Here is a 55894-nt window from a genome sequence, read left to right on the forward strand (position 1 = left end):
GAACGGCGCGAGCGGGCTGCACGAGCTGATCGTCCGGGTCTCGTGACGGTTGCTGCGCAACCTCCTCGACCTCCGGTCGACCCATCCGATCCCGGCACCGCTCCGAATCACGTGCACAAGGCACCGATCACCCTCCACGGAAGGCACCACCATGAAGCTCCAGAAGTTCCGCCGGGTCACCGGCGCCGGCATCGCCGTCCTCGCCCTGTCGGTGTCGCTCGCCGCATGCGGTGACGACGGCGACAGCGACGCCAAGGACTCCGGCTCGACGTCGAGCTCCGACTCGGGCATGACGAGCGACGCACCGGCCGCCGAGGGCGCGGCCGCCCAGACCTTCGGGCCCGGCTGCTCGGCCATCCCGACCTCGGGCGCCGGATCCTTCGACGGCATGGTCAAGGACCCGGTCGCCACTGCAGCGAGCAACAACCCGCTGCTCAGCACCCTGGTCACGGCCGTCACCAGCATCGACGGCCTCGCCGACACGCTGAACGGGGGCGAGGCGCTCACCGTCTTCGCGCCGTACAACGACGCCTTCGCCGCCATCCCCGAGGACCAGCTCAACGGCCTGGTCACGGAGGGCAAGGAGAAGGGCCAGGACAGCGCCCTCTACAAGATCCTCGCGCACCACGTCCTCGGCGAGAACGACGCTGCCGACGCCGTCGCGGGCGACAAGGAGACCCTGGCGGGCGACAAGCTCACCGTCGAGGGCGACGCCGAGAGCGGCATGACCGTGTCCGACGGCACCGTCACCGCCAAGGTCCTGTGCGGCAACATCCCGACGGCCAACGCGACCGTCTACGTCATCGACAAGGTGCTGACCGGGGTCAAGTGACCCGCTCCGGGCACTTCCCGCACACCCGCTGAAACCGGAAGGATCACCACCATGGATCCGGTCCCCGGCGACCCGGCCGGCGCTCCCCACGCGGGGGCGCCGGCCGGCGGTCACGGTCCCGACCTGGGCGCACTGCTGCGTCAGTCCGCCCGCGGCGACAGTGCTGCCTTCGCCACGCTGTACGACGCCACGGCGGCTCGCGTCCACGGCCTCGCGCTGCGCGTCGTGCGCGACCGAGCGCAGGCCGAGGAGGTCACCCAGGAGGTGTTCCTCGAGGTGTGGCGCCAGGCGAGCAGGTACGACGCCGCCCGCGGCAGCGCGCTCGCGTGGCTGATGACCATCACGCACCGCAAGGCGGTCGACCGGGTGCGCAGCGCCGAGGCCGCGAGCCGGCGCGACGTCACCTGGGAGCAGCGCAACCAGGGCGTCGAGCACGACACGACCGCCGAGGCGGCGCACGCCTCGCTCGAGGCGCATCGCGTGCGCGCGGCGCTCGGTCAGCTCACCGACGTCCAGCGCGAGGCGATCGAGCTGGCGTACTTCGGCGGCTACACCCACACCGAGGTGGCCGCCCTCCTCGACCTGCCGGTCGGGACAGCGAAGACCAGGATCCGCGACGGCCTCATCAGGCTGCGCGACACGATCGGAGTAGGACGATGACCGGTCACGACCACAGCTGGGACGTGCACGCGCTGGTCGGCGCGTACGCCGTCGACGCGCTCGACCCCGATGAGCGGGCCGCCTTCGAGGCCCACCTGGCCCAGTGCGCCGAGTGCCGCGACGAGGTGGACGGGCTGCGTGAGGCTGCGGCCGTGCTCGGAAGCGCCGAGCCGGTCGAGCCGTCCGACGCCCTCCGGGACCGCGTCCTGGCGGAGATCACCCAGATCCGGCCGCTGCCGCCACAGAGCACGCCCGCGCCTGGGGGGGCGCCGGTGGAGCTCGCCACGGCACGGCGTCGGCTCCGGCCGCTCCGGCCGGGGCGGACCGGCCACCTTCTCCTGGTGGCCGCGGTCCTCGTCCTGGTGGCCGCGGCAGGGGGACTCCTGCTGCGGCCCTGGACCGACGACAACTCGACGCGGACAGGGCCGACCGTTGCCGAGCGGGTGCTCGCCGCGGACGACGCCACCTCGGTCGACAAGAGGTTCCCCGACGGGTCCACCGCCACGATCGTGGTGTCCCGCAGTGTCGGCCGCGCCGTCATCCGCACGACCGACATGGCGCCCGCTCCGGACGGCAAGGTCTACGAGCTGTGGCTGCAGACCCCCGCCGGCGAGATGGAGCGAGCAGGCCTGATGCCCGACCTCCGCGACGCGACGGTCCTGCTGGACGGGGACGCCTCGCGGGCCACCGGGGTGGGGATCACGGTCGAGCCCAACGGCGGTTCCGACCAGCCCACCAGCCAGCCCATCGCGTTCTTCACCCTGGACTCCTAGGGGACCAGCCATGACCACGACACCACGGCGGATCGCCGTGGTGGGCTCCGGCGTCGCCGGGCTCACCGCGGCCCACCTCGCATCGCGCGCCTCGACCGGCACCCAGGTCACCCTGCTCGAGGCCGACGACCGGCTCGGCGGGCACGCCGACACCCACACCGTGACCGACCCGACCGGGCGGACGCTGCGCATCGACAGCGGGTTCATCGTGCACAACCGGCGCACCTACCCGGTGCTGACCGGGATCCTCGACGAGCTCGGCGTGCCGACCCAGGCCTCCGAGATGTCGATGTCGACCAGCGACGAGGTGACCGGGCTGGAGTGGGCCGGCGCGCTCGGGCGGCGCGGGCTGTTCCCCGCGGGAGCGGGCAACCACCGCAACCCGGCGTACCTGCGGATGCTGGCCGAGGTCCCGCGCTTCCACCGGGCCGCTCGGCGCCTCCTGGAGTCGGGGACCGACGACCTGACCACGCTGGCCGCCTTCCTCGACCGGCACGGCTTCTCGCCGTACTTCCGGCGGCACTTCATGGAGCCGCTCGTCGCGGCCGTGTGGTCCTGCGACCCCGACACGGCGCTGGACTACCCGGCGGCGTACCTCTTCGCCTTCCTCCAGCACCACGGCATGCTGGCGGTGTTCGGCTCGCCGCCGTGGCGCACGGTGACCGGCGGCTCGGCGACCTACGTCGCCGCGATCGCCGCGGCGCTCGAGGCGGCGGGCGGCCGGATCCGGACGTCCACCCCGGTGCTCGCCGTCGAGGAGACCGACGACGGGGTCGAGGTGACCACACCTGCCGGCCGGGAGGCGTACGACGCCGTGGTGATCGCCACCCACCCCGAGCAGGCGCTCGGGATGCTCGCGGCGCCGAGCCGGGAGCAGAAGGAGGTGCTCGACGCCCTCCCGTACTCGACCAACGTCGCACTGCTGCACACCGACACCCGGCTGCTGCCGCACGCCAGGGACGCCTGGGCGTCGTGGAACTTCCGCCGGCCGCGGGTCGCGCAGGAGCAGGTCCGGGTCACCTACGACCTGACCCGGCTGCAGCGACTGCCCACCGACACGCACTACCTGGTGACGCTCGGCGGCGAGGACGCCGTCGACCCGGCGACCGTGCTGGTGCGCCGGACCTACGCACACCCGCTCTACACGCCGGCGTCGGTGGCCGCCCAGGCCCGGCTGCCGGAGATCGACACGGACCGGATCACCTTCGCTGGGGCCTACCACGGCTGGGGGTTCCACGAGGACGGTGCTCGCTCCGGTCAGCGGGCGGTCGAGCGGCTGCTGAGCCCGTCGAGTGGCCCACGGCCGAGGAACGAGGTCGTGGGCGTATCGAGACGCGGTGAGGCGTCTCGATACGCCGCCGCCGCTCGTTCCTCGCTCCGGCGGCTACTCGACGAACAACGACCAGCCGGCTACTCGACGAGCTCGGCCGCGACGACGTACGCCACGACCCTCGTGCACCGGCGCCGCGAGCCCCTGCGCAATGCGTTCACCCACCGATCCCACCTGACGGTGGTCGACCTCGACCGGGTCGCCGCCGACGGCACCGTCCCGGGTACGCCGGGCCGGTTCCTGGGGCGCGACCACTTCGCCGGCGACACCAGCTCCGTGCGCGAGGGCCTGGACCGGTTCCTGGCCGCGCACGACCTCGACCTGCGGGGCGGCCGCGCCCTGACGGCCACGCAACCGCGGGCCTTCGGGCACTGCTTCAACCCGATCACGGTCCACTGGTGCTGGGCCGCGGGCACGGAAGGCGGCCGCCCCGCAGCCACCGTCGTCGAGGTGCACAACACCTACGGCGACCGGCACGCCTACCTGCTCGACCCCGAGCGCACGACATCCGACAGCCGGGTCGTCGTCGACAAGGCGATGTACGTCTCGCCCTTCCACGGCACCGACGGCCGCTACGAGGTGCTCGCCCCGCCGCCCGACCCGACCACCGGCCGGCTCCAGCTCGGTGTCCGGCTGGTCACCGGGGACGGAGCCCGCTTCGACGCGACGCTGACCGGCACCCCGACGGCTCCGCCCCGGCTGCCCCTCGCCGGCCTGCGCGGCGCGACCCTCATCCGCGCGCACGGAGTCGCCCTGTGGGCCCGCCGTCTCCCCGTCCAGCCCCGACCGCTCCACCGCTCCCCCGAAGGAGGGCCCCGATGACGCTCACCGCCGCCCCCACCACCCTCTGGCCCGGCCTCGCCCCGCTCCCCGAGGGCACCCTCTCCGCCCGGATCGCGGAGCGACTGTTCCGCTCGGCCGTCGCCCGCCGTCGGATCACCGTGCGGCTGCACCTGCCGGACGGCACAGTGGAGCAGCTCGGACTGGGCGGGCCCGCGATCGTCGTGCACCGTCCCGCCGAGCTCTTCGCCCGCGTCGGTCGCGACAAGCTGATCGGCTTCGGCGAGGCCTACCTGACCGGTGCCTGGGCCGAGGACGGCGTCCCCGGCGACGGCGTGCTGGGTGACTTCCTCGCCGTCCTGGCCGCCGACATGGCCGACCTGGTGCCCCGCAGCCTGCAGCGGCTGCGCGCGGTCGTCTCGCCCCGGCTCCCGCGCAGCCAGCGCGGCACCCGCGAGAACACGCAGGCCAACGTCGCCCACCACTACGACCTGTCCAACGCGCTGTTCGCCGCCTTCCTCGACCCGACGCTGTCCTACTCCAGCGCCCTCTTCGAGGACCCGGACACCGCGCTGACCGAGGACTTCGCCGTCGCCCAGCGGCGCAAGATCGACCGGCTCCTCGACCGGGCCGGCGTGGGCCCGGGCACGCGGCTACTGGAGATCGGCACCGGCTGGGGCGAGCTCGCGATCCGCGCCGCTGCGCGCGGTGCGACCGTCCGGTCGATCACGCTGTCGGTCGAGCAGCAGGCGCTGGCCCGCGAACGGATCGCGGCCGCCGGGCACGCCGACCGGGTGAGCGTCGACCTGTGCGACTACCGGGCCCTGCTCGACGAGCCGGCCGGGGCCTACGACGCCGTGGTCTCCGTCGAGATGATCGAGGCGGTCGGTCGGGAGTTCTGGCCGACGTACGTCCGCACGCTCGACCACGCGCTCGCCCCCGGCGGCACGGTCGCGCTGCAGGCGATCACGCTGCCGCACGACCGGATGCTCGCCACCGGGTCGACCCACACCTTCATCACCAAGTACATCTTCCCCGGCGGGGCGCTCCCCTCGGTCCGGGCGATCGAGGAGGTGACGCGCGCCCACACGCGCCTGCGGATCGCCGACGACCTCGCCATGGGCCGGCACTACGCGCCCACCCTGCAGCGCTGGGACCGCGCGTTCCTCGCCCAGCACGAGCGGGTCGCGGATCTCGGCTTCGACCCGACCTTCGTGCGGATGTGGCACTTCTACCTGGAGTACTGCCGCGCCGGGTTCGCGGCGGACTACATCGACGTGCACCAGCTCGTGCTCATCCGACCGGAGGAGGACCGATGAGCACGGCGGTCGCGAACCACCTCGAGCAGGCCCTGCGGCCGTTCGTCGGCGGCGACCTGCCGGTGCGGCTGGTCGCCTGGGACGGCACGACGGCCGGCCCGGTCGACGCGCCGGTCGTGGAGCTGCGCTCGCCCGACGCGCTGCGCCGGCTGCTCTGGCACCCGGGCGAGCTCGGCGCTGCTCAGGCCTACGTGACCGGGGAACTCGACGTTCCCGGCGACCTGGATGCGGCGCTGACCCACGCCTTCGCGGTCGCGTCGGACCGCGACCTCCCTCGGCGCCCATCGCTCAGCGCCCTGGCCGGCGCGCTGCGCACCGCCGTGGGACTCGACCTGCTCGGCCGGCCACCGGCCCCGCCCACCACCCAGGCACGTCTGCGCGGCCGGCTGCACAGCAAGGACCGCGACCGGCGGGCGATCAGCCACCACTACGACACCACCGCCGACTTCTACTCGTTGATCCTCGACGAGCGGACCATGGCCTACTCCTGCGGCTACCACTCCGGCCCCGACCAGCCGCTCGCCGACGCGCAGGAGGCCAAGCTGGACCTGGTCTGCCGCAAGCTCGGCCTCGAGCCGGGGATGCGGCTGCTCGACGTCGGCTGCGGCTGGGGCTCGCTGTCGCTGCACGCGGCCGAGCACTTCGGCGCACACGTCGTCGGCGTGACGATCTCGGCGGAGCAGCGCCGGTTCGCGGAAGCCGCGGCCCGGCGCCGGGGCGTGGCGGACCGGATCGAGATCCGGCTGTGCGACTACCGCGACGCGGTCCCGCTGCCCGGTGCCGAGCACGACGCGGTGGCGTCGCTGGAGATGGGCGAGCACGTCGGGGAGCGCAACTATCCGGCGTACGCACGAGTGCTGCACGACGCCGTCCGGCCCGGCGGCCGGGTGCTGGTCCAGCAGATGTCGCGGGACGCGCACCACCCGGGAGGCGGTCCGTTCATCGAGTCCTTCATCGCCCCCGACATGCACATGCGGCCGGTCGGCGCGACGATCGGCCTGCTGGAGGCGGCGGGACTGGAGCTGCGTGGCGTGGAGGCGCTGCGCGAGCACTACGTGCTGACCGTCGCGGGCTGGCTGGCACGGTTCGAGAAGAACCTCGACGCGATCACCGCGCTGGTCGGCGAGGAGCTGGTCCGGGTCTGGCGGCTCTACCTCGTCGGCGGCTCGATGGCCTTCCGCGACGGGCGGATGGGCGTCGACCAGCTGCTGCTGCGGAGGCCCGCATGAGCGTGGTCCTCAGCATCGGACTCTCCGTGGCCGCCGCGGCGGTCGTGATGGCGGCGACCGCACTGGTCGCCCGCCGCCAGGGCCGGGTGGCCGTCGTCGACGTGGCCTGGGGGGCCGCGTTCGCCGGGGCCGCGCTGGTGTGTGGGGCCGGCGCGGTCCTGGCGGACGCCGGTACGCCATGGCGCACCGGCGTCCTGGTGGCGCTCGTGGTGCTCTGGGGCGGCCGGTTGGCCTGGCACATCGGTCGTCGCGCCGCACAGCACCGCAGCGAGGACCCGCGCTACGAGAAGCTGCTCGGCGGCACCCTCGCCGAGGTCGGCATGGCCCGGGCGGTGCGGAAGGTGTTCGCGCTGCAGGGTGCGATCGTCCCCGTGATCGCGCTGCCCGTCTCGGTCGGCGTCGTGCTCTCCGTGCGCTGGGGTCCTGTCGTGATGGCCGGCGTGGTGGTCTGGGCGGTCGGGCTGTTCTTCGAGGCGGTGGGCGACGCCCAGCTGGCGTCGTACCGCGCCCGGCCGCGGGACCAGCGCCCCGCGGTCCTCGACACCGGGCTGTGGGCGTGGACCCGGCACCCGAACTACTTCGGCGACGCCTGCGTGTGGTGGGGCCTGTGGCTCGCCGGCGGGCTCGCGTCCGGGTGGGTCGCAGGGCTGGCCACGGTCGTCGCGCCGCTCGCGATGACCTGGTTCCTCAGCGAGGCGACGGGGGCAAGGCTGATCGAGCAGACGATGATGCAGCGGCCCGGCTACCCGGCGTACGCCGCCCGGACCTCGCGCTTCCTCCCGCGGCCGCCCCGTCAGGGATGACGCCCTAGGGTTTGGTCCGTGAGCGACGAGACCGAGTACCTCCGGCTGGCGTCGGCCGACAACTTCCGCGACGTGGCCGGGACCGGCTACGCGACCCGCGACGGCGGCCAGGTCCGCACCGGCGTGTTCTACCGCTCCAACGACCTGCGCCTGACCGGCGACGACTTCGAGGCGCTGCAGGCGATCGGGTTGAGCGCGGTCATCGACCTGCGCTCCCCCACGGAGATCGCGGTGCACCCGGACCCCGAGGTCCCCGGCGCCGAGAATCTGCACTTCGACGCGATCGGGATCCCGATCGAGCGGCTCTCCAGCCTCACCAGCAGGGCCGAGGCGGTCGCGCTGATGGACGAGGTCTACCGCGGCTTCGTCGTGGAGCAGCACTGCCGGACCGCGTTCGGCGGCGTGCTCCGCCAGCTCGCCACCGGCGGCCCCCAGCTCTTCCACTGCTCGCAGGGCAAGGACCGCACCGGCTGGGTCGCCGCCCTGCTGCTGCACATCGCCGGCGTCGACGACCCGACGATCGAGAGCGACTACCTGCTCACCAACGCCCGCAGCGCCGCTTCACGGGCGCGGGTGGAGGCCGAGATCGAGAAGCACGGCGGGCCCGACCTGGTCGCCGTCTACGAGCCGACGCTCATCGTCGACGTGGAGTACCTCGACGCCGCGTGGGCGGCCGTCGAGCAGCTGTACGGCGACCGGTCGGCGTACCTCCGCGACGGGCTGGGCCTCGACGACGCCACGCTGGTCCGGCTCCGCGAGCTGCTCCGGGACTCCTGATCCCGCGCGGGTCCCCCGCAGTAACACGCCGTCCACCCGACTACCTGTCGCCTTTCAGCACGCCTTCGGCGTGTCGTGCGGCGTGTCGCTACGTGGACGGCGTGTTACAGCACGGCTGGGCCCCGAGCGGGTCCAGCGGCGCGTCCTTCGCGGGCTCGCGGGTGCCGGTGCGTTGCGCGGCCGCCCCGGCGACGACGACCAGCACGATGCCGACGGCCAGGGCCACGCCGACGAGGTCCACGTGACCGTGCCAGGGCTCGGTGAGCAGGACGACGCCGACCAGGGCGAGGGCCGGCCAGGCCAGCGCCTGCCGGCTGTGGCTGCGCACGGCAGCGACGGTCAGCGGACCGAGGAACTCGATCGCGACCGCGGTGCCGAGCGGGATCCGGTCGATCGCGGCCAGCAGGCCCACGGTCATCAGGCCGGTCGCGAGGCCGAGGCCCAGCAGGACCGGGACGTCCTGTCGTCGTACCAACCGCAGCGGCGGCCGGGCCAGCACCAGCAGGAGCAGCGCCCCCCATGCACAGCCGCAGCCAGGCGGTGCCGCCCGAACCGACCCGGTCGATCAGCGACACCGCCAGCGAGGAGCTGAAGCTGGACCGAGAACATGGCGGCAACCGTGATCGCCCACGGTGGTACCCGGTCCGTGCTCATCGTCGCCGCTCTCGGTCCTGGCTCAGCCGAGGAGCTCCCGCTCCGCCGCGATCGTGGTGTCCTCGCCGTGCCCGGTGTGCACGACCGTGTCGCCGGGCAGGTCGAACAGCTTCGCCCTGATCGAGGCCTCGAGCGTGGGCCGGTCGCTGTGGGAGCGGCCGGTCGCGCCGGGACCGCCGTGGAACAGCGTGTCGCCGGTGAAGACGCAGCCCAGGTCCGGCGCGTACAGGCACACCGCCCCGGGCGCGTGTCCCGGCGTGTGGAGCACCTGCAGCGTCGTACCGCCCACCTCGAGGGTCTGGCCGTCGGCGAGGTCGACGTCCCACAGGTACTGGGTGTGGGTCAGCTCCCACAGCGGCTGGTCGTCGGGGTGCAGCAGGATCGGAGCCCCCGCACCGTTGTTGACGGCTTCCCGCAGCGCGGGGGCGACGCGGACGTGGTCGTCGTGGGCGTGGGTGCACACGATCGCCTTCACCCGACGGTCCCCGACCACAGCGAGGATGTCGTCGACGGAGTGGGGGGCGTCGATGACGATGCACTCCTCGTCGTTGCCGACCACCCAGACGTTGTTGTCGACGTCGAAGGTCTCCCCGTCGAGGCTGAACGTGCCCGACGTGACGGCGTGGTCGACCCGGGCGGTCCCAGCTGCCATCAGAGGATCACGACCGAGCGCAGCACGTCGCCGTGGTGCATCTTGTCGAACGCGGCCTCGATGTCGCCGATGCCGATCTCCTCGGTCACGAACGCGTCCAGGTCGAGGCGGCCCTGCTGGTAGAGGTCGACCAGCATCGGGAAGTCCCGGCTGGGCAGGCAGTCGCCGTACCAGCTGGACTTGAGCGCACCGCCGCGACCGAACACGTCGATCAACGGCAGGTCCGGGACCAACATGTCGGGGGTCGGTACGCCGACCAGGACGACCGTGCCGGCCAGGTCGCGGGCGTAGAACGCCTGCTTCCACGTCTCCGGGCGACCGACCGCCTCGACCACCACATCAGCACCCTCCGCGCCGTCATAGACCGACGCGCAGATCCGCTTGATCTCCTCGACCGGGTCGACCTGGCTCGAGTCGACGGTGTGGGTCGCGCCCATCTCACGAGCCTTGGCGAGCTTCTTCGCGTCGATGTCGACCGCGATGATCGGCGACGCGCCCGCGAGGGCGGCGCCCGCGATCGCGGCCACGCCGACACCACCGCAGCCGATGACGGCGATGGACTTCCCGCGGCCCACGGCGCCGGTGTTGATCGCCGCACCGATACCGGCCATCACACCGCAGCCGAGCAGGCCGACCGCGGCCGGGCGGGCCTTGGCGTCGACCTTGGTGCACTGACCGGCCGCGACCAGGGTCTTCTCCGCGAACGCACCGATCCCCAGCGCCGGCGAGAGCTCGGTGCCGGCGTCCGGACCATCAGCCAGCGTCATCCGCTGGGTCGCGTTGTGGGTGTTGAAGCAGTACTGCGCCTCACCCCGCTTGCACGCACGGCACTCACCACACACCGCACGCCAGTTCAGGACCACGAAGTCCCCGGGCGCGACACCGGTGACGTCCGGTCCGACGGCCTCGACGATGCCGGAGGCCTCGTGGCCCAGCAGGAACGGGAAGTCGTCATTGATCCCACCCTCGCGGTAGTGCAGGTCCGTGTGGCACACGCCGCAGGACAACACCTTCACCACCGCCTCGCCCGGACCCGGGTCGGGGACGTTGATCGTCACGACCTCCACCGGCGCCCCCTTGGCCCTGGCGACGACGGCCTTCACCTGCTGACTCATGTACTCCCTCTCCTCACAGATCCAGGACGATCCGCGCGCCGCGGCACCGCGACACGCAGGGCATCATCATCTCGCCGCTCTCGCGCTCCTCGTCGCTGAGGACGTGGTCGCGATGATCCGGCTCGCCTTCCAGGACGACCGTCTCACACGTGCCGCAGACACCCTCCTGGCAGGAGCTGAGCACCCGGATGCCCGCATGGGTGAGGGCGTCCAGCACGGTCTGGTCGGCGGCCACGGGGATCTCGGTGCCGTCGGCGATCTCGACCACGAACGCGTGGTCACCCTCGCGGACGGCGTCCCCGTCGCCGGTGAACCGCTCCAGCACCAGATGGGTGCCGGGGCGGGTCGCGGCGTACTCCTCGAGCGCGGCCAGCAACGGCCCCGGGCCACATGCGTAGACGTCGGCGTCGGCAGCACCGAGCCCGTCGAGCGCGGCGGCCAGGTCGATCGGTCCGCCGTCGGTGTCGACGTGGCGGACCACGCGTTCGCCGTACGACGCCAGCTCGTCGACGTACGCCGCCGCGGCCTCGCTGCGCGCGAGGTGCAGCAGGCTCCAGTCGGCGCCGACAGCCTCGGCTGCCGCCGCCATCGGCAGGATCGGCGTGACCCCGATGCCGCCGGATACGAGCACGATCCGGCGCTCGCCGACGACGAGCTCGAAGTTGTTGCGCGGCGCGGAGGTGACCAGCTCGTCGCCGACCGCGAGGGCGTGGTGGACGTGGCTGGAGCCGCCCCGGCCGTCGGTCTCCTCGAGCACCGCGATCCGCCAGGTGTCGGCGCCGGGCGCCGAGCACAGCGAGTAGGAGCGCGTGAGCTCGTCGGTCAGCACGAGGTCGACGTGGGCGCCGGGCGTCCAGCCGGGCAGCGGCGTACCGTTCACCGGCGCGAGGACCAGCTCGCGGACCCGCTCGGCGACCTGGCGGGCGGCGGTCACCCGGACCCTGACGTCGCCGGTCACGACAGTCCCTCGGCGGTCGCGACGACTGCGCCGGAGTGGACCAGCTCGACGGCCTTGCGCAGCCACGGGTAGAGCACGCGGTCCTGGGTCAGGTGCGCGACCGGCTGGCCCTGCTCGTCCTCGCTGCCGCGGACCAGCGCCCGCACGGCGCGGCTGGTCGGGGCGAGCCCGTCCTCGGTGACCTCGTCCTGCAGGATCCGCAGGTCCAGCGCCTGGGCGGCCATGAGCAGCTCGATGGCGACCACGGCCTCGATGTTGGCGACGACCTGACGGGCGTGCCGGCCGGCGTTGTTGGCCATCGAGACGTGGTCCTCCTGGTTGGCGCAGGTGGGGATCGAGTCGACGGAGTCGGGGTGCGCGAGGGTCTTGCAGTCGGAGACCAGTGCGGCGGCGAGGTACTGCGGGAGCATGTAGCCGCAGTCCATGCCGACCTGCGCGCTGTTGACGAGCATGTCCGGCAGGCCGCGGTTGAGCGTGCCGTCGTCCATCCGGAACAGCCGGCGCTCGGTGATGTTGCCGATCTCGGTGACGGCGATGCTGAGGAAGTCCGCGGCGAAGGCCATGTACTCCGCGTGGAAGTTGCCGCCCGAGACCGCCTTGAGGGGGCGCGGCAGCGCGGGGAAGATCAGCGGGTTGTCGGTGGCGGCGTTCATCTCGTTCTCGACGAGGCCGGCCACGAAGCGCAGCGTGTCGGTGATCGGGCCGAGGACCTGCGGCACGCAGCGCAGCGAGTACGCGTCCTGAGGGGGCTGCCGCACCGGGTCGTGGTCGCGGTCGCCGTCGACCAGGGTCGCGCCCGCGAGCAGCTGGCGGATCCGGGCGGCGACCTCGATCTGGCCCGCCTGGCCGCGGGCCTCGTGCAGCTCGGCGATGAACGCGTCGCCGAAGCCCTTGAGCGCCTCGATCGACATCGCGGCTGTCACCAGGTTGGTGTCGAGCAGGTTCTGGGCGTCGTGCAGCGCGAGCGCGACCTGGGCGCAGGAGAACGACGTGCCGTTGAGCAGCGCCAGGCCCTCCTTCGCGGCGAGCGCGATCCGCTCCAGGCCGGCGTCGGCCATCGCCTGTGCGCCGCTGACGACCCGCTTGCCGTCGACGAGGACCTCGCCGGAGTTCCGGACGTCCTCCTCGGTGCTCTCGCGGCCCTCGACGCCCTTGGTCATCACGACCGCGAGGTGGGCCAGCGGGATCAGGTCGCCGGACGCGCCGAGCGAGCCGTACTCCGGGATCGCCGGGTGCACCCCGGCGTTGAGCATGTCGACGACCAGCCGGGCGACCTCCGGGCGGACGCCGGAGTGGCCCGAGAGCAGGCTGACCGCGCGGATCAGCATGGTCGCGCGGACCAGCTCGCTGTCGACGTACCGACCGATGCCGGAGGCGTTGCTGAGGACCAGGCGGCGCGACAGCTCGGCCGCGTCGGCCGGGTCGGCGAAGGCCTGGCGGCCGGCGAGCGAGCCGAACCCGGTGTTGATCGAGTAGATCGGGCGCTCCAGGCCGGCGGCCTCGACCCACTCCTGGCTGGCACGCAGGCGCTCGTCGACGGCTGCGTCGAGCTCGACGCGGGCGCCGTGGCGGGCGACGGCGACGAGGTCGGTGAGCGTCAGCCGGGCGGTGCCGAGGACGACGACGCGGTCGGGGGTCTGCGTCAGGTGAGCGGTCATGGGCACATCGTCGCGGAGGGCCGCCACACCCCGGCAACGCGGATTCTCATGACGCGGGAACCTTCGTTGTCCGGCGCTTCCGGCCGCTCCTACCGTCCCGCCATGAACATCGCCGACGACCCGTACGACGACGCGAACCTGACCGACCCGTACCCGCTCTTCCAGCGGATGCGCGAGGCCGGTCCGGCCGTGTGGCTGGACACGTACGACGTCGCGGCGTTCTCCCGGTTCGCCGAGGTGCGCGAGATCCTCGTCGACCACGAGACCTTCATCTCCGGGGCCGGTGTCGGGCCCCGGAACTACCACCACCAGCCACCGTGGCGGAAGCCCGGCATCCTCGACTCCGACCCGCCGATGCACACGCCGCTGCGCACGGTGATGGCCGACGTGATCAGCCCGCGCAACATGCGCCCGCTGCGCGCCGGCTTCCAGGAGTTCGCGACGCCGCTGGTCGACAAGCTTCTCGACATGCGGGAGTTCGACGCGATCACCGACCTCGCCGAGCTGTTCCCGATCCGGGTCTTCGGCGACGCGGTCGGCATCCCGCGCGAGGGGCGGGCCGAGAACCTGCTCCCCCACGGCGCGATGAACTTCGCGCAGTTCGGCCCCGAGGACGCCCGCTACGAGCACTACATGAAGGCCGGCGAGCACACCATCGAGTGGACGATGAACAACTGCGCGCGCGAGAACCTCAGCCCCGACGGGCTCGGCGCCAAGATCTGGGCGCACGCGGACGCCGGCGTCGTCGCACCGGAGGAGGCCGCCGTGCTCGTGCGGGCGCTGCTCTCCGCCGGCCTCGACACCACGGTCATCGCGATCGGCAACACCCTGCGCTGCCTGACCGCGAACCCGGACCAGTGGGACCTCGTGCACGCCACGCCCCGGCTGACGAAGTTCGCGATCGACGAGGCGCTGCGCTTCGAGTCACCCTTCCAGTCGTTCTTCCGGACGACGTCGCGCGAGGTGTCGTTCGGCGGCGTGACGCTGCCCCAGGACAGCAAGCTGATCGTCTTCCCCGGCGCCGCGAACCGCGACGTCGAGCGCTTCGGGCCGGACGCCGACCAGTACCGGATCGAGCGCGAGGCCGGCGGCCACCTCACCTTCGGCATGGGCATCCACCAGTGCGTCGGCCAGCCGATCTCCCGCCTGGAGATGGACGTGCTGTTCGGCGAGCTCGCCCAGCGGGTGCGCTCGATCGAGCCCGCCGGCGAGCCGGTGCCCTTCCTGCACAACACGCTGCGCGGGCTCAGCTCGCTGCCGGTGCGTATCGTCCCGGCGTGAGCACTTCCTCGTTCGTCTCCGAGCTGGTCGCCGAGCTCGGTGAACGCTGCCGGGTCATCACGGACGGCGACCTGCTGGCGTCGTACCGACAGGACATGGCGACCGTCGTCCCCGGCGGCCTGCCCGCTGCGGTCGTGCTGCCGCGGACCACGGCGGACGTGTCGGCTGCACTCCGTCTTGCTTCCGAGCACGGCGTGGCGGTGGTGCCGCGCGGCGCGGGCACCTCGCTGGCCGGCGGGGCGAGCGCGATCGAGGGGTGCCTGGTGCTGTCGACCGAGGCCCTCGTGTCGATCAGGTCGTTGGACCCGCTGGACCGGGTCGCCGTCGTCGAGGCCGGTGTCATCAACGCGGCCCTCGACCGGGCCGCGGCCGAGCACGGGCTGATGTTCGCGCCCGACCCGTCGAGCTGGGAGATCTCCACCGTCGGCGGCAACGTCGCGACCAACGCGGGCGGCCTGCGCTGCGTGAAGTACGGGGTCACCCGCCAGTCCGTCCTCGGCCTCGAGGTCGTGCTCGCCGACGGCCGGGTCGTCTCGACCGGGACGCGGACCACCAAGAACGTCGCGGGCTACGACCTGACCGGGCTCCTGGTCGGGTCCGAGGGCACGCTCGGCGTGATCACCGCCGCCACCGTCCGCCTGTCCCGCCGCCCTCCCGTGCCGCCGACGACGGTGGTCGCGGCATTTGACTCGTTGGAGGCTGCTGGCGAGGCGGTCGCCCTTCTCGTCGCCCGCGGGCCGGAGGTGTCGCTGCTGGAGCTGCTCGACGGCACCACCCTGCGCGCCATCGACTCCTGGAAGCGGATGGGCCTGGCGGGCATCGAGGCGATGCTCGTCGTCCAGGTCGACGGGCGGTTCGCTGCCGACGCCGCCTCTGTTGCCGCGTTGTGCGAGGAGGCCGGCGCCGTCGACGAGCCGGCCGTGTCGACGGATCCCAAGGAGTCCGACGAGCTCCTCGCCATCCGCCGCCTCGCCTACCCCGCCGCCGAACAGCTCGGCCAGTGCCTCGTCGAGGACGTCGGCGTACCCGTCTCCCGCCTCCCCGAGATGATCCGCCGCATCGACGCCGCTGCCGCTCGTCACGGCGTGACCGTGCTGACCGTCGCCCACGCCGGCGACGGCAACCTCCACCCCACCTTCGTCTTCGACCACGGCGCTCCCGGGATTCCCCCGGCCGTCGCCGCCGCGGCCGACGAGGTCTTCGCCGCCGCCCTCGAGCTCGACGGCACCATCACCGGCGAGCACGGCGTCGGCGTGCTCAAGGCTGCCTGGCTGGAGCGGCAGGTCGGCGCCGACGCGATGGAGCTGCACCGCGCGGTGAAGCGGGCGTTCGACCCGCTCGGGATCATGAACCCGGGGAAGCTGCTCGCCTGAGCGAAGTAACACGCCGTCCACCCGACTACCCGGCGGTTGTCAGCAGAATCGGCCGCCTTTCGGCCCGATTTCTGCGGAGAAGTGGCACCCAGCCAGGTGGACGGCGTGTTACAGCGGCCATCCCGTGCAGGCCCCCGTGCGGCCGCCCGAGCCAGCCCCGAAGTGGGCGGCCGCGTAGCGGCGGCGCGGACGAAGTCCGTGCCGACAACCGCGCCACCAGCCGACCGCCGACCGCCGACCAGCCACGACATCACCAAGCACGAACGACAGCGGGGATCGGACGTGCCCGTCCGATCCCCGCTCTCACCCTCACCGCCCCGGGCCCTCACTCCCAGGCGGCGAGCACCTCCGCGAGCACCGCTCGCAGGTCCGGGTCACCCACGGTCACCCGGACGCCTTCACCGGCGAAGGGCCGCACGAGCAGTCCGTGGGCGCGGCACAGGTCCGCGAAGTCCGACGCCCGGGAGCCGAGAGGCAGCCAGACGAAGTTCGCCTCCGAGTCCGGTACGACGACACCGCGCCCGCCGAGCAACGCGGCCACCCGCGCGCGCTCGTCGCGGGTGGTCGCCACGCGGGAGGCGAGTACCGACGGGTGGGCGAGCGAGGCCAGGGCGGCGGCGACGGCCACCGACGAGACCGGGAAGGGCGGCAGGACGGAGCGCACCGCGCCCGCGACCTCCGCCGAGGAGACCAGATAGCCCGCCCGCAGGCCGGCGAGGCCGTGCGCCTTGGAGAAGGTGCGCAGCACGGCCACGTTCCCCCGCCGGGTCAGCTCGGGCACGGACAGCGACGCGGGCCGCGAGCGGGCGTCGTACTCCGTGTACGCCTCGTCGAGCACCACCAGCACGTCCGGCGGCACGGCGTCGAGGAACTCGGCCAACGACGACCAGGGCACGACCGTGCCGGTGGGGTTGTTCGGGTTGCAGACGATCACGACTCGCGTCGAGGGCGAGATCGCGGCCACCATCGCCGGCAGGTCATGGGCCCCGTCGAGAAGAGGCACCGACACGGATCGGCCGCCGGCGACCTGCACGCTGAGCGGGTACGCCTCGTACGAGCGCCACGCCATCACGACCTCGTCGCCGGGCCGGAGGTACGCCAGGAGCAGCCGGTCGAGCAGCGGCAGCGCACCGTCCGCCACGGCCACCGCAGCGTCCGAGACCCCCAACGAACCAGCAAGTGCAGCCGAGAGGTCGGCACCGCCGATCAGGGGGTACCGCGTCGCGCCGGAGACCGCAGCGAGCGCCGCGTCCAGCACCGGCCCGGTCAACCCGCCGGGCGCCTCGTTCGAGGACGCCCGGACCCGGACCGGGACCGGCCCCGGCGCCACGGACGAGTACGCCGCCAGGCCCGACAGCTCGGGCCGGGCAGTTGGGGCAACCCTCACGCCAGCACCTTCGACAGGAACGCCTGGGTGCGCGCCTCCCGCGGCCGCTCGAGCACCTCGGCAGGAGGGCCGGACTCGACGACCACGCCGCCGTCCATGAAGTACACGCGGTCCGCGACCTCGCGGGCGAAGCCGAGCTCGTGGGTCACCACGATCATCGTCATCCCGTCGTCGGCGAGCTGCCGCATCACGGCGAGCACGTCGCCGACCAGCTCGGGGTCGAGCGCGGAGGTCGGCTCGTCGAAGAGCATCAGGTCGGGCTGCATCGCCAGCGCCCGGGCGATCGCCACCCGCTGCTGCTGGCCGCCGGAGAGCTGCGAGGGGTAGTTGTCGACCCGGTCGGCGAGCCCGACCCGGTCGAGCAGGGCCCGCGCCCGCCGCTCGACGACCGAGCGCTTCTCCCGGCGGACCACCATCGGCCCCTCCATCACGTTCTCCAGCGCGGTGCGGTGCGCGAAGAGGTTGAAGCCCTGGAAGACCATCCCGATCCCGGAGCGGCGTACGGCGATCTCGCGCTCGTTGAGCTCCTTGAGCTTGTCGCCGTGCGGGCGGTACCCGACCCGGTCGCCACCGACCCACATCTCGCCCCGGTCGAACTTCTCCAGGTGGTTGATGCAGCGCAGGAAGGTGCTCTTGCCGGACCCGGACGGGCCGAGCAGGCAGACCACCTCGCCGCGGGCGACCGACATGTCGATGCCCTTGAGCACCTCGACGTGGCCGAACGACTTGTGCACGTCCCAGGCCTGGAACATCGGCTCCTCGCCGACCTCGACAGCACTCATGCGACTGCCTCCTCCTTGCGCGCGGCGCGGCTGCCCTTGCGGCTGACCCGGTGGTTCGAGAAGCCGCGGCCGAAGTGCCGCTCGATGAAGTACTGACCGACGGAGAGCACCGCCGAGATCGCGAGGTACCAGAGCGCGGCCACGATGAGCAGCGGGATGGTCTGGTAGGTCCGCGAGTAGATGTTGGACGCGGTGGTCATCAGCTCGGTGTAGCCGATCACCAGCACCAGCGCGGTGTGCTTGAGCATGCCGATGGTCTCGTTGCCGGTCGGCGGGATGATCACCCGCATCGCCTGCGGCAGCACGACCCGGCGCATCACCTGCGAGCGCCGCATGCCGACCGCGCTGGCCGCCTCGGCCTGACCGGGCGGCACCGAGAGGATGCCGGAGCGCACGATCTCGCTCATGTACGCCGCCTCGTTGAGCCCGAGGCCCAGCAGCGCCGCAGTGAGCGGCGAGATCAGCTCGTTGGCGCTCCACGACACGCCACCGACGCCGATGGTCGGGTAGAGCGCGGCGAGGAAGTACCAGAACAGCAGCTGCACCAGCAGCGGCGTACCGCGGAAGAACCAGGAGTACGTCCACGCCGCCGACGACAGGATCGGGTTCGGCGAGAGCCGCAGCACGGCGATCACGACGCCGAGCCCGACACCGATCGCCATCGCGGCGGCGGTGAGCATCAGCGTCTTCGCGACGCCCTGCAGGATCGGCTGGGCGAACACGTAGTCGCCCACGACGTCCCACTGGAACCGCTCGTTGCCGATGACCTGGGTGATCCCGCCTGCCACGATCAGGACGACCACCGCGGCCATCGCCCAGCGGGCGGGGTGCCGGGTGGGGAGGACCACCCGGGCGTCCCGCCCGTCCCGTGGAGACACGGGACGGGACGAGGCCGGAGCAGTGTTCTCGGTCACGGGAACCGAGGTCACTGCGTGCCGCCGTTGATGGTGAACTCGTCGATCGCGCCGGTCTCGAGGCCGAACTTCGCCAGCGCCTTGTCGTAGTCACCGTTGTCCTTGAGCGCCTGCAGCGCCTGCTGGACGGCCTTCTGCAGCTCGTCGGTGCCCTTGGCGAACACGATGCCGAACGGCTGCGACTCGTAGGGCTTGCTCATCACGAGGCCCTCGGTCTGCGAGGCGGCGTACGCACCGGGCGCGCTGTCCATCAAGATCGCGTCGACGCGCTCGTTCTGCAGCGCGAGGATGACCTGGTTCTGGCCCGGGAAGACCGTCGCCTTGATCGGGTCCTTGCCGTCGGCCTCGCACTGCTTGGAGGCCTCCTCGGCCTGCGGGACCTCGGTGGTGCCCTTGACGACGGCGACCGTGGTGCCGCACATGTCGGCCAGGGTCGTGTACTTCCCGGCGTCGGCCTCGTGGGTCATGATGCCGGCGCCCGCGGCGAAGTAGTCGACGAAGTCGACCTCCTTCTGGCGCTCGAGGTTGTCGGTCATGGCCGACATCGCCATCTGGTAGCGGCCCGAGGCGAGGCCCGGGATGATCGCGTCGAAGGCGATGTTGTCGAACTCGATGTCGATGCCGAGCTGCTTCTCGAGCCCGTCGGCGATCTCACGGTCGATGCCGAGGACCGTCTTGTTGTCGGTGTCGAGGAACTCGAACGGCGGGTACTCGACGTTGCTCGCGATGGTGATCGACTTCTCGCCCTGCAGGTCCTTCGGGAGGGCGCTGTGCAGCGGGGCGGACTTGTCGTACGACGGCTTCTCGTCGGCCTCGCTGCTGCCGCCACACGCGGACAGCAGGACAGGGAGGGCGAGGGCGAGAGCGGCGGCGGAGAGGGAGAGGTGGCGGGGTCGCGTCATGATGCGGTGCGCTCCTGGCGGCTGGTGGGTGGCGTGGATCACAGGAGGATCCGGCCGCGGAGCAGGCCGCAACAATCGCCGTTCCCACGGCGTGGGAACCCGGCGTTTCGGTGAGGTTATTTCTCGCCTGCGAGCAGGTCGACGCGGTGGTCGTCGTCGTCGAGGAAGCCGCCGTCCTCGACCCGCACGCACTCGCTGCTGGTGATCGCGAAGCCGAGCAACTGCTCGCCGTGCTTGGCCTGGGAGAGCCCGAGCCGGAGGTCGTCGCGACCGAGGTTGGCCCAGGGCCGGGTACCGTCGGTGCCCTCGGTGACGACGGACCAGCCGTCGGCGAGGAGTGCCGCCCGGGCGGTGGCGAACTGGGTCGGGACCTCACCGGGCGTGCCGGCGACCGCACCGCCGCTGCGGTAGGTGACGCCGGGCGCCGGCTCGGACTGGCAGTACTCCGCGACCCCGGTCGCACGGGTGACCTCGAGCCCGGCACCGGCCAACAGGTCGATGACCTCCCGCGTCTGCGCGACCACCGAGTCCTGCAACGTGCTCAGCTCGGCCGCGCCCTTCCGGTCGTCCACGCCGCACCCTCCCAGGGCCAGTACGACGGCCAGCGCCGCCGCAGCAAGGCTACGGAACGTCATCGGCACGGGTGTCCGAGCGCCCCGGGACGTTGGTCGTCGGGTCGCGGTCCTTCTCCGGGTCGACCGCCCACCGCCACCACGGGTCGTAGCTCTGCGCGGCACCGTTGACCTGGTCGCCGTGGCCGTCGACGATCTTGCCGAGGTTGTAGAGCGACTCGGACTCGTGGTCGTAGTAGCGGCTGTGGTCGTCGAAGTTGCGGGTGCCGCCGCGGTCGACCGACTCGGCCTCGAACCGGTGGGCACCGAAGTCCTCGGAGGACGGATCGACGCCGAGCCCGCCGGGGTTGTGGTACCAGCCCTCGTCGCCGAAGAAGGCCACCGCGTCGCGGCTGTTGCGGCCGTCGTAGACGTGGTCGGCGCCGACGCTGAAGTCGGCCGCGGTGTCGGCCGGGCCGGCGCCGGGGCTGCCGATCAGCACGACGTCGTCGGCGGCCAGGCCGTGGTCGACAGCGGCGTACGACGTCGTGGTCGACCCGTAGCTGTGCCCGATCACGGTGAGGTGGGCGGGGTCGTCGGACCGCGAGGCACGCAGCCCCTCGACCGCGTCGGCGAGGCGCTGCCCGCCGTCCTCGGCGCGGCCGGTCGTGATCGTGTCGAGGTCGATCGCGCCCTCGGGGGTGTTGTAGCCGAGCCAGAACAAGGTCGCCACCGATGAGCCGTCGCCGTTGTAGCGGGCCGACTCGTAGAGCCGGATCGCCTCGTCGGTGTAGCCGCCGACGTCGTCCGTCTCGGACGTGATGCCCGGGACCTGCACGGACACGTCGTCCGCGGTGTCGAGGTCGCCGACACCGACCGCGACCCGGCCGTCGCCGTCGAAGGCGGCCGGGTCGTAGAGCCAGAGCGTGCCGCCCGGCTTCTCGCCCGTCGTCGGGTCGACGAAGCCGTCTGCCTTCTCGACGGCCTTCCGGGTGGCGTCGGCGTTGGCCAGCACCTTGCGCTCGGCGTCGGAGATGGTGCCGTCCGCCTCCTTGGCACCCAGCCGCGCGAGGTCGTCGTCGAGCAGCACCCGGTTGGCCTGGTCGCGCGCATCGGCCGGCAGCCCGTCGGCGGACCCGATCACGCCGGGGTAGGCGGCGATGACCGCCTCCCGCTCGGCATCGGTGAGGTGCTCCCACCAGTCGCGCACCTGCGCAGGCGTGGCGCCGGTGCCGGGCGCGCCCGGCTCGTGCATCGCGTCACGCGCCGTCTGCGGTACGCCGCCGTCGGCGGAGAGCCCCTCGGCGAGGGTGTCGGCGGCCTGGAACGCCTGCCGCAGCAGGTCCTCGTTCTCACGGACCCGGCGCTGCAGGGTGTCGTGGTCGGTGACCAGGGTGCCGTAGTCGGTGCGCAGGTCCGTGGCCCGCTCCCGCAGCGCGGCGACCACCTCGGGCGTGGCCTCGGTGGCCGCGTTGATGTCGGTGATCAGCATGGTGCGGCGCTCGTCCAGCCCGCCCTTGCGCTCGAGGAGGGTGTCGTGGGTGGTGGTCAGGTCGCGCAGCGTGTCGGCGTACGCCGCCACGGCCCGCCCCACCCGACGGACCGTCCCGGCCATCGCGGCGTGCTCGGTGGCGGCCTTGCCGGAGGCGACCACGTAGGCGTCGTACGCGACTCCCCACCAGTAGCCGGTGAGGTTGCGCAGCTGGGTGGCCTCCTCGCCGAACTCCTCGTAGCGGGCGGCGGCGGCGTAGAGCGTCTCGGCCAGGGTGTCGCACTGCGCCGCGTCGCCGGGAGGCTCGGGCAGTGTGGCGGGCTGCGAGGCCGGGACCTCGATGGTGACGCTCACAGCTCGGGTCCCAGACGACCGTCGAGCTGGGCGTAGCGCTGGTCGACGCTGTCGTCGGTGGTGAGGAAGTCGTCGGAGGCGGCGGTCAGCGCCTCGGCGAAGCCGCGGGCGATGACGGCGCTCTCGCCGGCGAAGCCCGACCAGCGCTCCAGGAAGAGCGCGCCGGCGGGCTGCACGCTCGGCGGCAGGCCGGAGGTGCTCGCCTCGCCGAGGGAGGTCTTCGAACCGGTCATCAGCTCGTCGAGGTGTTGCCAGTCGCTGATCGACTGGCGCATCAGGCTCAGCTCGAAGCCGGAGATGCTCATCGCGCGCCGTCCAGCAGGTACAGCCCGGAGCGCACGGTCAGGAAGAACCGCCCGGTCGACGGGACCAGGACCAGGTCGAGCTCCTCGCGGCCGCTCCGGGCCGGGCGCCCCGCGAGCACCCGCGGCATTCCGTCGGGCGGGGCGAGCACCCGCCAGCCCTCGTCCCGCAGCGTCTGCGCGGCGCGCTCGATGGCGCCGGTGGCGGTCACCGGGTCGACGGCCAGCAGGGTCCAGGTGGCCTCATGGCGCACCGGGCCGGGCGTCGGGCCGGTGGTCCACCCGGAGCGCTGCTCGTCGGGGACGACGTCCCCGACGACCTGCTGCCAGAGCCCGGCCACGCGGGCCAGGCACTCCGCGGTCGCGTCCTCGACGCTCACCTCGGTCGCGGGCGCATCGGGCACGGCCTCGTCCGGAGCCGCTGCCGGCGGCAGCAGGACCAGCTCGACGTCGGGATGCCGTCGTCGTACCACCGACCAGAACGGGTCGGCGGCCACCCGGGCCGCCGCCTCGGGTCCACCCAGGAAGGCCATGCCCCTCCCTTCCCGAGCCCTCCCGCGACCAAACCGGGAGGCGGTCAGGCGTCGATCTCGACCGACATCTCGGCCGCCGCCGCCCGCAGCAGCCGGGTCGTGCGACGGACCCACTCGACGTTGTCGCAGCGGTCCGACGGCCCGGCGATGGTCAGCGACGCGGCGCACTCGCCGTTGCTGAACACGGGGACGGCGACCGCGATCGCGCCCTCCTTGAACTCGCCGCGCGACACGGCCAGCTGGTCGCGCCGTACCTGCGCGAGCGCCGCCGGCAGCTCGTCGGGCCTGATGGTCGCGGCGGAGTAGCTGACCAGGTTGGCGAGCGCGACCTCGACGATCGGGCGCGGCGCATAGGCGAGGAGCAGGCGCTGGCCGGCTCCGGCGTACAGCGGCAGCAGCTCGTTGATCCGGAACGCGTAGCGGTCGGGGGCGGGCGAGACGGACTGGCGCAGGCAGATGGCGTGCGAGCCCGCGCGTACGGCGAGCACCGCGGTCTCGCCGGTCTGGTAGGTCAGCGTGCGCAGGTACTCCCCCGCGACCTCGGCGAGCCGGGTGTGGGTGAGGTGCTCCCCGGAGATCTCCATCAGCCGCCAGCCCGGGACGTAGACGCCCTGGGACTCCTCGATCAGGCCGTAGTCGCGCAGCGAGCGGACGTAGCGGTACGCCGTGCTGGTGGCGAGCCCGAGCTCCTCGGCGACCTCGGCGACGGTCACCTGGCCGTTGCGGGCGATCGCGATGAGGACGTCGAGTCCGCGGGTGAAGGAGTTCTGCGCCATGGCTGTGGTCGGACCGGGTGCGTCAGACGGACGGTGGCAGGTTGACCGGCTGGGTCGGCTCCTCGGCGGCTTCCGGGCGCGGTGGCCGGCCGGGGATGTGCTGCTTGTGGACCTTCTCGGTGCGCGGGTCGAGGACGATCTCGTGGGAGTCGCCGTCGCGGCCGTCGAAGCGCACCGCGACCGTCTCGAAGCCCTTGTGCCGCTGCATCTGGGCGTACATCGCGTAGGCACGACGGTCCGCCTCGGTGAGGTCGACCGAGTCGGTGAACGGCGTCAGCAGGGCGCGCGGCCACAGCTTGCGGGCGAGCACGACGTTGACCTCGATGCCGATGACGCCCATGACCGCACCGATGTAGAGCAGGCCCATCAGGCCGAGGACGACGCCGAAGGCCTCGGTCATGTTGTTGCGGTTGGCGCTGGCGATGACGTTGGTGACGTACCAGGTACCGATCCACTGCAGGAACTGCCACAGCACCGCGACCGTGAAGCCGCCGGGCGCGGCCCGGATCCCACGGTCCCGGATCGCCCGGGCCGCGGCCATCCGCAGCAGGACCGTCATCATCAGGCCGAGGAGGACCAGGGACAACAGGCGCACCAGCCAGTGGAACCACCCGTGGGTCGACAGGTCGCCGACCAGCTTGGTCTCGGTGAGCACCGCCGATCCGACGAAGACCGTGAAGATGGCGGTGCCGGCCACCGCGAGGATGAACAGGCTGTTGACCCGGGTCATCACCGGGTGCGGACGGCTGTTGCGCGGCACCGCCCACGCCGCGGACTGGACGTTCTGCAGTGCCAGGCCGAGCCCGAGCGCGCCGTACAGCGCCGTCAGCGAACCCACGACGATGCCGCCGGTCGACCCCTGGATGCCCTCCGGCCGGCCGAGCGCGTCACCGATGATCGGGAACTGGCCCAGCGCCGAGTCCAGGACCTGCTCCTGGAGCGCCGGGCGTCCGTCGAGGATGAAGCCGAGGATCGACGTACCGAGCAGCATGAGCGGGAAGATCGAGAGGAACGCGTAGAACGTCAGGATGGCCGCGAGGTAGTTGCCCTGGTCGTCGAAGAACTTGTAGATGACCGCGAGCGGGAAGCCGGCAGCGGATTTCCGCCGCTGCGCCCGATCGATGTCTCCGACAAGTCCCACAGGCGCAACCTATGACATCGGGTGGCACCGTCTGACGAGGGTCGGTCCGACGCTCCGGCCCGGCTATCGGTCGACCGGCTCCGGGCGGCACGGAGCGACGTCCCCGGAGGCCACACCGACGCTCACCTGCATGCCCCCGTCGTCGGACACGCCGTCGCCGTCGGGGTCGCCCAACGGGCTGGTCCGGGCTGCGGAGATGACCAGGGTCTCCCCTGTGCGGATCACCCCGCCGGCGAGGTCGATCTCGTACCCGCTGAGGGACCCGATCGACAGGTGGTACGAGCCCTCCGTCTCCGGTGCCTGGACGAAACGCCCGGGCGCGCACTGCAGGTCGGGGTCGAGGTAGGTGATGTCGGCGTCCACACCCTGGTCGGCCAGGGCCCGCTCGAGCCCGGTGGCGTCCTCGAGCCGGTGGACCCGGACGTGCACGTCGCCGTCGCCGTCGACCGTCACCGCGTACGCCGGCTGCGGACCGGTGCCCGGCAGCACCAGCACGGCGGCGAGAGCGGCGGTGACGACCCCACCGGCCGCCAGCAGCCGGGTACGGCGACGCCGCTGTCGAGGCGCGGGGGAAGGGAGCTCGGCGCGGGCGGCAGCAACGCCCCGTAGCTCGGCGAGCAGGGAGGTCTCGAAGGAGTCGAGGGAGGTCGTCACGAGGTCACCTCTTCGGTCGCGGGACGGACAGTGGGGCGGAGGACAGCGAGGCGACGTCGTGCTCGGTGCAGCCGGACCCGGACGGCGACCGGGCTGATCCCGAGGACAGCGCCCGCCTCCGTCGGCGTGAGCCCGTCGACGGCGACCAGCTCGACCACCGCCCGCTGTCCCTCGTCCAGGTCGTCGAGGAGGCCGAGCAGCTCACGTGCGTCCCGCTCCGCGTCGATCCGCTCGACGATCCGCTGGATCGCGTCGTGCTCGAGCTCCCGGCGGCCGTGCACCCGGCCCAGTGCCTGCACCTCGCGGGCACCGCGCCGCACGTGCATCGCCAGGACGTTGCGGGCGACGCCGTACAACCAGCCGCGGGGCGAGCCGAGCTCCGGGCGGTACCGGACGCTCGCGTCCATGGCCTCCAGGAACACGTCGGCGGTCAGGTCGGCCGCACGGTGCGGGTCGCTGACCCGACGGGCGACGTAGCGCTGGACTGCCTCGACGTGCTCCCGGTAGAAGGCCTCGAGCGCGTCGGGATCGCGACCGATGGCGGTGATGTCGGGCTGCATGACTGTCCTCTGCCGCAGGGCCGTGGTGCGTTACGGAGCCAGCAGCGCGGAGATCCCGATCGCGACCGGTGCGGAGGCGAGGGTGGAGACGAAGATCGCGTCCCGGGCGAGCAGCACGCCGCGCTCGTACCTCATCGCCACGACGAACACGTTCTGCGCCGTCGGGAGCGCCGAGAGCAGGGTCACGGCGAACAGGTCGGTGCCCTCGAGGCCGACGCCGAACCGACCGACGACGTACGCCGCGACCGGCTGGACCACCATCTTGAGCGAGGTGACCGTGGCCAGCGCCCGCGGCGTGACACCGCGGCCGGGCAGGGGGCCGAGGCGCAGCGCGACGCCGTACGCGATGAGCATGGCGGGCACCGCCATCCCGCCGATGAGCTCCAGCGGCGCGTGCACGACCTGGGGCAGCTCGGTGTCGGTGGCGGCGAGGAACAGGCCGGCGAAGGACGCGATGGTGAGGGGATTGGTGACCGGCCGGGACAGGATCTTCAGCAGGGACGGGCGTTCCGGGCTTGTCACCACGTCGAGGACCGTCAGCGCGAGCGGCTGCAGCACCAGCAGCTGCATGAGCAGCGCGGGGACGACCAGTGCCGCGTCGCCGAGCGCGTACGCCGCGATCGGGATGCCGAGATTGCCGGCGTTGACGTACGCCGAGCACAGCGTGGCGACGACCGACGTGCCCGCGTCGAGGCGGCGTACCCGTGCGATCACGGCCATGGTCCCGGCGCTGACGACGACCCCGGCCGCCGTGGCGACCAGCGGCCCGGACAGCACCCGGGACGGGTCGGAGTCCTCGAGGACGGTGACCAGCAGCGCCGGGCTGGCGAGGTAGAACGACGTGAGCGACAGGCTGCGCTGGCCGGCCAGGTCGACGATGCCGCGGTCGGCCAGGAGCGCGCCGAGGGCGATGACGATCGCGATCGTCCCGAAGCCCTCCAGCACACCGCCCACGGGTCGATCCCATCACCCGGTGGTCGGTCGGGGGCATCAGGGGTGCAGCGGCGGCATCCCGGACCCCGCGGACTGAGCGGCTCCCGACAGGAACGCCTCCATCGCCTCCCCCGCGGTGTGCCGGGGCTGCCAGTCGAGCTCGGCGCGGGCCCGGTCCGTGGCGAGCAGCGGCACGGCGAGCAGCGCGTCCGCGAGCGAGCCCGGCACGCCGACGAGGTGCGTGAGCCAGCCGAGGTCGAACGCCCCGGTGACCAGCCGGCGCGGCACCTCGACGGTCGGCGCCCCGACGAGGCCGCCGAGCTCCTCGCGGCGCAGCACCCCGTCCGCGGCGAGGTTGAAGGCGCCGGTCACCGGTCGCTCCACCGCCGCGACGACGGCCCGCGCGACGTCCTCGGCGTGCACGGCCTGCAGCCGCAGCCCGCGCGGGACGGGCAGCGCCGGGATCATCCGACGGTCGAGCATCCAGGGCCGCAGCAGGGCGCCTCCGAAGATCCGGCGCTGCTCGCTGGCGGCCGAGCGCTGGAAGACGAAGGCCGGGCGCAGCCGCACGACCCGGATCCCGGCCACGGTCGACTCGAAGGCGTCGAGGACGCGCTCGTTGTAGGCCTTCTCGCGGCAGTACGCGGCAGATGACGACCCGTCGGTCTCCCAGCCCTCGTCGACGAGGTCGTCGTGGCGAGCCGGTGAGTAGGCAGCGACGGAGGAGGCGCAGACCAGCGCCGGGACCCGCTGGCGGCGTACGGCGGCCAACAGGCGGCGGGTACCGATCGCATTGGTGCGCCACGTCTCCTCGGGGCGGTGGGTCGGTTGGAACTGCCAGGCGAGGTGGACAACCGCGTCCGCGCCGTCCAGCAGCGGGTCGAGGTCGTCGGTGCCGACGTCGGCCGGCCGCCACGTGACCGACCCCTCGGCCCCGGCGCGGTCGGACATCTCGGGGCGACGGCGGGCGACACCCACGACCTCGTTCCGGCCGCCGGCGGTGAGCTCACGGATCGACGCGCTGCCGATGTTGCCGGAGGCCCCGGTGACGACGACCCTCATGCCACGATCCGCCTCCGGGCCGTGGTGAGGTGCAGCTCGCCCAGCCTCTCGAGCTGACGGTCGGAGCGGGCGACGAGCCCGTCGAGGAGCGTCGCGTCGAGCCGCGGGTCGACGTCCGCGACCGCGCGCAGGGCTTCCCAGCCGCAGCGCTTGCCCCAGACCGCGATCCGCAGCGCCTCGATCTCGACCAGGTCGGTCAGCGGCGCGCGGCTGAGGATCCGGCCGTTGGGCTTGAACCGACCGAGCTCGGCGCCCACCTTCGCGACGACCGTCCCGAGCGTGCTGGGGCTGGTGCCCACGGCGTGCATGATCCGGCGCAGCGTCTCGCGCTCCTCGGCCACCTCGTCGGCGAGCAGGCCGACCGCCGTGGCCACCTCCACGACGCCGTGGGCGCGGGCCACCCGTTCGAACAGCGCCACCCCGGCCGTCGAACCGGCCCAGTGGTGCTGCAGGTATCCGTGGAGAACCTCGTCGTCCATCCTCCGGGGGTACCCGCCCCTGAAGGCGGCAGACCTAGGACGGGTCGGTGCCCTCCGCCTTGCGGCGCTCCTCCTCGCGCTTGCGCTGCTCGTAGGTCCGGCGCTGCTCCTCGGCCCGCTCGCGCACCTTGCGCAGGAACTCCTCGTCCTTCTCCGGGTCATCGGCGGCGAAGCGCCCGCGGCGCTCGTACTCCGGGTAGTTGGGCGCCGCGCCCTGCTCGCGGGTCAGCGGCCGTGCGGCGACCGGGCGGCCGGCGATGAACCAGGCGAGCGACCCGGCGAGCGGGAAGAAGAACACGATCAGCAGCCACCAGGTCTTCGCGAGGTTGCGGACGCTGTCCTCGCGCGCCGTGATCACGTCGACCAGGCAGTAGACCCACAGGATCAGGACCAGGAGGGGCGGCAGCAGGCGCAGCATCCCGGCATTGTGCCTCGGGCCGCCCCTCCGCGGTCGTCATTTTCAGTAGGACTTCGGCAGTCCCAGCGAGTGCATGGCGACGAAGTTGAGGATCATCTCCCGGCTGACGGGGGCGATCCGGCCCAGGCGGGCGGCGACGAGCTGGTTGCCGAGCCCCAGCTCGGTGGTCAGCCCGCTTCCGCCGTGGGTCTGGACGGCCACGTCGAGGGCATTGCAGGCGATCTCGCCGCCGGCGTACTTGGCCATGTTGGCGTACTCACCGGCGGTGAAGTCGTCGCCGGCGTCGTAGAGCGCCGCCGCCTTCTGCATGAGCAGTCGGGCCTGCTCGAGCTCGATCTTCACCTTGGCCAGCGGGTGCGCGATGCCCTGGTGGGCGCCGATCGGCTGGTCCTTCCACACGGTGCGGGTCTTGGCGTAGTCGACCGCCTTCTCCAGCGCATAGCGGGCCTGGCCGCAGGTCATCGCCGCGCCCATGATCCGCTCGGGGTTGAGACCCGCGAAGAGCTGCCACAGGCCGCCGTCCTCGTCGCCGACCAGCGCGTCGTCGGGCAGCCGGACGTCGTCGAAGAAGAGCGTCCACTGCTTCTCCGGAGCGACGAACTCCATCGGGATGTGCTGCCGCTCGAGACCGGGGGCATCGGTCGGCATCAGGAACAGCGCGGGCTTGAGCTTGCCGGTCTTGGCGTCGGCGGTACGCGCCACGACCAGGATCACGTCGGCCTCGTCGACGCCGGAGATGAACGTCTTCTGGCCCTTGATCACCCACGCGTCGCCGTCGCGGGTGGCCGTGGTGGTGATCTGGTGGCTGTTGGAGCCCGCGTCGGGCTCGGTGATCGCGAACGCCGCGACCGTCTCGCCGCTGGCGATCCCCGGCAGCCACTTCTGCTTCTGCTCCTCGGTGCCGCAGCGGGTGATGATCGAGCCGACGATCGCCGGCGAGACGACCATCATCAGGAGCGGCGCGCCCTGGGCCGACGCCTCCTCGAGCACGGCCGCCAGGTCACCCATGCCGCCGCCACCGCCGCCGTACTCCTCGGGGATGTTGACGCCGATGAAGCCGTGCTTGCCGAAGTCCTCCCACAGCGCGGTCGTCTTCTCGCCGTTGCGGGCCTGCTCCGCGACATAGGCGTGGCCGTACTTGCCGGCCAGCGCCTTGACGGAGTCGCGCAGCGCGACCCGCTCCTCGGACTCGGTGAACGGGATGGTCATCAGTTGTCCTCCTCGGAGCCCTCGGGCTCGACGACGGCGAGCACGACGCCCGCCTCGACCTGCTGACCGGCGGTCGCCGACAGCTCGGTGACGGTGCCCGCGTAGGGCGCCGCGATGGTGTGCTGCATCTTCATGGCCTCCATCACGAGGATGGGCTGGCCCTCCTGGACGACGTCCCCGACCGCCGCGCGGACCGCGATCACGCTGCCCGGCATCGGCGCGAGCAGCGAGCCCGCGGCGACCTGGGTCGACGGATCGACGAAGCGCGGCAGGATCCGGAGCGTGGCGCCGCCGCGCGGGCCGTCGACCAGGACGGCGTCCGGGAGGACCCGGACGTCGTAGCGGCGGGTGACCCCGTCGACGTCCACGACCACCTCGGACGGCGACGCCGACACGACGGTCACGTCGTCGCGATCGGCGCTGCGGTAGCCGTCGCGACCGCCGTACCAGAGCACCGCGACCTCGTCGGCGCCGAGACCGAGCCGCGTCGAGCGCGGGCCGGCGACCACGTTGCGGAAGCCGGCCGGGATCCGGCTCTGCACCGCGGCGGCCAACCGGCGGTGCTCGGCGAGCGCGACCACGCCCACGAGCGGCAGCAGGTCGTCGGCGCCCGCGGACGCGAGGGTCTCCGGGTGGTCGCCGTAGAACGACGTCGCCAGGCCGGCCGGGTCGAGGAAGGCGGGGTGCCGCAGCGAGGCGACCAGCTGGTCGCGGTTGGTGACCAGGCCGTGGATCCGGGCCTTCTCCAGGGTGCGGGCGAGCGAGCGCGCGGCCTGCTCCCGGGTCGGCGCCCAGGCGATCACCTTCGACAGCATGGCGTCGTAGAAGGTGCCGACCTCGTCGCCCGACTCGAAGCCGGTGTCGAGCCGGGTGCCGAAGCCGTCGAGCGCGAAGGTCTCGTCGTGCTCGACCTCCAGCTCCAGCAGGCGCCCGGTCTGCGGGGCGTAGTCCGCGGCCGGGTCCTCGGCGTAGAGGCGGACCTCGATCGCGTGGCCCACCGGCTCCGTGACGGCCGGGACCGGGCGGCCCTCGGCGACCGCGATCTGCAGCTCGACCAGGTCGACGCCGTGGATCAGCTCGGAGACGGGGTGCTCGACCTGGAGTCGGGTGTTCATCTCCAGGAAGAAGAACCGCTCGGTGTCGGCGTCGTAGAGGAACTCCACGGTGCCGGCGCCGACGTAGTCGACCGCCTGGGCCGCGGCCCGTGCGGCGTCGTGCATCGCGGTGCGGACCGCGTCGGACAGGCCGGGGGCCGGCGCCTCCTCGACGACCTTCTGGTGCCGGCGCTGCAGCGAGCAGTCGCGGGTGCCGAAGACCTCGACGTTGCCCGCGCGGTCGCCGACGACCTGGACCTCGACGTGGCGGCCGCGCTCGACGTACGGCTCGACGAAGACGGTGCCGTCGCCGAAGGCGGACTCGGCCTCGGCCGACGCCTTCTCGACCTCGCCGGCCAGCTCGCCGAGCGACCGCACGACGCGCATGCCGCGGCCACCGCCGCCGGCGGACGCCTTGACCAGCAGCGGCAGGTCGGCCTCGGTCGCGGTGTCGACGGTGAGGTTGCCCAGGACGGGCACGCCGGCCGCGTCCATCAGCTTCTTGGACTCGATCTTGGAGCCCATCGAGTCGATCGAGGCAGGGTCGGGGCCGAGCCAGGTCAGGCCGGCCTCGGCGACCTGGCGGGCGAAGGCGGCGTTCTCGGAGAGGAAGCCGTAGCCGGGGTGGATCGCGTCGGCGCCGGACCTCTGCGCGGCGGCGATGACGAGGTCGCCGCGCAGGTAGGTCTCGGCCGGCGTGTTCCCCGCCAGCCGTACGGCGGCATCCGCCTCCCGCACGAACGGCAGCCCTGCGTCGGCGTCGGAGTGCACGGCCACCGTGTCGATGCCGAGGCGGCGGGCGGTGCGGAAGACGCGGCGGGCGATCTCGCCGCGGTTGGCGACGAGGATTCGGGTGATCGTCATGGGAGGCCTCACATCCGGAAGACGCCGAAGTTCATGGCGCCCTCGATCGGCTGGTTGTCGATGACGGACAGGCAGATGCCCAGCACCGTCCGGGTGTCGCGCGGGTCGATCACGCCGTCGTCGTAGACCATCCCGGACAGGACGTAGGGCAGCGACTGCTCCTCGATCTGCGTCTCGACCATCTCCTTGATCGCGACGAAGCCCTCCGCGTCGAAGTGCTGGCCCTTCTTCTCCGCGGACTCGCGGGCGACGATCTCGAGCACGCCGGCCAGCTGGGCCGGGCCCATCACCGACGACTTCGCCGAGGGCCAGGTGAACAGGAAGCGCGGGTCGTAGGCGCGGCCGTTCATGCCGTAGTTCCCGGCGCCGTACGACGCGCCCATGATCACCGTCAGGTGCGGCACCTTCGAGTTGGAGACCGCGTTGATCATCATCGCGCCGTGCTTGATGATGCCGCCCTGCTCGTAGTCCGCGCCGACCATGTAGCCGGTCGTGTTGTGCAGGAAGAGCAGCGGCGTGTCCTTCTGGTTGGCGAGCTGGATGAACTGCGCGGCCTTCTGGGCCTCCTCGCTCATCAGCACGCCACGGGCGTTGGCGAGGATGCCGATCGGGTGGCCGTGCAGCTGGGCCCAGCCGACGCACAGCGCCGAGCCGTAGAGCGGCTTGAACTCGTCGAACGGCTGGCCGTTGTCGGGCCCGGTGCCGTCGACGATGCGCAGGATCGCCTCACGCGGGTCGAAGGGCTCCTTGAGGTCGGTCGGGATCAGGTCGAGCAGGTCCTCGGGATCGAGGTCGGGCTCGGCGTAGGACGTCGCGGGGACCTCGCCCTGCTTGCGCCAGTTGAGCCGCGCGACGGTACGACGCGCGAGCCGGATCGCGTCGTGCTCGTCGACCGCGAGGAAGTCGGAGGAGCCGGAGATCCGCGAGTGCATCTCGGCGCCGCCGAGGGTCTCGTCGTCGGACTCCTCACCGGTGGCCATCTTCACCAGCGGCGGGCCGGCCAGGAACACCTTGGCCTGCTCCTTGACCATGATCACGTAGTCGCTCATGCCGGGGACGTACGCGCCGCCCGCGGTCGAGTTGCCGAAGACCACCGAGATGGTGGGCTGTTTGCGGGCGCTGGCCCGGGTGAGGTCGCGGAAGCCGCGGCCGCCGGGGATGAAGATCTCCTTCTGCGTGGGGAGGTCCGCGCCGCCCGACTCGGTGAGGTTGATCGTCGGGAGGAAGTTCTTCTCGGCGATCTCGGCCGCCCGGAAGGACTTCTTCAACGACCAGGGGTTGAGGGCGCCGCCCTTCACCGTCGGGTCGTTGGCGACGACCAGGCACTCGACACCCTCGACGACGCCGATGCCGGTCACCAGCGAGGCGCCGACCGCGAAGTCGCTGCCCCAGCCGGCCAGCGGCATCAGCTCGAGGAAGGCCGAGCCCTCGTCGACGAGCAGCTCGATCCGCTCGCGAGCGGTGAGCTTGCCGCGCTCGCGGTGCCGGGCGACGTACTTGCCGCCGGCCTCGACCGCCTTCTCCTGCTCGGCGTGCAGGTCGGCGATCTTGGCCTCCATCGCCGCGCGTCGGGCCTGCTCGGGCACTTCTGTGGTCGTCATGACTCGCTCACTCCCTCAAGCACCGCCTTCATCCTCTCCAGGGTCGTGCGCATGCCGCGCTCGTTGGTCTTGCCGCGCAGCCGGCCGAGGACCAGCCAGTAGCCGCGCATGTACCAGGCCGGCGTGAGCCGGAAGTACTCGGTGACGCTGCTGCCGCCGTTCTCCGGCTGGATCCGGTAGCCCCATGTGTTGAGCGGGTTGTCGTCGAGCCCGACGCCGAACTCGAAGACCTCGTTCTCGACGGCCTTCGTGACGGTGCAGGGCGTCCAGTACGTCGGACCGACGCCGTTGCGCTTCACGTGGCCGCGGAACCGGGCGCCGACGACCGGGCCGGTGGCGCCGTGGGTCCACTCCGCCTCGAAGGTCTCCGGGGAGAACTCGCCGATCCGGGTCACGTCGCTGACCAGCGCCCACACCTCGTCGACCGATGCCTTCATGTGCACGGTCACCTCGCCGCCGAGCGGCCGCACCAGGCCGCTCATGCGTAGCCCAGGAGACGCGCGGCCAGGTCGGTGAGGACCTCGGTCGCACCGCCGCCGATCGGGAGCAGCCGGGCGTCGCGGTAGTGCCGCTCGACCTCGGTGCCGTGCATGTAGCCGGTGCCGCCGTGCAGCTGGACCGCGATGTCGGAGACCGCGACCGCGGTGTCGACGGCGGTCTGCTTGGCCAGGCAGGCCTCGGCGATGACGTTCTCGCCGGCGACGTGGCGGGCCGCGACGTCGAGCGTGTAGGTCCGGGCGACCTCGACCTGCCGGTGCATCTCGACCAGCTGGGCGCGCACGACCTGGTTCTTGTTGAGCGGCTTCCCGAAGGTCTCGCGGTCGCGGGTGTACGCCGCCGCGAGGTCGAGACAGCGCTTCGCGTGGCCGTAGCCCATCAGCGCGAGGAAGATCCGCTCCACCACGAACTGCTGGGCGATGTAGTAGAAGCCCTGGTTCTCCTGCCCGACGAGGTTCTCGACCGGGACCCGGACGTCGACGTACGACAGCTCGGCGGTGTCGGAGCAGTGCCAGCCCATCTTCTTCAGGCTGCGCTGGACGGTGAACCCGGGCGTGCCCTTGTCGACGACGATCAGCGAGATGCCGGCGTGACCGGCCTCGCCGGTGCGGCAGGCAGTGACCACGAAGTCGCCGCGCACGGCGGAGGTGATGAACGTCTTGGCGCCGTTGATGACGTAGTGGTCGCCGTCGCGGACCGCCTTGGTGGTGATGCCCGCGACGTCGGAGCCGCCGCCGGGCTCGGTGATGCCGAGGCTGCCGATCTTCTCGCCGGCCAGGGTCGGGCGGACGTAGGTGTCGATGAGGTACGGCGAGCCGTTCTCGACCATGTGCGGGACCGAGATGCCGTGCGTGAACAGCGAGGCCATCAGGCCGCCGGATGCCCCGGCCTCCATCAGCCCCTCCTGCAGCGCGCAGGCGTCGAGCAGGTCGCCGCCCTCCCCGCCGGCCGCCTCCGGGTAGCCGACCGCCAGCAGGCCGGCCTTGGCCGCGGCCTGGGTGAGACTGCGCGGCAGCTCGCCGGCGTCCTCCCACTCCTGCAGGCTCGGCATGATCTCCCGGCGTGCGAACTCCGTCGCCGAGTCCTTGAGCGCCTGGCGCTCCTCGCTCCAACGCATCTAGACCAAGTCCTCCTGGATGTGGACGATCCGGCTGCGGACCCACTCGCCCAGGCCCTTGGCCTGCGGGTCGAACCGGGTGGACGCGGCGACGCCGTCGCCCAGCAGGCCGTGGATCACGATGTTCACGGCGCCCAGGTTGGGCAGCACGTAGACGTCGACGTCGAGGTCCTTGGCCTCGGGCACCAGCTCGCGGACCTTGCGGTCCTTGACGATCTTCGCGAGCCACTGCACCCGGGCCTCGTACTTCGGCGAGCCGTCGTTCTTCACCCACAGGCCGAGGTTGGCGTTGCCGCCCTTGTCGCCGGAGCGGGCGTGCACGAAGGTGCCCAGCGGCATCCGGCGGGTGATCGTGTCGGCCGGAGCGGGGTACGGCGAGGGCCGCTTGCCGAGCTCGGGGTCGAGCTCCGCGGGGTCGGCGAACGCGGTCGGGTCGGCGATCACCTCGCGGGTGCCGTCGTGGTGGACCACCGTGTGCTCGACGAGGCCGCGGTCGACGTACTCCGGCGTGTAGACCCCGAACGGACTGGGCTTCTGCGGCGGCGTGGTCATCGTGAAGCCGGGGTAGCTGGCGAGCGCGAGCTCGACCGCCGGGCCGGTGAACGGCTTGCCGAGCGGGCCGGCCTCCGGGTCCTTGCCGATGCAGCGCAGGATGACCGAGGCGCCCTCCTCGGTGTCCGCATCGCCCGTACGTGCGGGGGCCTGGGTCCAGGTGACGCTCTGTGCGGTGAGGTGCGGGTCGAGCTGGCTGCGGAGCCACTCCGCCTTGGCGTCGACGTCGAGACCGGTGAGCACGAACTCGACCTGGTTGCGGAAGCCGCCGAGCCGGTTGACCGCGACCTTGAGCCGCTCCGCCGGTGCCGAGCCGCTGACGCCGCTGATCTCGACCCGGTCGGGGCCCTGCTGGTGGAGGCGGATCGAGTCGAGGCGCGTGGTCACGTCGGGGTTGAGGTAGCGGGTCGTCTGGATCTCGTAGAGCAGCTGCGCGGTGACGGTGTCGACGGTGACCGCGCCGCCGGTGCCGTCGTGCTTGGTGATCACGCTGCCGCCGTCGGCGGCGATCTCCGCGATCGGGAACCCGAGCGGCTTGCCCATGGGCGCGCCGGCCTTGAACAGGTCGACGAAACCGGAGAAGTTGCCGCCGGTGGCCTGCGTGCCGCACTCGATGACGTGGCCCGCGACGACGGCGCCGGCCAGCTCGTCGTACGACGTGGGCGTCCAGCCGTGGTGGGCGATCGCGGGACCGACGACGACGCTGGCGTCGGTCACGCGCCCGGTGACGACGATGTCGGCGCCACGGGTCAGGGCGGAGGCGATGCCGAACGCGCCGAGGTAGGCGTTGGCGGTCAGCGCTCCGTCGAACAGGTTTGCCGAGCGCAGGTCGTCGCCCTCGACGTACGCGACCTTGGCGCCGGTGCCGAGCTCCTCGATCTTGCGGGCGAGAGCGGCGGGGTTGAGGCCGCCGGCGTTGCTGACGATCTTCACGCCCTTGTCGAGGGCGAGGCCGAGGGTTCCCTCGAGCTGCGTGAGGAAGGTGCGCGCGTAGCCCAGGTCGGCGTCGCGCAGCGTGTCCATGCCGAGGATCAGCATGGTCAGCTCGGCGAGGTAGTCGCCGGTGATGACGTCGACGTCACCCCCCTCGAGCTGCTCCTGCAGCGCGGAGAGGCGGTCGCCGTAGAAGCCGGAGCAGTTGGCGATCCTGATCGGACTGGTCATCGGGGTTCCCTTCCGCCGCCGGCCGGGCCGGCGAACGCCTGCGCGATGGTGAGCCACTTCTCGGCGTCGTCGCCGACGGCCTTCAGGTCGGTGTCGTCACGGTGCACCCGCTGGGTGACCAGCTGGCAGAAGTCGTACGCCGAGCCGGTGACGATCTGGGGCGCGTCCTCCGGCCCCCAGGTCCACAGCTCGCCGCTGGGCGCCGACAGCTCGACCCGGAACTCCTCGGCCGGCGCCTCCAGCCCGTTGTTGGCGTAGGAGAAGTTGCGGGTGCGCACGCCGATGTGGGCGACGTGGCGGATCCGGTCGGTGACCTCGGGCCGGACGCCGATCGCGTCGTAGACGTCGAGGGCGTGGGCCCAGGTCTCCATGAACCGGGCGGTCGCCATCGAGGTCGGCGCCATCGGCGGTCCGAACCAGGGCATCTTCAGGCCGTCGGGGTAGGTCTGCAGCGCGGCGACGAGGGCCGGGCGCGCGACGTCCCAGCGGGCGAGGAGGTCCTCGGGGGCGAGCGCACCGATGCGCAGCGCCTCCGCGTCGACGAACCCGGTCGGGTCCTCGATCGCGGTGAGGACGACGGCGTCCCACGCCTGCTTGCCCTCCTCGCTCAGCGCGCCGGCGGCCAGCACCGCGACCTCGTCGGTCCACAGCAGGTGGGCGATCGTCGTGGCGACGTCCCAGCCCGCGGCCGGGGTCGGGGTGCGCCAGGCGTCGGCGTCGAGGGCGGCGACCGTCGTACGAAGCTGGTCGCCCTCGGCGCTCAGGTCGGCGATCACGTCGTCGAGGACACTCATCAGTTGTCTCCCTGGGGCTCGTGGAGCGCGCGGTCGAGGGTGCGCGCCCACTCGGTGAGGATCCGGCGGCGACGACGGGCGTCGTCGCCGAGCGTGTTGGCGAGGCCGAGGCCGCGCACCAGGTCGAGGGTGGCCTGGACCAGCTCTCGGGCGCCGGGCCGGGTCTCGTCGATGCCGAGCAGCTCGACGGTCAGCCGGTGCGTCTCGCGTCCGACGTGCTGCTCCAGCGGTCCGACCGCCTCGTGCAGGCCCGGGTCGGTGCGGGCCGCGACCCACAGCTCGAGCGCCGCGGTGAAGACCGGTGAGGCGAAGTGGTCGCCGAGCATCTGCACGACCGCCTCGGTGCGTCCCCGGCCGTCCGGCAGCCTGGCCGCCGCGGCCTCGAGGTCGGACCCGCGGATCGCGGTCAGGTGACCGACGGCCGCGACGACCAGGTCGTTCTTGGTCGGGAAGTGGTGCAGCTGTGCCCCACGGCTGACACCGGCGCGCTCGGAGACCAGCGTGGTCGTCGTACCGCCGAAGCCCTTCTCGACCAGCAGCTCCACCGTCGCGTCCATCAACCGCTGCCGCATGGCGCGGGTGCGCTCCTCCTGCGGGACGCGGGTCGTGGTCACGTCGTCAGCATGGCGCCGTACTAACAAACAGTCAAGCCTGACTTTAAGTCAGGCACGCCGGCTGCTGCCCCCTGATCGGGTGTCATTTCGGCAAGGAGTCCGGGCATTTCCGGCCCTGGTCGCTCGAACACCGGCAGGATGCTCACACCTTCGGGGTGCGCCTCGAACGGACGGGGACGGACAGGCTTCGAGATCCCCACATCACGAAGTCGAGATCCCGACGTCGGCGGGGGCGGTGCTTCTCCGCCACCGCCGACGAACCTCAGTCGATCCGCGCCACCAGCGGCAGCCGGCTCCGCGCACACAGCCCGACCGCGGCGGCGGTGAGCAGCGGCAGGCCGACGACGACGAGCCCGAGCAGCGGCCACGGGACCGCGAGCAGCGTGCTGCCGTCGTCGCCGCGGGACAGCGGTCGGCTCACCGCGATGCCGGGGATGAACCCGATCGGCGTACCGAGCAGGGCGCCGGCCAGTCCCACCACCAGCGCGTACGCCGCCGCGACCCGCCGCCGGGTGCGTGGCCGGGCACCGACCGCGGCCATGGTGGCGAGGTCGGGCCGGGCGTCGGAGAGGGCGAGGAAGGTGGCGGTGAGGGTGCCGCCGAGCATCAGGATGCCGCCGAGGACCGCCAGCACCCGCTGCAGGATGCGCACGCTGTCGTCAGGCCGGAAGCCGCGCTCGACGTAGAGCAGGTCCACGCCGGGCAGGGTGGCGAGGCTCTCCTGCAGGTCGCGCTCGGTGGACTCCGGGATCGAGGGGGTGATCGCCACGGCGGTGGTGGTGACGGTGAGCCCCAGGTCGTGCGCGACTCCGGGCGGCACCACCGCCTCCACCGGGGCGACCCCGACGCCGGCGGCGAGGAACGTCGCGCCCGCCTCGAGCGCCGCGACCTCGTGCGTCGAACCGACGTCATCGGAGATCTGCATGACCACGCGCACCCGGTCGGCCACCGGGGCTGCCGGATCCAGCGACCCCCGGACCAGCACGACACGGCCCGCGGCCAGGGCGCGGTCGGCGCGCACCCGGTCCGCCGAGGCGAGACCGAGCACGTCGGGCACCGACGATCCGACGAGGTAGCGCGTGCCGAACGCGCCCCGGGTCGCGCCGAGGACGCTCTCGCCGTCGGCCTCGAAGGCGATGTCGACGTAGCCGGCCGCCGTGTCGGACACGACGCCCGCGACCTCGTGCACCTCGGCGCCGGGGACCCGCCGTGCCACCAGCTCGCGAACGGCGGACGGGTCGGCATCGGGCTCGACCTGGACCACGCCGTACCCGTGGGCGAACTGCGCGTCGTAGTCGCGCTCGTCGGCGGCCTGTTGGCTGCTGAGCGCGAGGGCGAGGGTGATCACGCCCGCGACGGTCGCGCCGACGGCAGCCACGGCCGGGACCGTACGGGTTCGGTGCCGGGCCGCGTCGCGGGCGGCGAAGCGCAGCGACAGCGGGAAGCTCCGCGCGACCCGGCCGACCAGGGCGACGACGGTCGCGACGAGCAGGATCATCCCGACGACCGACAGCAGCGCGGAGGCCGCAACCAGCGCCGGGGAGGCGCCACTCGCCCGGGAGCCCAGCAGACCGGACGCGATGCCCGCCCCGACCAGCACCAGCCCGAGCACCGGCGAGCGGCGCGAGGGCCGCCCCTCGCCGCGGCGGCCGGCCAGCACCGCGACCACGTCCTGGCGCGAGGCCGAGAACGCGGGTACGACGGCGGCCAGGACGGCCGCGGCCAGTCCGAAGCACGCGACCACGGCCAGCAGCGGCCACGGGACCTCGAACGGCCCGAACCAGGTGCCCTGGAAGCGTTGCGCCACGGGTACCAGCAGCGCCCCGACACCGATCCCGAGGACGACACCGAGCAGGCCGCCGACCAGGCCGACGACGACCCCCGAGGCGAGGACGGTACGACGCGCCTGGGCAGGCGTCCCTCCGGCGGCAGCGACCAGGGCGAGCGTGCGCGCCTGGGCCCGGGCGCGGACGGCGAAGGCCGGCCCCGCGAGCAGGACCACCTCGAGCAGCACCATGGTCACGACCAGGACCAGCGCGGTGACGGTGGTCTCGTCGACCGGCTGGTGGCTGACCACCTCGGGCGGCAGCGCGGAGTCCGGCGGCGGGTCGGAGAGAACCTGGCGCGAGGCGGCGAGGAGGCCGACGGCATTGAGCGCGCGGACGTCGTCCCAGCTCACCGGGGCGCCGCCGACCAGCCAGCGCGGCTGGTCGTCGGGCGTGCCGAGCGCGCCCGGGAGGACTGCCGCGACGGCGTCCTCGCGGGTGGTCGTGCTCGCGGCGATGCCGACGACGTGCAGGTCGGTCCGGGCCTCGCCGGCCGGCGTGCGGCGCAGCACGCTGAGCGTCTCGCCGAGGCCGGGGCCGCGTCCGGCGACCACGGTGTTGACCACGACCTCGTCGGCAGCGCGCGGATAGCGGCCGTCCTCGAGCCGGAACAGCCCGTCGGTGAGCGGGTTGGCGAGGTCGGTCTCGGTGACCAGGAGGTCGCCGACGCCGCGGTCGGTGCGGTAGGAGAGGTACTCCTGGGCCAGCGGGACGAGCTCCCGGTCGGCGCCGAGGACCCCGCGCACCTCCGCGGCCGTCGCGGCGTGCTCGTCCTCGCTGACCCAGGACGTGACTGCGTTGGGGTCGAAGGCCTGCAGCACCTCGGAGGTGCCGCTGCCGACGACCAGGGCGGCCGCCGTACCCATCCGGCGGTCGACGCCCTCGGCGCCCGAGACACTGGCGGTGCGCCACACGACCGCGGCCGCGGCGACGGCGAGCACGGGCAGGCAGACGAGCACCAGCATGAGCGCGGTCTGCGCCTTGCGCCGCCAGGCCTCGCGGCGCGCCAGCCGCAGCGCGACCCGCCAGCCTGCGATCCGCTGGTTCATCGCGCGGCCGGCTCGGTGAGCACGTCGACGCGGTCGGTGCCGGTCTCGTCGACGACCACGCCGTCGCGCAGGAACACCACCCGGTCGGCCCAGGCGGCGTGCCGCGCCTCGTGGGTGACGAGGACCCCCGCCGCACCCGCGTCGCAGCGCGCGCGGAGCAGCTGGAGGATCCCCTCGCCGGTCTCGGTGTCGAGGGCGCCGGTCGGCTCGTCGGCCAGGATCAGCCGGCGCTCGCCCACGACCGCGCGGGCGATGGCGACCCGCTGCTGCTGGCCGCCGGACATGTTGTCGGGGAACCGGTCGGCGAGGTCGAGGATGCCGACCTCCTCGAGCGCGCGGCGGGCCTCGGCCCGGGCCTGGCGCGGGCCGATCCCGTCGAGCTCACGCGGGAGCGCGACGTTCTCGGTCGCGGTGAGCGCGGGGATCAGGTTGAAGCCCTGGAAGACGTAGCCGATCGAGGTACGCCGCATCCGCGCCCGCCCCTGCTGCCCGAGCCGCGCGAGGTCGACCCCCTCGACACTGACCTCGCCGCTGGTCGGCTGGTCGAGCCCGCCGGCGATGGTGAGCAGCGTCGACTTGCCGGAGCCGGAGGGACCCATCACGGCGACCAGCTCGCCGGGGTACGCCGCGAAGGAGACGCCGCGCAGCGCGAGCACCTCGTGCGGCGCGACGCCGTGGGTGCGGGTGACGTCGGTGAGCTGGAGGACAGGGTTCATCGCTCTTGCTTTCGGGAGAGGAGGCGGGCGGCGCGGATCCGCTGGAGCCGGTCGCGGGCGTCGGCGAGCCAGCGCCGCTCAGCGCGGTCCAGCCGGCGCGCCTGGTCGTGCAGGTCGGGGCTCATCGGGCGCCCTTCGCGCGAGTTCCACCGGCCGGCCGGTGATGCTCGCGGTGGGACGAGGAAGCTTCGTCGTCCGGGCGCGAGCTCTCTCGTCCCAGCTCGGCCGCGGCCCGGCGCAACCGGGCCTCGCAGTGGTCGAGCCAGCGGATCTCGGCCTCGGCTCCGAACACGAGCGAGTCGAGGACCAGGCTCCACGCGAGGTCCGCGGGGGCGGTGGACCCGGCCGCCTGCCGCTTGAGGCGGGTGTAGTCCTGGAGCGCGGCCATGGTGGCGCTGCGCTGCTGCTGGATCACGGTGCCGACGTCGACGCCCGGCACGGTCACCGCGAGCGCGAGCTTGATCGCGAGCTCGTCGCGCGGCGGCTGGGTGCGGGCGACCGGCGTGGTGAACCAGGTGGCGACCTCGCCGCGCCCGGCTTCGGTGATCCGGTAGATCACGTGGCCCTCGCCGTCCTCGCCGTCGGCGCGGGCGAAGCCGTCGCGCTCGAGCCGGGTCAGGGTCGTGTAGACCTGCCCGACGTTGAGCGGCCAGGTGGTGCCGGTGCGCTGCTCGAACTCGGCGCGCAGCTGGTAGCCGTACATCGGCTGCTGCTCCAGCAGCGCCAGCAGGGCGTGCTTCACGGACATCGGGGCTCCCTCGGGGATGACTGCATACCGGGTATAGAAACTGTATACCCGGTATGTGGTGAGCCTGTCGAGCCGTGGCAGCGGCGCCGGGGTAGCGTGCGGGCATCTCGGCCCCGGAGGAACCCATGCACCGCACCCGTCTCGCCGCCCTGACCGCCCTGGTCGCCCTGCTCCTGACCAGCACGCTGGTCGCCGCAACACCCGCCAGTCAGGCCGCACCCCGCCCGGTGGCCACGAAGGACCTGCCGTCGAGGTCCGAGATCGTGCGCGCGATCCCCGACCTCGCGGGACTCACCCTGTTCCGGGCCTCGACGGCAACGGTGGACCAGTACGCCGGCGCGTGCTCGAAGTGGGCAGAGACCGGAGTGCGCTACGGCGAGATCCGCTCGGGCGAGGACTTCTCGACCGGGCGCACGATCGACGTCCGGGTGCTCCAGCTCAACACCAAGGCGGAGGCACGGGCGCTCCTCGCGGCGCACCAGGCCTTCGCACGTGACTGCGGCCAGTACTGGGCCGGGGTCGCCACCGCGGTCCAGCCGGAGAAGCTGCCGAAGCTCGGCGGCCCGCGGGTCGGGTACCGCACGACCAAGGTCCCCGCGGCCGACACGGGCATGCCCCCGAGCCACTACTTCACCGTCGCGGTCCGCAAGGGCAAGCGCGTGCTGGTGATCGAGGTCCAGCAGCCGGCGCCGCCGCGCAAGGCGCAGGTCGTCCGCCTGGCCCGGGTCGCCGCGGCCAGGATGAGCTGAGCCCGCCGGGCGCTACCGCTCGCAGCCCCGGCGGACCTCGCCGGTGCAGGTGTCCTTGCCGCGTCCACCGATCACGGTGTCGGACCCGGCGCGGCCGTTGAGGACGTCGTTGCCGTCACCGCCGCGAAGGACGTTGTCGAGGGCATCGCCCAGGATCAGGTCGTCGTCCGGCGTACCGCGGACCTCCTCGATCCCGGCGAGCGCGGTCCGCATCCGGAGACTGCCGACCTCTGCGTCCGCGGACGCGAGACCCAGGGCGAGGTTGACGTAGACACCCGAGGTGGCGCCGGGGACGTAGCCCTCGTAGAAGACCACCCGGTCGTAGCCCGCGCCGCCGTCGAAGGAGCCGGTGCCCATCGGGGCCCAGGCGGTGTCGGCGCCCTTGCCGCCGCGCGCCGTACCGACACCGTGGAAGCGGTCGGCTCCCCTGCCGCCGTCGGCGCTTCCCGCGTAGTAGACCGTGTCGTCGCCCCGCCCGCCGACGACCCGGGTCCGCGCGTCGCCGCAGACCAGGTCGTCGCCGTCGAGCCCGAGGACGACGTCGCGGCCCTTGCCACGGCCGGCGACGATCACGTCGCGCTTGCTGGTCCCGACGATCCGGTCATTGCCCTTCGACGGGTCGACGATCGTGGCGCGCTTGCCCGCGCACGTCGGCACGGGTGCGTGCGCCTGCGCGGGCACACCCGCCAGTGCGCCGCCGGCCGCCAGCAGCACGAGCGCCGCGCTGGTCCGGATCCTCCCGATCCTCCGCATCCCTGCTCCCTTCCGAGGTCGGCGGTCACCCTGCCACAGGGCCGGGTGCGGAAGACTGCCGCCATGGCACCGACGATCCTGATCACCGGCGCGTCCAGCGGGCTGGGCGCCGAGATGGCCCGCCAGTTCGCCGGTCGCGGCTACGACCTGGCGCTGGCGGCCCGGCGTACCGAACGGCTCGAGGAGCTGTCCGCGGAGATCCGCGCCGCCCACCCCGAGCGCCGGGTGGCACTGCGGGCGCTCGACGTGACCGACCACGCCGCCGTGTTCCGGGTGTTCGGCGAGCTGCGCGACGAGCTCGGCCGGCTGGACCGGGTCGTGGTCAACGCCGGCCTCGGCAAGGGCGCGAAGCTCGGCACCGGCCGCTTCGACGCCAACCTCGAGACCGCGATGACCAACTTCGTCGGCGCGCTCGCCCAGACCGAGGCCGCGATGGAGGTCTTCCGCGCGCAGGAGGCCGGGCACCTGGTGATGGTGTCGTCGATGTCGGCGATGCGTGGGATGCCCTCCTCGATGACCACGTACGCCGCCACGAAGGCCGGCGTCGCACACCTCGCCGAGGGGCTGCGCACCGAGCTGCACGGCACCAGGCTGCAGGAGAGGATCAAGGTGACCGTGCTCTACCCGGGCTACATCCGCTCGGAGATGAACGAGAAGGTCGAACAGTCCACGCCGCTGATGTCGTCGACCGAGAAGGGCGTGGCCGCGATGGTGGCCGCGATCGAGAAGGAGGTCGCCGACGCCTGCGTGCCGCCGCTGCCGTGGGCGGCGATGGCGCCGGTCATGAAGCACGCCCCGCTCGGGGTGCTCAAGAAGCTGATCTGACCGGTTGCCGCTCCCGCACCGAGCGCGGCAGCACGATCTCGAGGTCGAGCCCGGCTGCGCCGTGGGCCAGCCCGCGGTGCCCGCCGGCCCTCGGGACCGCCGCGGCCAGGCTGACGACGACGAAGAGCGCCAGCACCGGGCCGGTCCACGTGCCGGGGATCGCGAGCAGCGCCACGAACGGCCCGACGCCGGTGGCCAGCTTGACCAGGCGGGCGACCGGGACCGGTCCGCGCCGACCGGTCGTGCGCACGGACACGACCCACTCGCCGACGGTCCGCCCGCCGAGCAGTACGGCGACCGCCTCGACCAGTCCCGGAACACCCCACTGCAGCAGGCGTTCGGGCGTGGTCGGCAGGTCCTCGAAGGGCACCTCGACGACGTACAGCTGCACCGCCCGCCAGGCGATCGACAACGTCGACCCGAGCAGCAGCACGAACAGCCCGTCGCAGGCCATGCCGACCCAGCGGCGCCCGAGCGTGATGGTCGTCGGCCAGACTACCTCGGGCCGCTGCCGTCGGACGAAGATCGCCGACACCAGCGAGCCGAGGGTCGCGCCGAGGGTGTTGATGATCAGGTCGTCGACGTCGAAGAGCCGGTAGGCGCAGTCGTAGAGGTGCCACACGCCGGTGGCCTGCGTGGTCTCGATCAGCAGCGAGACCGAGAAGCCGAGCAGGGTCGCGACGACCACCCCGCGTCGCGCGATGCGGCGTACGAACCAGCCGAGCGGCACGAACAGCAGCGCGTTGAGCGCCACCTGCAGGAACGCCGCGTCGTGCACGAGCGCCGACAGCCCGGCCCGCGAGCCGAGGTCACCCCAGTCGATCGCGCGGATCGTGTCGAACGGGACCGTCTGCTTGCCGGCACAGGTGTAGTCGGTGTCCGCCGGCATCGGCAGCAGCGTGTAGGTCCACAGCGCCAGCCCGTAGACCGCGCCGGAGAGCAGCACGGTCAGGTCGCGCGGCCCGAGCCGCCCGTCCTTGCGGTACTCCACCGCCGCGACCGGGATCAGCAGCAGCACCGCCACGACGGTCCCGAGGGCCGTCGCGATGACGGCGTTCATCACCTGGTCGGACATGCCCGGCTCCCTAGCGGTAGGTCACCAGCGACCGCGGCAGGTGCGGGTGCTCGTTGAAGGTCAGCAGCCGCGCGCCGGTGGCACCGACGATCACCCGCGTCACCGAGGTGTTCGCGATGACCGTGTTGAACCGTGCCCAGACGGGGCCCACCGCCGCCATGTCGGGTACGACGAGCAGCGCGGCCAGCGCAGCGATCACTCCCCCGGACGTGACGACGAGCGTCGGGCCAGGACGTTCAGCCGCGGCGGACAGGGCCGCGCGGGCGCGGCCGACGAAGGCGTCGTACGGCTCCGGGTAGCCGCCGTCGGGGCCGGAGCCGTACCAGTGCTCGGTGGAGACCTCGAACTGCTCCTGGAAGGCGCGGCGGTCGGTGGTGTGGTCGACGACGGTGCCGGTCGCCTCGGCGTACCGCGCCAGCACGCCGAGGTGGTCGAACTCGGCCCAGCCCTCGTCGACCGCTGCCTCGGGCGATCCCGGACCCCAGCCGGCGCCGTCCGCGATCGCCTCCCAGGTCTCGCGGTGCCGGCGCATCCCGCCGTGCACGACCGAGACCGGCTCGGGGCCCTCCTTGGCGAGCCAGCGGCCGAGCACCCGGCCCTGCTCCCACCCGGTCTCGGAGAGCACGTCGTAGTCGTCGGACCCGAACGACGCCTGGCCGTGGCGGACCAGCAGCAGCACGCCCATCAGCTGACCTCCCCCGCAGGCAGGGCGGCCAGGACCTGCCGGCAGCGCGCCTCGAGGTAGCCGACGGCCGGCCCGAAGGCGGCGTACGCCTCATTGGTGGTCTGGCCGTGGAAGTAGCGGTACCAGATCTGCTGGGCGATCACGGCCAGCCGGAACAGCCCGAAGACCTCGTAGAAGGTCCACTGCTCGGGGGTCAACGAGAGACCGGCGCGCGAACAGTAGGCGTCGACGACCTGCTGCCGGGTCCACATGCCCGGCGCGGTCGTGGGCTGGCGGCGGAACAGCAGGAAGAACTCGTCGTCGTCGGCCTGCACCCAGTAGGCCAGCGTGCAGCCGAGGTCCATCAGCGGGTCGCCGACGGTCGCGAGCTCCCAGTCCAGCAGGCCGATGATCCGGGTCGGGTCGTCGGCGTCGAGGACCATGTTGTCGAAGCGGTAGTCGTTGTGGATCATCCGCTGCCCGACGTCGGCGGGCTGGTGCGCGTCGAGCCAGCCGGTGATGTCGGACCAGTCGCCGGTGTCGTCGGTGCGCGCGTTGTCGAGCCGGGCGATCCACCCACCGACCTGGCGCGCGACGTACCCGTCGCCCTTGTTGAGCGCCGCGAGCCCCGGAACGGCGCTGACGTCGATCGCGTGCAGCGCGACCAGGGTGTCCACGGCGGCGTCGCACAGCGCGCTCGCCTGGGCCTCACTGATGGGGAAGCCGAACTCGCGGCGCGGGATCAGCCCGTCGAGCCGCTCCATCACGTAGAGCTCGCTGCCGATCGGGCTGTCCTCGGCGGTGCAGTACGCCGCCATCGCGGGCACCTGACCGAAGACCGGCTTGAGCGCGTCCTGGATCCGGTACTCCCGGCCCATGTCGTGCGCACCCTTCGCCTTGGTGCCGACGGGCGGACGGCGCAGGATCAGGTCCGGTCCCTCGGCCATCTGCAGCAGGTAGGTCAGGTTGGAGGCTCCGCCGGGGAACTGGCGCACCTCGGCGATCGGGCCGCGGCCCAGCCAGGCCTCGACGGCGGCGACGTCGAAGGCGTCCTCGTCGCGGACCGGGCGCGACTCGTCGTTCGCCCCGCTCACTCGGCCACCGCGTCGAGCTTGCGGGCCTGGGCGCGCATCACGGCGTCGTACGCCGTCCGGTCGGCGAGCTTGAGCTGGTACGCCGCCCGCGCGGCGTCGTCGGGGATGATCAGCTCGGTGCCGGCGTCGATCGCGTCGAGCACCGCGGCGGCGATCTCGTCGGGCCCGAGCGGCGCGTCCTCGACCAGCCTCGACATCACCTGCTGCAGCGCGGCGTCGCGGCCCTCGACGCCGGCCATCAGGTTGGTGCGGAAGTAGGACGGGCACACGACGTGCGCGGTCACCCCGTGCGCCGCGAGCTCGTGTCCGGTGGTCTCGGTGAGCGCGACGACCGCGGCCTTGGTGGCGTTGTAGCCGCCCATCCCGGCCGGGTGCACGAGGCCGGCGAGCGAGGCGACGTTGACGATCCGCCCGCTCCCCTGTCGCTTGAAGACCGGCGTGAACGTGGCCGTGCCGCGGACCGCGCCGAGCAGGTTGATGTCGACCAGCCGCTGCCACTCGTCGATCCCGGACACGTCGAGCCGCCCGCCGCCGGCGATCCCGGCGTTGTTGACGAGCACGTCGAGCCCGCCCCAGGTCTGCTCCACGTGCTCGCGCGCGGCGGCCCAGTCGGCGTCGCTGGTGATGTCGAGCGGGAGGATCCCGTCGCCGGGCGCACGGTCGGTGCGGAGCACGTCGGCACCCCGCTCCTCCCAGGCCCGGGCGAGGGCGGCGCCGAGCCCGGAGGCCGCGCCGGTGATCAGGACACGCTCTTGCTGCTGCGGCTGCGTCACCCGGCCGACATTAGTGCCTCCTCGAGAACGCTCCCGAGGGCGCTCACGAGCAGGTCCACATCGTCCTCGGTGCACACCAGCGGCGGCGCGAAACGGACCGTCGAGCCGTGGGTGTCCTTGGCGAGGACCCCGCGATCCATCAGCGCCTCGCAGACCTGGCGCCCGGTCAGCAGACGGGGATCGATGTCGACGCCCGCCCACAGCCCACGGATCCGGACCGCGACCAGCCCGACGCCGACGAGCGCGCGCAGGCCGGTGCCGAGCCGTTCGCCGAGCACTCGGGCGCGCTCCTGGTACTCCCCTGTCGCCAGCAGGCCGACCACCTCGTGGCCGACGGCGGCGGCGAGCGGGTTGCCGCCGAAGGTGGAGCCGTGGGTGCCGGGCCGGACGACCTCGAGCACCGCGCGGTCCGCGGCGATCGCCGAGACCGGCAGGATCCCGCCGCCCAGCGCCTTGCCGAGGACGTAGACGTCCGGGACGACGCCCTCGTGGTCGCAGGCGAAGGTGCGGCCGGTGCGCCCCAGCCCGGACTGGATCTCGTCGGCGACCATCAGCACGTCGCGCTCGGTGCACAGCGCCCGTAGGCCGCGCAGGAAGCCGTCCGGCGGGATGACGACGCCGCCCTCGCCCTGGATCGGCTCGAGCAGCACGGCCACCGCCGAGCCGGCGGACGCGTCGATCGCCTCGGCGACGGCCGCCAGGTCGCCGTACGGCACGCGGACGAAGCCGGGCGTGAACGGGCCGTGGTCGGTCGTGGCGTCGGGGTCGTCGGAGAAGCCGACGATCGTGGTGGTGCGGCCGTGGAAGTTGCCGCTCATGGTGATGATCGTGGCGGCTCCCGGCGTCACGCCCTTGACCTGGTAGCCCCACTTGCGGCTGACCTTGATCGCGGTCTCCACCGCCTCCGCGCCGGAGTTCATCGGCAGCACCATCTCCTTGCCGGTCAGCTCGGCGAGCGCCTGCGCGAACGGTCCGAGCTGGTCGTTGTGGAAGGCCCGGCTGGTCAGCGTCAGCCGGTGCAGCTGCTCGGTGGCACGGGCGACCAGCCGCGGGTGGCCGTGCCCGAAGTTGAGCGCGGAGTAGCCCGCGAGGCAGTCGAGGTAGCGCCGGCCCTCGACATCGGTCACCCAGGCACCCTCGCCGGACGCGAGCACCACGGGCAACGGGTGGTAGTTGTGCGCGGCGTACGTCTCGACGAGGTCGACGTGGTGGCGAGTGGTGGTCATGGGTCCAGCATGAGGGCGCCGGGTTGGCTCCCGGTCAGGACGCGACGACGGCGACGACCGCGGCCCGTCGTAGCGGCTCCGACCAGCGGCGGGCCGCCCCGGCCGCGCCTGGTCTCGTCGTCACCCACGGTCGGTGCCACGCACCATCAGGACTTGTCTTCCAGGCCGGACGGGGCCAGGTTGCTGATGGCGACCGCGACCCGGCTGGGACGCAGGTCGAGCGCTTCGGCTCGTTCCTTGCGGACGATCGCCTCGCGTACCAGGTGGGCACCGACGTAGCGGACCGGGTCCGGTGGAAAGTGCTTCGCACGTGCGGACACCAGCCCTGCGGAGCTCCATTCGTCCTGCCGGCCCAGGACCATGGAGGCGAGCATCTTGCCTCCGACGACGCTGGGACCGACACCGTTCCCGGACCAGCCCACCCCGACCGCGATCGTCTTCTCCCGGTTGAGCCAGTCGATGATGGGGAGGCTGTTGTGGGTGCGGTCGATCGGACCGGCCCAGTCGTGCGTGATCCTGGCCTGACGCAACATCGGGTAGTAGCGCTGGAAGTCGCGCGTGACCATCTCCGCACGACCGGCGCTGCGTTCCATCGCCTTGGTCATGTGGCCACCGATCCCGATCGACCAGCCGCCCTTGCCGAAGACGACACGTCCGGAGTCCGTCGTCCGGTAGTAGCAGACGAGCGTCTGCGAGTCGGTGATGGCCGGACCCTCGCGCCATCCGATCTCATCGAGCTCATTCGGGATCTCCTCGGTCGCGACGATGTCGCTCGAGATCACGAAGAGGCGGGTGTGCAGCTCCTTCAGCCCGGCAGCCCAGGCGTTGGTGGCGACGACGACACGGTCGGCGCAGATCGTGCCGGCCGCGGTGGCCAGGCGGGGAACGCCTCGACGGTTCAGGCGCTTGACCTTCGTGTTCTCGTAGATGTTGACACCCAGCTCGAGTGCTCGCCGGCGCAGGGCGCGGACCAGGTGGCCGGGGTGGACGATCGCAGCCGAGTGCTCCAGCACTCCGGCGAGATGGGTCGGGCTGCCGGCCAGTCGAGCGACCTCTCGGGGCGCGAGATGCTCGAACGTCCCTTCCTTGGCCCGGTCGGCCAGCGTGACGACGTCGTCCCAGGACCTGTCGTGTGCGGGGGACGTGGCGGTCCACAGCCATCCGGAGCGGCGGAACTCGGCCTCGGGAGAGTGTGCCGCGCAGAACTCACCGATCTCGCTGATCGCGTCCTCCGAGGCGAGTGCCAGGCGGAGCGCCTCCTGCTCTCCGCACAACGCGGTCAAGGACGCGAACTTGGGCCACCAGGACAGGACGAAGCCGCCATTGCGACCACTGGCGCCCCCGCCGCACACGTCGGCTTCGACGATGGTGACGTCGACGGCGGGGTCGAGCTCCTTGATGCGAAGCGCCGTCCACAGACCCACGTAGCCCCCGCCGACGATGGCGACGTCGGTCTTCCTGTTCCCGGTCAGCGGTGGGCAGACGTCGTCGACGCCAGCCTCTTGGAGCCAGAACGAGCGGTGCTTGGTCAGGTTCGTCATGTCAGTACTTCCAGCGGAGGAGGTCGATGCGTGCTTCCAGGTCCTTCGAGCCGTGTTCCTCGTCCTCGTGCCTGTGCACGGCAACGAACGAGTCGAGCAGCTCGGCTCCCAGCGCGGCGCGCAGAGTCTGGTTCTTCTCGAGAAGGTCGAGCGCGTCGGCGAGACTGCCCGGGAGCCTGCCGACCTTGTTCCGGGCTCGCTCGTCGTCGGTCATGACCGCCGGATCGACATGGATCTCGGGCAGGATGTCGTACGGATGGGCAAGGGCGTCCTGCGTGATCGCCACGACGGCGGCGACCACGAGGTAGGGGTTGGCCGCCGGGTCGATCACCTTGACCTCGCAATTCGCCGATGACTGGCCGTGACCCCCGGTTCCCTGCACGAACCGGACTCCGGCCTCGCGGTTCTCGTGACCCCAGCACACCCAGGCACCACTCCACATGCCGGGCCGAAGTCGCTCGTTGCTGAGGACGCTCGGAGCGTAGAGACCGATGGTGTCCGGGAGGAGCTGGGCGAGGCGCGACACCATGGCGAGACCGTCATCGGTCATGCCGCACTCCCGGTCGCCGCCGCTGAAGACGTTGCGACCGTCCTTGAAGGCGGACGCATGGAGGTGGGCCCCGTTGCCGATGCCCTCGACGCTGGTGATCGGCGCGAACGAGGCTCGATAGCCGTGCGCGAGTGCGGTCCGGGCGACGATGACGCGACACAGGACGGCGTTGTCGGCCGCTCGAACCGGGTCCGCCGGCGCTATGGAGACCTCGATCTGCCCGTTGCCGTACTCGGGGTGGATCTGCTCCACCTCGATCCCCGCGATGATCAGGCTCTGTTCGAGGTCGCGGATCATCGGCTCCAGGCGGAGGAAGGGACCCACGCCGTAGCCTGGTCCGGTGTGGGCGAGTTCGAGTGAGCCGTCGGCGTTCTCCTTGTAGAGCGTGAACTCGAACTCGAACGCCATCCGGTACACGTACCCGGCGTCCTTCGCGGCGGCGACGAGACGCTTCGCCGCCGATCGGGCGCAGGTCGGCACCGGGTCGAGCGTCTCCTGGTCGAGCTGATCGACCGGGGCCCAGTCGAGACCCGCGGCGAGCATCCGTCGAGCATCAGCCGCAGGTACGAGTCGCATGTCCCCGACCGCGACTCCACCTGGGATGGGAGCGAGGTGGTCGTCGACGCACATGTATGCGAAGGCGGTCGACAGGCCGACTCCCCTCTCGCTCACCGCGGCGATGCGCGACGCCGGAAGCAGCTTCGCGCGAGTCACCCCTGAGTTGTCGACGAGGTTGAGCAGGAGGCTCTGTCCGTCACCGGTGGCCTGGTGGTCGCTCATGTGACACTCCCTTCGGAAAGTGATCTCGAACTCATGTCTGCTCTCAGGTGGTCGTTCGCCGCCGAGAATCCGGCGAGAAGCACCCGGGCGACGTCTTCGACGGCGCTCTCGGGCGGCAGGAACCTGGGGCTGTGCAGGCCGGGGGAGCTCGACGTTCCGTCGCCGGTCCCCACGAAGACCATCACGGAAGCGACGGCGTCGCTGTAGTAGGCGAAGTCATCGGCACCGCACGACCTGAGGTCCTCTCCGAGGCTCATCCCCTGCTCGCGGATGTTGGGTCGCAGACGATGCACGATGTCCGGCGAGTTGGTCAGCACCGGCTCTCCGGAGACGATGCGCAGCGTCGTCGTGCATCCGTAGCCAGCGGCCACGTTGCGACCGATCGCCTCGAGGTGCGACTTCACGTCCTCGCGCTGCGCAGAGTCGAAGGTGCGGACAGTGCCGAGGATCCGAACGTCGTTGGGGATGATGTTGGCCGCCTGACCACCTCGAACGGAGCCGATGCTGACCACCGCCGGCTGCATCGGGTCCGTCCGCCGAGACACGATGTGCTGCATCGCGCCGACGATCGCCGCTGCCGCGACCACCGGGTCCTCGACCGTGTGCGGATAGGCGGCGTGCCCACCGACTCCGTGGACGGTCAGCTCGAACTCGTCGGACGCCGCGTTCACCGCGCCCGGTGCGGCCGAGACGACGCCGGCCGGGAGTCGGGGCTGGAGGTGTCCCCCGACGACGGCGCCGATGTTCGCGCCCGCCCACTCGTCCGAGCCCAGGAGATCGGGCGCGCCGCACGGATAGGTCTCCTCGCGAGGCTGGAGAAGGGCGACCACCGGTACGTCGGGCATCGTCTTGCGCAGGCAGCCGACGGCCAGGGCGAGAGCCGCCATGTGTACGTCGTGCCCGCACGCGTGCATGGCTCCGTTGCGAGAGGCCCAGCGCACGCCGGTCTCCTCATCGATCGGGAGTGCGTCGAGCTCCGCGCGCAGCGCGACGGCAGGACCGTCCGCCGGCCCGAAGCGAAGGATCCGTCCACCCGCGATGCTCGGCGCCTCGGCGCGTCCGAGCCGGGTCGCGAGCAGCCGGGCGATCGGCTCCTCGTCCCCTCCGGTCCGCGGGGTCCGGTGAAGCTCTCGGCGTAGGGCTTGGGCATCGCCGAGACCCGCCCGGATCTCGTGGTCGAAGGGACGGCGACCGGCCGCCACTGGCGTGATCACCTGCCGTACACCTTCGCGGCGTTGCCGACGGCGATCATGTCCAGATATCGCTTTGCGTCGTCGAGGCTCATCTCGTCGTCGGCCACCCAGTCGCCGAACACCCTTGCGACGCCGCGTCGCCACAGGTGACTCCCGCAGTAGTAGAGCTCGGGCAGCCCGTACGCGTCCGTGGAGAACATCACCTTGTTGAACGGGGCCAGCTCCAGGGACTCGCGGATGATCGCGTGGGAGCCGAACCCGGTGTAGTTCACGGCCGCACCGGTGTCGAGGTAGACGTGCGGGTAGACCTGGGCGAGGAAGGCCGCCTCCCGCTGGAACGGGTAGCAGTGCAGCAGCATGATGCTGGCTCCGGTGTCGACCGTCCTGCGGATGAACTCGGTCATCTTGCTCGGGTCGCACCGGTGCAGGTCGATGTCCGAGTCGCCGTAGCCGACATGGAACTGGAGAGGACACCCGTGGCGCACCGCCTCCCAGATCAGGAACCGGATGACGACCGGATCCTCGAGCCGGACCGGCTCCTCGGACGTCCTGGCACGCAGGAGGCGGTCGGCTGCGTCCCTCACCTCGTCGCGGGTGGGCTGGTCGGGGTCGAAGTCGAGCCCGCAGCGGTACGCGACGATGGACTTGAAGCCGAGTGATCGCGCCGCGCTGGCGCCGATCCGCTCCACCATGCGAGCGACGAAGTCCTCGCCGTTCTCGGCCAGGGCAAGCTCATCTTCGGCGAGAGCCTCGAGCCGGTCGATCTCACCGAACTCGGCACCGGCGGCATCGGCGACCTCCTTCGGTCCGAGCATGTGCGCGCCCACCCCGGTCTCCACGACGTAGCGCTCGATGCCGGTCCCGCGCAGGAGCGTCTGGTTGACCGCATCCGGGCCGAGGGCGATGCGACGCTCCATGTACTGCTCGCCCGTGCAGTGGGCCTCGAGTCCGAGCTCCGGCGCGCAGAGCGCACGCACAGCGACGCCGAAGGGGGTGTCGAAGTTCGACCCGCCGAAGGGAGAGCGCCAGGACGACTCCGTGGCGAGCGCCTCGAACTGCCCCGAGGAGAGGTTGGCGGACGTCACCCCGTGACAGTGGTGATCGATGAGCCCGAGGTGGCTCACGTACTCGGCGAGCTGAATGGTCACTGCGCTACCTTGCGTTGGATGGCCGAAGAGGACCTCGGGCCGGACTGTAATGTTTGTTTCAGTTCTTGTCAGAAGCGTAACTCTGTAACATGTGGTTCGCAAGGCCCCCGGCAAGAACTCCCGAAGGCGGCGTGATTCAGGTGGATGACTACAGGTCCGTGCGCAAGTCGCTGATGGACTCGATGGACGACCTCTCGAACAGCGAGAAGAAGGTCGCGCGCTCCCTGCTGGCGCAGTACCCGG

General features: G+C 72.3%; 57 protein-coding genes (2 of these 57 only partly in view). 14 read left to right on the plus strand and 43 right to left on the minus strand.

The window, feature by feature from the left end; all coding sequences use genetic code 11:
- From ACZYRU_RS21395 to ACZYRU_RS21435, 9 genes are all read left to right on the plus strand, one after another.
- Positions 1-46, plus strand: partial view of a molybdopterin-dependent oxidoreductase gene (locus ACZYRU_RS21395; protein ID WP_488959117.1) — the 3' portion only. Its footprint begins 1448 nt before the window's first position; only the last 46 of its 1494 coding nucleotides appear in the window; its start codon lies off the left edge, out of view; the stop codon is at positions 44-46.
- 105 nt (positions 47-151) lie between these two features.
- Positions 152-832: a fasciclin domain-containing protein gene (locus tag ACZYRU_RS21400; protein ID WP_488959118.1), complete on the plus strand. Its 681-nt coding sequence runs from the start codon at positions 152-154 to the stop codon at positions 830-832.
- Positions 833-883: 51 nt separating this feature from the next.
- On the plus strand, positions 884-1492 hold the full coding sequence (gene sigK / locus ACZYRU_RS21405) for an ECF RNA polymerase sigma factor SigK (RefSeq protein WP_488959119.1): 609 nt from the start codon (positions 884-886) through the stop codon (positions 1490-1492).
- A complete protein-coding gene (locus tag ACZYRU_RS21410; protein WP_488959120.1) occupies positions 1489-2265 on the plus strand; it encodes an anti-sigma factor in 777 nt (258 codons plus the stop codon). Before sigK ends, ACZYRU_RS21410 begins: the two co-directional genes overlap by 4 nt.
- 10 nt (positions 2266-2275) lie before the next feature.
- Entirely contained in the window at positions 2276-4417 is a 2142-nt protein-coding gene (locus ACZYRU_RS21415) for an FAD-dependent oxidoreductase (RefSeq protein WP_488959121.1), read from the plus strand.
- On the plus strand, positions 4414-5694 hold the full coding sequence (locus ACZYRU_RS21420; RefSeq protein ID WP_488959122.1) for a class I SAM-dependent methyltransferase: 1281 nt from the start codon (positions 4414-4416) through the stop codon (positions 5692-5694). The genes ACZYRU_RS21415 and ACZYRU_RS21420 overlap by 4 nt, the downstream gene beginning before the upstream one ends.
- On the plus strand, positions 5691-6923 hold the full coding sequence (locus tag ACZYRU_RS21425; RefSeq protein WP_488959123.1) for a class I SAM-dependent methyltransferase: 1233 nt from the start codon (positions 5691-5693) through the stop codon (positions 6921-6923). The genes ACZYRU_RS21420 and ACZYRU_RS21425 overlap by 4 nt, the downstream gene beginning before the upstream one ends.
- The gene (locus ACZYRU_RS21430; RefSeq protein ID WP_488959124.1) at positions 6920-7726 is read left to right on the plus strand and encodes a DUF1295 domain-containing protein; all 807 of its coding nucleotides are present in this window, start codon (positions 6920-6922) and stop codon (positions 7724-7726) included. The genes ACZYRU_RS21425 and ACZYRU_RS21430 overlap by 4 nt, the downstream gene beginning before the upstream one ends.
- An 18-nt stretch (positions 7727-7744) precedes the next feature.
- Positions 7745-8503: a tyrosine-protein phosphatase gene (locus ACZYRU_RS21435; RefSeq protein ID WP_488959125.1), complete on the plus strand. Its 759-nt coding sequence runs from the start codon at positions 7745-7747 to the stop codon at positions 8501-8503.
- Between the two features lie 88 nt (positions 8504-8591).
- On the opposite strand, the gene ACZYRU_RS21440 is transcribed toward ACZYRU_RS21435, so the two are convergent.
- The 5 genes from ACZYRU_RS21440 to ACZYRU_RS21460 all read right to left on the minus strand — a co-directional run bounded on the left by ACZYRU_RS21440 (position 8592) and on the right by ACZYRU_RS21460 (position 13540).
- Positions 8592-9002: a hypothetical protein gene (locus ACZYRU_RS21440; RefSeq protein WP_488959126.1), complete on the minus strand. Its 411-nt coding sequence runs from the start codon at positions 9000-9002 to the stop codon at positions 8592-8594.
- 177 nt (positions 9003-9179) lie between these two features.
- Positions 9180-9809 carry an MBL fold metallo-hydrolase gene (locus ACZYRU_RS21445; protein WP_488959127.1) on the minus strand — a complete coding sequence of 210 codons (630 nt, stop codon included), beginning with the start codon at positions 9807-9809 and terminating at the stop codon, positions 9180-9182.
- The gene (locus ACZYRU_RS21450; protein WP_488959128.1) at positions 9809-10924 is read right to left on the minus strand and encodes an S-(hydroxymethyl)mycothiol dehydrogenase; all 1116 of its coding nucleotides are present in this window, start codon (positions 10922-10924) and stop codon (positions 9809-9811) included. The genes ACZYRU_RS21445 and ACZYRU_RS21450 overlap by 1 nt, the downstream gene beginning before the upstream one ends.
- A 13-nt stretch (positions 10925-10937) precedes the next feature.
- Positions 10938-11882, minus strand: a complete 945-nt coding sequence (locus ACZYRU_RS21455) for a PDR/VanB family oxidoreductase (RefSeq protein WP_488959129.1) — start codon at positions 11880-11882, stop codon at positions 10938-10940.
- Entirely contained in the window at positions 11879-13540 is a 1662-nt protein-coding gene (locus ACZYRU_RS21460; RefSeq protein WP_488959130.1) for an HAL/PAL/TAL family ammonia-lyase, read from the minus strand. The genes ACZYRU_RS21455 and ACZYRU_RS21460 overlap by 4 nt, the downstream gene beginning before the upstream one ends.
- A 102-nt stretch (positions 13541-13642) precedes the next feature.
- Here ACZYRU_RS21460 and ACZYRU_RS21465 point away from each other — a divergent pair, with 102 nt between their 5' ends.
- Together ACZYRU_RS21465 and ACZYRU_RS21470 are read left to right on the plus strand one after the other, a co-directional pair.
- Entirely contained in the window at positions 13643-14821 is a 1179-nt protein-coding gene (locus ACZYRU_RS21465) for a cytochrome P450 (RefSeq protein ID WP_488959131.1), read from the plus strand.
- On the plus strand, positions 14818-16194 hold the full coding sequence (locus tag ACZYRU_RS21470) for an FAD-binding oxidoreductase (RefSeq protein ID WP_488959132.1): 1377 nt from the start codon (positions 14818-14820) through the stop codon (positions 16192-16194). Before ACZYRU_RS21465 ends, ACZYRU_RS21470 begins: the two co-directional genes overlap by 4 nt.
- Before the next feature lie 325 nt (positions 16195-16519).
- Here ACZYRU_RS21470 and ACZYRU_RS21475 read toward each other — a convergent pair whose 3' ends face one another.
- The 28 genes from ACZYRU_RS21475 to ACZYRU_RS21610 form a co-directional block, all read right to left on the minus strand.
- Positions 16520-17581: an aminotransferase class I/II-fold pyridoxal phosphate-dependent enzyme gene (locus tag ACZYRU_RS21475; protein ID WP_488959133.1), complete on the minus strand. Its 1062-nt coding sequence runs from the start codon at positions 17579-17581 to the stop codon at positions 16520-16522.
- The gene (locus ACZYRU_RS21480) at positions 17578-18363 is read right to left on the minus strand and encodes an amino acid ABC transporter ATP-binding protein (RefSeq protein WP_488959134.1); all 786 of its coding nucleotides are present in this window, start codon (positions 18361-18363) and stop codon (positions 17578-17580) included. The genes ACZYRU_RS21475 and ACZYRU_RS21480 overlap by 4 nt, the downstream gene beginning before the upstream one ends.
- Positions 18360-19211, minus strand: a complete 852-nt coding sequence (locus tag ACZYRU_RS21485; protein WP_488959135.1) for an amino acid ABC transporter permease — start codon at positions 19209-19211, stop codon at positions 18360-18362. The genes ACZYRU_RS21480 and ACZYRU_RS21485 overlap by 4 nt, the downstream gene beginning before the upstream one ends.
- Positions 19212-19288: 77 nt before the next feature.
- Positions 19289-20179 carry an ABC transporter substrate-binding protein gene (locus tag ACZYRU_RS21490; protein WP_488959136.1) on the minus strand — a complete coding sequence of 297 codons (891 nt, stop codon included), beginning with the start codon at positions 20177-20179 and terminating at the stop codon, positions 19289-19291.
- Between the two features lie 116 nt (positions 20180-20295).
- The gene (locus ACZYRU_RS21495; RefSeq protein ID WP_488959137.1) at positions 20296-20814 is read right to left on the minus strand and encodes a hypothetical protein; all 519 of its coding nucleotides are present in this window, start codon (positions 20812-20814) and stop codon (positions 20296-20298) included.
- A complete protein-coding gene (locus ACZYRU_RS21500) occupies positions 20801-22576 on the minus strand; it encodes an alpha/beta hydrolase (RefSeq protein WP_488959138.1) in 1776 nt (591 codons plus the stop codon). The genes ACZYRU_RS21495 and ACZYRU_RS21500 overlap by 14 nt, the downstream gene beginning before the upstream one ends.
- Positions 22573-22881, minus strand: a complete 309-nt coding sequence (locus ACZYRU_RS21505; RefSeq protein ID WP_488959139.1) for a hypothetical protein — start codon at positions 22879-22881, stop codon at positions 22573-22575. The genes ACZYRU_RS21500 and ACZYRU_RS21505 overlap by 4 nt, the downstream gene beginning before the upstream one ends.
- On the minus strand, positions 22878-23411 hold the full coding sequence (locus tag ACZYRU_RS21510) for a hypothetical protein (RefSeq protein WP_488959140.1): 534 nt from the start codon (positions 23409-23411) through the stop codon (positions 22878-22880). The genes ACZYRU_RS21505 and ACZYRU_RS21510 overlap by 4 nt, the downstream gene beginning before the upstream one ends.
- 44 nt (positions 23412-23455) lie before the next feature.
- Complete coding sequence (locus ACZYRU_RS21515; RefSeq protein WP_488959141.1) at positions 23456-24187, minus strand: IclR family transcriptional regulator; 732 nt, start codon at positions 24185-24187, stop codon at positions 23456-23458.
- A gap of 22 nt (positions 24188-24209) precedes the next feature.
- Positions 24210-25328: a YihY/virulence factor BrkB family protein gene (locus ACZYRU_RS21520; RefSeq protein WP_488959142.1), complete on the minus strand. Its 1119-nt coding sequence runs from the start codon at positions 25326-25328 to the stop codon at positions 24210-24212.
- 63 nt (positions 25329-25391) lie between these two features.
- Positions 25392-25982, minus strand: coding sequence for a hypothetical protein (locus tag ACZYRU_RS21525; protein WP_488959143.1), 591 nt, complete (start codon positions 25980-25982; stop codon positions 25392-25394).
- Positions 25979-26542, minus strand: coding sequence for an RNA polymerase sigma factor (locus ACZYRU_RS21530; protein WP_488959144.1), 564 nt, complete (start codon positions 26540-26542; stop codon positions 25979-25981). The genes ACZYRU_RS21525 and ACZYRU_RS21530 overlap by 4 nt, the downstream gene beginning before the upstream one ends.
- Positions 26543-26572: 30 nt before the next feature.
- Positions 26573-27496 (minus strand): AEC family transporter, encoded by a 924-nt coding sequence (locus tag ACZYRU_RS21535; RefSeq protein WP_488959145.1) that lies wholly within the window; start codon positions 27494-27496, stop codon positions 26573-26575.
- Positions 27497-27532: 36 nt separating this feature from the next.
- On the minus strand, positions 27533-28537 hold the full coding sequence (locus tag ACZYRU_RS21540) for an NAD-dependent epimerase/dehydratase family protein (RefSeq protein WP_488959146.1): 1005 nt from the start codon (positions 28535-28537) through the stop codon (positions 27533-27535).
- On the minus strand, positions 28534-29016 hold the full coding sequence (locus ACZYRU_RS21545; protein ID WP_488959147.1) for a hypothetical protein: 483 nt from the start codon (positions 29014-29016) through the stop codon (positions 28534-28536). The genes ACZYRU_RS21540 and ACZYRU_RS21545 overlap by 4 nt, the downstream gene beginning before the upstream one ends.
- Before the next feature lie 34 nt (positions 29017-29050).
- Positions 29051-29434, minus strand: coding sequence for a PLD nuclease N-terminal domain-containing protein (locus ACZYRU_RS21550; protein ID WP_488959148.1), 384 nt, complete (start codon positions 29432-29434; stop codon positions 29051-29053).
- A 42-nt stretch (positions 29435-29476) separates the two neighbouring features.
- Positions 29477-30643: an acyl-CoA dehydrogenase family protein gene (locus ACZYRU_RS21555; RefSeq protein ID WP_488959149.1), complete on the minus strand. Its 1167-nt coding sequence runs from the start codon at positions 30641-30643 to the stop codon at positions 29477-29479.
- Positions 30643-32601: an acetyl/propionyl/methylcrotonyl-CoA carboxylase subunit alpha gene (locus ACZYRU_RS21560; RefSeq protein WP_488959150.1), complete on the minus strand. Its 1959-nt coding sequence runs from the start codon at positions 32599-32601 to the stop codon at positions 30643-30645. Before ACZYRU_RS21560 ends, ACZYRU_RS21555 begins: the two co-directional genes overlap by 1 nt.
- 8 nt (positions 32602-32609) lie before the next feature.
- Positions 32610-34202 carry an acyl-CoA carboxylase subunit beta gene (locus tag ACZYRU_RS21565; RefSeq protein WP_488959151.1) on the minus strand — a complete coding sequence of 531 codons (1593 nt, stop codon included), beginning with the start codon at positions 34200-34202 and terminating at the stop codon, positions 32610-32612.
- Entirely contained in the window at positions 34199-34684 is a 486-nt protein-coding gene (locus ACZYRU_RS21570; protein ID WP_488959152.1) for an SRPBCC family protein, read from the minus strand. Before ACZYRU_RS21570 ends, ACZYRU_RS21565 begins: the two co-directional genes overlap by 4 nt.
- Positions 34681-35817, minus strand: a complete 1137-nt coding sequence (locus ACZYRU_RS21575) for an acyl-CoA dehydrogenase family protein (protein WP_488959153.1) — start codon at positions 35815-35817, stop codon at positions 34681-34683. The genes ACZYRU_RS21570 and ACZYRU_RS21575 overlap by 4 nt, the downstream gene beginning before the upstream one ends.
- Positions 35818-37533 (minus strand): acyclic terpene utilization AtuA family protein, encoded by a 1716-nt coding sequence (locus tag ACZYRU_RS21580; RefSeq protein WP_488959154.1) that lies wholly within the window; start codon positions 37531-37533, stop codon positions 35818-35820. It lies immediately after the preceding gene.
- Entirely contained in the window at positions 37530-38327 is a 798-nt protein-coding gene (locus tag ACZYRU_RS21585) for a TIGR03084 family metal-binding protein (RefSeq protein ID WP_488959155.1), read from the minus strand. The genes ACZYRU_RS21580 and ACZYRU_RS21585 overlap by 4 nt, the downstream gene beginning before the upstream one ends.
- Positions 38327-38941 carry a TetR/AcrR family transcriptional regulator gene (locus ACZYRU_RS21590; RefSeq protein ID WP_488959156.1) on the minus strand — a complete coding sequence of 205 codons (615 nt, stop codon included), beginning with the start codon at positions 38939-38941 and terminating at the stop codon, positions 38327-38329. Before ACZYRU_RS21590 ends, ACZYRU_RS21585 begins: the two co-directional genes overlap by 1 nt.
- A 262-nt stretch (positions 38942-39203) precedes the next feature.
- Entirely contained in the window at positions 39204-41816 is a 2613-nt protein-coding gene (locus tag ACZYRU_RS21595) for an FtsX-like permease family protein (RefSeq protein WP_488959157.1), read from the minus strand.
- Positions 41813-42532, minus strand: a complete 720-nt coding sequence (locus tag ACZYRU_RS21600; protein ID WP_488959158.1) for an ABC transporter ATP-binding protein — start codon at positions 42530-42532, stop codon at positions 41813-41815. The genes ACZYRU_RS21595 and ACZYRU_RS21600 overlap by 4 nt, the downstream gene beginning before the upstream one ends.
- Positions 42529-42657 (minus strand): hypothetical protein, encoded by a 129-nt coding sequence (locus ACZYRU_RS21605; protein WP_488959159.1) that lies wholly within the window; start codon positions 42655-42657, stop codon positions 42529-42531. Before ACZYRU_RS21605 ends, ACZYRU_RS21600 begins: the two co-directional genes overlap by 4 nt.
- On the minus strand, positions 42654-43280 hold the full coding sequence (locus ACZYRU_RS21610) for a PadR family transcriptional regulator (protein WP_488959160.1): 627 nt from the start codon (positions 43278-43280) through the stop codon (positions 42654-42656). Before ACZYRU_RS21610 ends, ACZYRU_RS21605 begins: the two co-directional genes overlap by 4 nt.
- 125 nt (positions 43281-43405) lie before the next feature.
- On the opposite strand from ACZYRU_RS21610, the gene ACZYRU_RS21615 reads away from it, so the two are divergent.
- Positions 43406-44029 carry a hypothetical protein gene (locus tag ACZYRU_RS21615; RefSeq protein ID WP_488959161.1) on the plus strand — a complete coding sequence of 208 codons (624 nt, stop codon included), beginning with the start codon at positions 43406-43408 and terminating at the stop codon, positions 44027-44029.
- Between the two features lie 12 nt (positions 44030-44041).
- Here the strand turns inward: ACZYRU_RS21615 and ACZYRU_RS21620 are convergent, their stop codons facing one another.
- The gene (locus ACZYRU_RS21620; RefSeq protein WP_488959162.1) at positions 44042-44782 is read right to left on the minus strand and encodes a calcium-binding protein; all 741 of its coding nucleotides are present in this window, start codon (positions 44780-44782) and stop codon (positions 44042-44044) included.
- 63 nt (positions 44783-44845) lie between these two features.
- On the opposite strand from ACZYRU_RS21620, the gene ACZYRU_RS21625 reads away from it, so the two are divergent.
- Positions 44846-45607, plus strand: coding sequence for an SDR family oxidoreductase (locus tag ACZYRU_RS21625; protein ID WP_488959163.1), 762 nt, complete (start codon positions 44846-44848; stop codon positions 45605-45607).
- Here ACZYRU_RS21625 and ACZYRU_RS21630 read toward each other — a convergent pair.
- The 9 genes from ACZYRU_RS21630 to ACZYRU_RS21670 form a co-directional block, all read right to left on the minus strand.
- Entirely contained in the window at positions 45591-46682 is a 1092-nt protein-coding gene (locus ACZYRU_RS21630) for a VanZ family protein (RefSeq protein WP_488959164.1), read from the minus strand. The two genes, ACZYRU_RS21625 and ACZYRU_RS21630, sit on opposite strands and share 17 nt — an antisense overlap.
- 10 nt (positions 46683-46692) lie before the next feature.
- Positions 46693-47367, minus strand: coding sequence for a histidine phosphatase family protein (locus ACZYRU_RS21635; protein WP_488959165.1), 675 nt, complete (start codon positions 47365-47367; stop codon positions 46693-46695).
- Positions 47367-48440, minus strand: coding sequence for a phosphotransferase family protein (locus tag ACZYRU_RS21640; protein WP_488959166.1), 1074 nt, complete (start codon positions 48438-48440; stop codon positions 47367-47369). The genes ACZYRU_RS21635 and ACZYRU_RS21640 overlap by 1 nt, the downstream gene beginning before the upstream one ends.
- Positions 48437-49213: an SDR family NAD(P)-dependent oxidoreductase gene (locus tag ACZYRU_RS21645; RefSeq protein WP_488959167.1), complete on the minus strand. Its 777-nt coding sequence runs from the start codon at positions 49211-49213 to the stop codon at positions 48437-48439. The genes ACZYRU_RS21640 and ACZYRU_RS21645 overlap by 4 nt, the downstream gene beginning before the upstream one ends.
- Positions 49210-50439, minus strand: a complete 1230-nt coding sequence (gene rocD, locus ACZYRU_RS21650; RefSeq protein WP_488959168.1) for an ornithine--oxo-acid transaminase — start codon at positions 50437-50439, stop codon at positions 49210-49212. The genes ACZYRU_RS21645 and rocD overlap by 4 nt, the downstream gene beginning before the upstream one ends.
- A gap of 146 nt (positions 50440-50585) precedes the next feature.
- Positions 50586-51980, minus strand: a complete 1395-nt coding sequence (locus ACZYRU_RS21655; protein WP_488959169.1) for an NAD(P)/FAD-dependent oxidoreductase — start codon at positions 51978-51980, stop codon at positions 50586-50588.
- A 1-nt stretch (position 51981) separates the two neighbouring features.
- Positions 51982-53310, minus strand: coding sequence for a type I glutamate--ammonia ligase (locus ACZYRU_RS21660; protein WP_179728671.1), 1329 nt, complete (start codon positions 53308-53310; stop codon positions 51982-51984).
- Positions 53307-54524 carry a M20 metallopeptidase family protein gene (locus ACZYRU_RS21665; RefSeq protein ID WP_488959170.1) on the minus strand — a complete coding sequence of 406 codons (1218 nt, stop codon included), beginning with the start codon at positions 54522-54524 and terminating at the stop codon, positions 53307-53309. The genes ACZYRU_RS21660 and ACZYRU_RS21665 overlap by 4 nt, the downstream gene beginning before the upstream one ends.
- Positions 54521-55651 (minus strand): amidohydrolase family protein, encoded by a 1131-nt coding sequence (locus ACZYRU_RS21670; RefSeq protein WP_488959171.1) that lies wholly within the window; start codon positions 55649-55651, stop codon positions 54521-54523. Before ACZYRU_RS21670 ends, ACZYRU_RS21665 begins: the two co-directional genes overlap by 4 nt.
- A 140-nt stretch (positions 55652-55791) precedes the next feature.
- On the opposite strand from ACZYRU_RS21670, the gene ACZYRU_RS21675 reads away from it, so the two are divergent.
- Positions 55792-55894 carry the 5' end (the start) of an SIS domain-containing protein gene (locus ACZYRU_RS21675; protein WP_179728670.1) on the plus strand. It continues 734 nt past the right edge of the window, so the window shows 103 of its 837 coding nt (coding positions 1-103); the start codon lies at positions 55792-55794; its stop codon lies off the right edge, out of view.

The sequence above is a fragment of the Nocardioides sp. F233 genome (genome assembly GCF_057813895.1).

Bases quoted from the DNA above. Each gene is read 5' to 3' on its own strand.
- ACZYRU_RS21625 (WP_488959163.1), top strand. From the start codon at position 44,846: ATGGCACCGACGATCCTGATCACCGGCGCGTCCAGCGGGCTGGGCGCC.
- ACZYRU_RS21580 (WP_488959154.1), bottom strand. From the start codon at position 37,533: ATGACCAGTCCGATCAGGATCGCCAACTGCTCCGGCTTCTACGGCGAC.
- ACZYRU_RS21600 (WP_488959158.1), bottom strand. From the start codon at position 42,532: ATGAACCCTGTCCTCCAGCTCACCGACGTCACCCGCACCCACGGCGTC.
- ACZYRU_RS21425 (WP_488959123.1), top strand. From the start codon at position 5,691: ATGAGCACGGCGGTCGCGAACCACCTCGAGCAGGCCCTGCGGCCGTTC.
- ACZYRU_RS21400 (WP_488959118.1), top strand. From the start codon at position 152: ATGAAGCTCCAGAAGTTCCGCCGGGTCACCGGCGCCGGCATCGCCGTC.
- ACZYRU_RS21505 (WP_488959139.1), bottom strand. From the start codon at position 22,881: ATGAGCATCTCCGGCTTCGAGCTGAGCCTGATGCGCCAGTCGATCAGC.
- ACZYRU_RS21630 (WP_488959164.1), bottom strand. From the start codon at position 46,682: ATGTCCGACCAGGTGATGAACGCCGTCATCGCGACGGCCCTCGGGACC.
- ACZYRU_RS21565 (WP_488959151.1), bottom strand. From the start codon at position 34,202: ATGACGACCACAGAAGTGCCCGAGCAGGCCCGACGCGCGGCGATGGAG.
- ACZYRU_RS21560 (WP_488959150.1), bottom strand. From the start codon at position 32,601: ATGACGATCACCCGAATCCTCGTCGCCAACCGCGGCGAGATCGCCCGC.
- ACZYRU_RS21555 (WP_488959149.1), bottom strand. From the start codon at position 30,643: ATGACCATCCCGTTCACCGAGTCCGAGGAGCGGGTCGCGCTGCGCGAC.
- ACZYRU_RS21410 (WP_488959120.1), top strand. From the start codon at position 1,489: ATGACCGGTCACGACCACAGCTGGGACGTGCACGCGCTGGTCGGCGCG.
- ACZYRU_RS21570 (WP_488959152.1), bottom strand. From the start codon at position 34,684: ATGAGCGGCCTGGTGCGGCCGCTCGGCGGCGAGGTGACCGTGCACATG.
- ACZYRU_RS21450 (WP_488959128.1), bottom strand. From the start codon at position 10,924: ATGAGTCAGCAGGTGAAGGCCGTCGTCGCCAGGGCCAAGGGGGCGCCG.
- ACZYRU_RS21605 (WP_488959159.1), bottom strand. From the start codon at position 42,657: ATGAGCCCCGACCTGCACGACCAGGCGCGCCGGCTGGACCGCGCTGAG.
- ACZYRU_RS21420 (WP_488959122.1), top strand. From the start codon at position 4,414: ATGACGCTCACCGCCGCCCCCACCACCCTCTGGCCCGGCCTCGCCCCG.
- ACZYRU_RS21430 (WP_488959124.1), top strand. From the start codon at position 6,920: ATGAGCGTGGTCCTCAGCATCGGACTCTCCGTGGCCGCCGCGGCGGTC.
- ACZYRU_RS21515 (WP_488959141.1), bottom strand. From the start codon at position 24,187: ATGGCGCAGAACTCCTTCACCCGCGGACTCGACGTCCTCATCGCGATC.
- ACZYRU_RS21545 (WP_488959147.1), bottom strand. From the start codon at position 29,016: ATGGACGACGAGGTTCTCCACGGATACCTGCAGCACCACTGGGCCGGT.
- ACZYRU_RS21445 (WP_488959127.1), bottom strand. From the start codon at position 9,809: ATGGCAGCTGGGACCGCCCGGGTCGACCACGCCGTCACGTCGGGCACG.
- ACZYRU_RS21595 (WP_488959157.1), bottom strand. From the start codon at position 41,816: ATGAACCAGCGGATCGCAGGCTGGCGGGTCGCGCTGCGGCTGGCGCGC.
- ACZYRU_RS21620 (WP_488959162.1), bottom strand. From the start codon at position 44,782: ATGCGGAGGATCGGGAGGATCCGGACCAGCGCGGCGCTCGTGCTGCTG.
- ACZYRU_RS21660 (WP_179728671.1), bottom strand. From the start codon at position 53,310: ATGAGCGACCACCAGGCCACCGGTGACGGACAGAGCCTCCTGCTCAAC.
- ACZYRU_RS21490 (WP_488959136.1), bottom strand. From the start codon at position 20,179: ATGACGCGACCCCGCCACCTCTCCCTCTCCGCCGCCGCTCTCGCCCTC.
- ACZYRU_RS21495 (WP_488959137.1), bottom strand. From the start codon at position 20,814: ATGACGTTCCGTAGCCTTGCTGCGGCGGCGCTGGCCGTCGTACTGGCC.
- ACZYRU_RS21510 (WP_488959140.1), bottom strand. From the start codon at position 23,411: ATGGCCTTCCTGGGTGGACCCGAGGCGGCGGCCCGGGTGGCCGCCGAC.
- ACZYRU_RS21550 (WP_488959148.1), bottom strand. From the start codon at position 29,434: ATGCTGCGCCTGCTGCCGCCCCTCCTGGTCCTGATCCTGTGGGTCTAC.
- ACZYRU_RS21480 (WP_488959134.1), bottom strand. From the start codon at position 18,363: ATGAGTGCTGTCGAGGTCGGCGAGGAGCCGATGTTCCAGGCCTGGGAC.
- ACZYRU_RS21635 (WP_488959165.1), bottom strand. From the start codon at position 47,367: ATGGGCGTGCTGCTGCTGGTCCGCCACGGCCAGGCGTCGTTCGGGTCC.
- sigK (WP_488959119.1), top strand. From the start codon at position 884: ATGGATCCGGTCCCCGGCGACCCGGCCGGCGCTCCCCACGCGGGGGCG.
- ACZYRU_RS21655 (WP_488959169.1), bottom strand. From the start codon at position 51,980: ATGACGAACCTGACCAAGCACCGCTCGTTCTGGCTCCAAGAGGCTGGC.
- ACZYRU_RS21575 (WP_488959153.1), bottom strand. From the start codon at position 35,817: ATGCGTTGGAGCGAGGAGCGCCAGGCGCTCAAGGACTCGGCGACGGAG.
- ACZYRU_RS21585 (WP_488959155.1), bottom strand. From the start codon at position 38,327: ATGAGTGTCCTCGACGACGTGATCGCCGACCTGAGCGCCGAGGGCGAC.
- rocD (WP_488959168.1), bottom strand. From the start codon at position 50,439: ATGACCACCACTCGCCACCACGTCGACCTCGTCGAGACGTACGCCGCG.
- ACZYRU_RS21610 (WP_488959160.1), bottom strand. From the start codon at position 43,280: ATGTCCGTGAAGCACGCCCTGCTGGCGCTGCTGGAGCAGCAGCCGATG.
- ACZYRU_RS21540 (WP_488959146.1), bottom strand. From the start codon at position 28,537: ATGAGGGTCGTCGTCACCGGGGCCTCCGGCAACATCGGCAGCGCGTCG.
- ACZYRU_RS21615 (WP_488959161.1), top strand. From the start codon at position 43,406: ATGCACCGCACCCGTCTCGCCGCCCTGACCGCCCTGGTCGCCCTGCTC.
- ACZYRU_RS21415 (WP_488959121.1), top strand. From the start codon at position 2,276: ATGACCACGACACCACGGCGGATCGCCGTGGTGGGCTCCGGCGTCGCC.
- ACZYRU_RS21465 (WP_488959131.1), top strand. From the start codon at position 13,643: ATGAACATCGCCGACGACCCGTACGACGACGCGAACCTGACCGACCCG.
- ACZYRU_RS21530 (WP_488959144.1), bottom strand. From the start codon at position 26,542: ATGCAGCCCGACATCACCGCCATCGGTCGCGATCCCGACGCGCTCGAG.
- ACZYRU_RS21460 (WP_488959130.1), bottom strand. From the start codon at position 13,540: ATGACCGCTCACCTGACGCAGACCCCCGACCGCGTCGTCGTCCTCGGC.